A 45,527-nucleotide genomic window follows, 5' to 3' on the forward strand; every position below is an offset into this window, starting at 1 on the left:
AAATCCGCCGCATAATCAGACCAATCAGATGGGCCACATCCTCTCTTAGATCAGAGCGCCATCTGTCCCAAAATCCCTGACGACGGACAGATGCGCTCAAACAGAGCAGCTGAGCATTTGCATAGGACTTGGGTGGCCTCTCAATTAGAGTGATTCGCGTCTGGGCCACCCAGCTGGTGGTAAACATTTGGCAGAAGGCATTGTTAGATTATCCATTAAGATTGAGCGCTATCGATTGAGATTTGACGTCTATTCGATCCAATCAAACGTCAACGAAGTAGCGTGAGACTTGAAAAATTCTTCGGGGTGAATGACCGCGTTAACGGCAAGTCTTAGCGATGCAATCCTCTGTGCCCAAAACGGCACTGAAGACACTCATAAATTAGATGCGTTATCAAAAAAATTTCTCGAAAAATCTGCTCCTCGCATCAATTCCTGGTGCCACCGTTCATTGTGGTGACAATCTTTCAACATGCCGTCCTGAAGTTGGAAGCGACGAAAAAACAGCCATGCCAAAGTCAGAAAATTTCGGGCGTTTCCACTGCGAGGCCCAGTTTCCTGGATGTCGCTTGAAAGCTTCAACTCTTTCAACACAGGTTAGAGGGAGCTGCTCGAAATCACTTTTCATCATGAAACCCCGTTTCCCTAAGCCTGCGGCTTCCAAGTTTACCTAAGCGATGCAACGAACGGTAAGAGGGCCCAACAAGCGATTGAGACGCCGACACAATCTATCACGCGCGAGCCGGTTGCAACGTGGTTCTGAAACCAAAACTATTCAGTGTTTTTGAATACCATTTGCGCGTCGCAACAAGGCACCAAGACTGGCTTAATAAATCAAATCTATTGAAGCGCGCACGATACCTGACTTGTCACGCAATCTCTTCTGAAGGCCGTTTGAGCTCCAATCAACTTTCAAAGTTCAGAACATCGCCTCAAGGAAAAATCTTCATAGCATCGAAGTTAGGTTCGCACTCAACGGACACAGTTTTTCTGTGAACGTGATGGCGGCCACTTTGACGATTGTTAGGAAAAAAGCGTTCACCGCCATCCGAAAATCTCCGCTACCCAACCTCAAGAATTTCGCAGGCATTTTTTCTGCAGCCGGGTTTTTTCTTGGAAAAATCTCCTAAGAAAAAACGAAAAAAGAAGTTCGCGAAAAAAATCACAAAATTTGATGTCAGTTTTTTCTTATACTTTTCAACAACTTGACTCGATGACCCGGGTGTGCGCTGATATCTACCACCCCAATTGACCGGACTGAAACACGAATGCGTTTTGGGAGCAGCGGTCCACGATTATCGAGGTTTCGCGCCAGATCGTGACCTTCGGTAGCACCATACCTGTGGGAGGCCGAAAGCATGATACCCCGACTTGAAAGAGATGCTCCTATGCATAGGACAAACCTTGGCACTATCGGTTTACAAAGAGGAGTTACGAGTAAATCTACGTTGCGAGCTTCAGACCACCAACACTGTTATCCAATGGATACGTCTGAGGCGGCCAGACGCCTCGGGATTTCCAGAAGCACATTATATGAGTGGCTACGTGAGTATGAGCTCAAAGAGGAGCTTCGTGGTAAAACTCACAGCCGTCGCGGGCGAAAGATTGTCATCTACGAAGACCAACTTGCCTTTATTGGGAGGATAATGGAATGCGCAGACCGACATGGGAGCCGAGGTGGTGTGAAAAAACGGGAGATTGGAAAGCCGATTTTTATGTCGCCGGAAGACGCATACGAAAAGGTCTTGGAGTTCGTGACCCCAACAAGAAACGGATCGCGATAAAATTTGCAGAGGAATTGTTTCATTGCGCTTACCAAGAGCAAGAAGAACTAAAGCGCCACGCAGGTTCGCCAACCTTTTGTCAGGCAGCCCTACAATATGTGGAATACGGCGGAGAAAAACGTTTCCTCGAAAAGATCGTCAAGACGATAGGCCCGAACTTGCACCTCAGCGAGTTGGACATGCCGACTATCAAGGCGCTCGCCTTGAAATGTTACCCCGACTGCATGCCGGAAACTCGGCGAAGGCAATTCGAAACCCCTGCAAAGGCTGTCATCAACCATGCCTTGGGGAAGCGCCCCCAGAAACGCGAGGTGCAAAGAGTGCAACGTTTCCTAACTCCTGAAGAAGCCAACGAGTTGTTGGCTGCAGCGACCAGCGAAGCCATTGTTGGACGCTGGGATCCTGCAAGGCATACTCTCAAAAAGATCGCCTTTTTGCTTGGCACCGGTGCAGGGCCTGGGGAAATGTTTGCCGTCGATGTCGAGGACATTTTCCCGCAAACTGGACGTGTTTGGATTGCCTGCAAGGAAGCCGGAGCTTCAAAGACCGCATTTCGAGAGCGATGGGTTGTACCCCCTGATTATGCCTGGCGTCTAATGGGTGAATTTCCCAAAGACGGAAAAGCGTTTCGGACACCAAGCGGCTCACCTTACATCCTTCGCGAAAATGGGGGTGGGCAAATGTCAGCGGCCTTTCAGACTGTCCGCGAAGCTGCCGGCCTTGGCTCGGACGTGACCCCGTATGTTTTGCGCCACACTTGGGCAACCTGGTTTTACGCACAAACAAAGGACGACCTACTTTTGAGGAAACTGGGGGGATGGGCCAAGAAGGACATGGCATACCACTACGTAAAACTTGCGCCACCGGATCTCAGCGAAAGACTGTTAAGTTTTGGCTGGGACTTTAGGCAAAATTTGGACAAGCTGCCTTATGGAAAATGTTAATATAATGAAAAGTATACGAAAAAATGAAAGAAGCGCTCCCTTAGCAGGGCAGCGCCTTCGACCACTCGGCCACGTCTCCGCCGACGGGTATATCCTTGCAAACGCTGGAAATACAAGGCCAATTCTGATCAGATTGGCAGTTTTCTGAGAAATCCCGGAACTACTTGAAATCTCACCAAATAGCACTGCTTAAACCGATTCCGGACCATGTCCGGTCAACCGATTTCAGCTGGGTGTAATGGGAACAGGTTGCAGATTCGCAAAACACATTGAGGCTGTACGCACCCGTGCGCAGCATCGGGTGTCGAACATGCCCCGATACCTAGCTATGCACCGTCAGTTTTTCAAAAGGTCAATGACCAGCCCTCCCTGAGCTGTGTCCCAAAAGCCTTCGCGGCCAAGAACCCAATATCCGAAATCCGATCGTGCGTGATGGGTCGACATGGGAACCAGACTTTGTCCGTCGATCAGGTCCTGGATGATCCCCGTCCACCCAAGCGCTACCCCGGCTCCGGTCAGGGCAAGATGCAGCGCCATTCCGTGATCATTGACCACGACGCGGTTGTCCGAAAGGCGCCAATCGTCTTGAGAGCGATCCAGCCACGCCTCCCAACTCAGCCAGCGCCTTTCCGGATCTTCCTGTTCGATCAGCGGAATGCTGGACACGTCAATGCTGCCATCTGGCTGCCGGTAGCGTTCGATCAGGCTGGGGGAGGCAACAGGACAAACGGCTTCATCAATCAGCTTTCGGGCCTCGAATCCCGGCCAGTGGCCTTGACCAAAGAGAATCCAGCAATCTGCCGGCTCCACAAACAGGTCCGCGTCCTTGACCAGGGTGATTACCTTTACCTGAACATCCAACCGCTCGGACAGTTCCGGCAGGCGCGAAGACAACCAGTAAGCTCCGATTCCCGGATAAGTCGCGATTGCGAAAACCCCGTCGCCCTCTTTCGCGCGAATCCGGGCCGCCGTCGTTCGTATGTTTCGAAAAGCCCGTGACACGCTGTCATAGAGCTCACTCGCGTCCGGGGTCGGTACCAGACGCCCATGCGATTTCTCGAAGAGAACGGCACCAAGATCCTGCTCAAGCTTCTTGATCTGATAGCTTATCGCCGGTTGTTGCACGTTCAGCGCCTTGGCCGCCAGCGTGAAGCTGCCATGCCAGTAAGCCTCTTCGAAGGCTCTCAGACCCTTGAGTGTCGGAAGGCTGTCAGCCATTGAAAAATTCAATCTCCTGCTCAGAATTTTCCGCGTATTGTAGAAGAAAAAACTCGTTTAAACAGAAAAAACTATTCTAATGCCGGAAACTGGGAGGCCTCACTTGTCCACCGATATTGAAAAAATTTTGAACATGGCGCGCGAACACGCGGCCGCTGAGGTTGCTCCTAACGTTGACGCCTGGAACCAGTCAGGAGTTTGGCCGCGTGCAGTGTCGGACAAGGCTGGGGCTGCGGGTCTTACGGGTCTTTATGCCCCCGAAGAATATGGTGGTCAGGGGCTTTCCCTTGGCGACGGCATCCGGGTTTACGAAGAGCTTGGAATGGCCGATGGCGCCTATGCGTTCGCGTTGTCGATGCACAATATCTGCACCTTTGCCGGGTGCGGCTATGGCACCGAAGCATTCAAGGCGCAGTGGGCGCGTGATCTTACATCCGGCCGGAAACTTGCGAACTTCGCGTTGACGGAACCGCAATCGGGCTCTGACGCCACCAACATGTACAGCCGCGCCGTGATCAATACAGATGGCACATGGACTATCAATGGCGCAAAGGCCTGGGTCAGCCTAGCGGGTGAAGCCGATATCTATTTCACCGTTGTGAAGACGTCCGATCAGCCCGGCCATCAGGATATGGCGATGATCGCCATCCCGGCCGACACTCCGGGCCTGAGCTTTGGGCCGCGTTATGAAACGCCCAGCTACAACTTCCTGCCCCTGTCCGAGATGTACATGAAAGATGTCGTCGTCTCAGAGGACAATATCATCCTGCCAGTCGGACAAGGGCTGCAGGGGTCACTGATGGCAATCGACATCGCTCGTGTGTCCATCGCCTCGGGCTGTTGCGGATTGATGCAGGCCGCGCTGGACACGGCGCTGAGCTATTCCAAGAACCGCAAAATGTTTGGCGGCAAGAACCTGGATCTGGATGGCATCCAATGGATGCTGGGCGATGTTGCGACCGAGTTGGAGGCCTCGCGTTTGTTGTACCGGGCGGCGGCAAACGCGCTTGGAACGCCTGAAGGACCGGTAATGGCGGCCCATGCCAAGCGATTTGTTCCGGATGCGGCCATCAAGGCGGCCAATACATGCACGCAGGTGCTTGGGGGGATGGGGTTGCTCAAACCCTATGGCCTCGACCGCCTGTCCCGGCTCAGCCAGATGCTGCGCATCGTTGACGGTACAACGGAAATCAGCCGGGTCGTTATTGGGCGCAGTCTGATGAAACGGGCAATAAACCTGCCAGACTTGCCAATCCCCAAAGGCTTCGGAGAAGCCTAAGTCAAGTCACGCTGGTCTGTTTGGGAGGGTTGACCATGCAAAAACACTTTGAAGCGATGGAAAAGACAGCGGCCAACCATGTGCCGCTGTCCCCTCTATCCTTTCTGAACCGGGCGGCGGCGCTGCACGGAAAACGCACGGCGGTTGTTTACGGGGACACGCGGCGCGATTGGGGTGAAGTTGTCCAGCGCTCGCGCGCTGTTGCGCGAGGGTTGGCTGAATTGGGCATCACCAAAGGCGACACGATTTCCGTTCTCTGCCCCAATATACCCGAACTGTTCGAGCTTCATTTCGCCGTACCCTTGTCCGGTGCCGTATTGAACACACTGAACACGCGGCTGGAACCCGAGACGGTTGCCTACATTCTGGATCATGCTGACACTAATCTGGTGATTGTCGACCGTGAGCTGGTGCCACTTTTGTCCAAAGCCTTTGAACTACTCGGTCGTGATATCCCGGTTGTGGAAGTCACCGACCCGAATGCCGCGGGTCAAGACAGTCTTGGCGGGCAGGACTATTGCGAGCTTTTGAACAAAGGCGAATACGCTGGCCCGGCTGTGCCCGAGGATGAATGGGACGCGATTGCGCTGAACTATACCTCGGGCACCTCCGGGCGCCCGAAAGGCGTGGTGTATCATCACCGCGGCGCTTACCTGATGGCACTTGGCACTGTGGCGGCGTGGCAGATGCCCAGCTATCCGGTTTACTTGTCCATTGTGCCGATGTTCCATTGCAACGGCTGGGGGCACCCTTGGGTGATGGCACTTCAGGGGGGAACCATGGTGTTCACCCGCGTGCCGGCCGCAGACAAGATTTTGGCGTCGATCCACGAACATGGCGTGACCCATTTGGGCGCGGCACCAATCGTGCTGCAGATGCTGGCCGAATTGGACAACAGCGGGACCGCCCCTTTTTACCCGGCCATCAAAGTGATGACCGCAGGTGCGCCGCCCCCACCTTCGGTTTTGGAGAAAACTACGGCGATGGGTCTGGACGTCATGCAGGTCTACGGCCTGACCGAAACCTTTGGCCACATTTCTCAGTGCCTGTGGCAGGAAGAGTGGGCCGATGAAAGCCCGGCCGAGCAGGCGCGACTGCAAGCGCAACAAGGCATCGCCTTTCCAATGGTCGAATCTGTTGAGGTCATCGACCGCGACAGCTGGGAAACCGTCCCCCGGGATGGCGAAACGCAGGGTGAGATCACCATTCGCGGCAATACGGTCATGAAGGGTTATTACAAGGACGCTGCTGCCACGACCGAGGCTTTCGACAAGGGGTATTTCTGGTCCGGAGACGCCGCCGTGGTCAACCCGGACAGCTACATGCAGATCCGGGACAGATTGAAGGACGTCATCATCTCGGGCGGTGAAAACATATCCTCGGTTGAGGTCGAGGCCGTTCTGTACCGCCACCCCGCGATCCAGGCGGCCGCAGTTGTGGCCAAACCCGACCCCAAATGGGGCGAGGTGCCCTGTGCCTTTGTCGAATTGCGACCGGGCCATCAAGCAGAAGGCCGCGAAATCATAGCGTTTTGCCGCGAGCATTTGGCCGGGTTCAAGGCACCCAAGTCAGTGGTGTTTACTGACCTGCCCAAGACTTCGACCGGGAAAATCCAGAAATTCCAGCTCAGGGAAAAAATAAAAGCCGCAGAGTCCTGAAAGACCGGCCCTTTTCATCCCTTGGACAGCCTGCGCCGCGTCCTGATGACCATCCTTTGGGGCCGACACTTTGCAGCAAGATGCGAACCCACCAAGAAACCGCGAAAGGCTTCTGGATGGGGAGCACCCCTTTTGCTAACGTCGCCCCGATCATGACCACTTACCGTGAAATAATCCGGCCCCACTTTTTACCGCGCCTATTCAAAGTTGCATTGCCGGATGTGCGGTTCGGCACGACTTCAAGACCTAATCTGCAGCTCTGTTCGAAGAACGTCCTGGTGGCGTCTGATATCGTCCTGCCCCAAACCCACCGACCCGGAGCCCGACCATGCCTGTCGAAACGTTTGATTACATCGTCGTAGGGGCTGGCACCGCCGGTTGCCTGCTTGCCAATCGCCTCAGCAAGGATCCGTCGAACAGAGTGCTGTTGCTGGAAGCCGGTAAAAAGGACACCTACCCCTGGATTCACATCCCGGTCGGCTATCTGTACTGCATCGGTAATCCTCGTACCGATTGGCTGTATCGGACCGAGCCAGACAAAGGCCTGAACGGCCGCGCGCTACTCTATCCACGCGGCAAGACATTGGGCGGCTGTTCCTCAATCAACGGCATGATCTACATGCGCGGTCAGGCGCGGGACTATGACAACTGGGCCAAGTTAAGTGGAGAGGAAGACTGGAGCTGGGAAAACTCGGTCCCGGACTTCAAGGCACATGAAAGCCACTACAAGCTGGACAATGGCGCCGATCCGGAAACCGGCAACAACAGCCGGTTTTCGGACCTGCATGGGCATGGCGGCGAATGGCGCGTAGAAAAGCAGCGTCTGCGCTGGGATGTGCTGGATGCCTTTGCCAACGCCGCAGTCGAGGCGGGAATTGAACCGACCGATGACTTTAATTCGGGCGACAATGCCGGGGTTGGTTATTTCGATGTGAACCAGAAATCAGGTTGGCGATGGAGCACCTCGAAAGGTTTCCTCCGCCCCGCGAAAGCGCGCCAGAACCTGGCCATCTGGACCGAAGCGCAGGTCGAGCGCCTGACCTTCGATACTGCCCCCGATGGCGCAACCCGCTGCTCCGGCGCGTTAGTGCACTGCGCGGGGCATTCGGTGACCGTGTGTGCCTCCACCGAGGTCATCCTGTCGGCAGGTGCCATCAACTCGCCACAGATTCTGCAGTTGTCAGGTATCGGCAATGCCGAGTTTCTGAAGTCCCACGGAATTGAGGTGGTGCAGAACGCGCCCGCTGTTGGAGAAAACCTGCAGGACCACCTGCAGATCCGCGCAGTGTTCAAGGTAGACGGAACCAAAACCCTCAATACGCTGGCAAACAGCCTTTTAGGCAAAGCCAGGATCGGTCTGCAATATGCCCTGCAACGCTCTGGTCCGATGAGCATGTCGCCCAGTCAGTTGGGGGCCTTCACTCGGTCCGACCCGTCCCGCGCTCATCCTAACTTGGAATATCACGTCCAACCGCTGAGCCTTGAAGCCTTTGGCGAAGATCTGCACGATTTCCCGGCCATCACCGTCAGCGTCTGCAACCTGAACCCGACCAGCCGTGGCCTCGTTCGCATCCGGTCGAACAATTACACCGACGCGCCGATGATCACGCCGAACTATCTGGCCACCAAGGATGACCGCAAGGTCGCTGCCGACAGCCTGCGCCAAGTGCGCGAGATCATGTCCAAACCAGCGATGCAGAAATACAGTCCGCAGGAATGGAAGCCGGGTGTTCAGTTCCAGACCGATGAAGAACTGGCAAATCTGGCCGGTGACATCGCCAACACCATCTTTCACCCTGTAGGCACGGCAAAGATGGGGCACGAGGACGATCCGACCGCGGTGGTCGATCCCTATCTGAAGGTCAAAGGCATCAAGGGGCTGCGCGTAGTTGACGCTAGCATCATGCCCGAGATCACCAGCGGCAACACCAACGCCCCGACCCTGATGATCGCGGAAAAGGCCGCACGCTGGATTCTGGACGGTCGGTAACCCAACCACACAGTGGCCTCGGGTTCTTGGGAGGACCTCGGTCTTGTGTCAAATCAGCGGCCAAGAACCATGGAACGGCAGGGACAGTGCGCATGCTGTTCCGATTGTCCTCTGGACTGCCGCTTGTCGGTGTCAAAGCCACCGGCCTTGCTCAGTAAACTGTAGGTTCCCGCCACGGTCGGGGCGCAGCAGATCAGAGAGCGACGCCCCGCTTTGGAAAAGCCCGGCCAATGCTAGCTGATCCGCAACAAACTGATCCTCAAACATGATCAGGTCGATGCCATTCGGTTCAGGTATCGGCCTATCTCACACAGAAAACTTGCCAGATATGCAGGTTTTAGGGCATATTTGTATGGATTTAATAAGTTCAAATTCATACAAATGAATTTCTTGAGGCTGAACCGAGCGGCGGGCGCTTTGCGCCCGAGACCACCTGTGGGGGAAGGAAGTTGGTTTTGGCTTGGTTGAGACTGTTACTCGTTTTTTGTTGTGTTTTGCTGCTGCCATCGCAGGTTTTAGCTGAAATCGGGAAAGTCATAGGCGTCAAACAAGGCGCACTCATCACGCGCGCTGGGAAAACCCAACCGTTGCAGGCTGGAATGGGAGTTGCTTCTGGCGATTCCATTTCAACCGACCGTAGCGGTGTGGTTCAGCTTGTTTTCGTTGACGAAACCAAGATTGCCATCGGCCCGAACGCACGCATGATGCTGGATGTGACAATGCTGCGCGGCAACCGAAAGGCCAAGAATTTCGCGGTTCAGGCATTGGGTGGCAGTTTTCGGTTTATCTCCGGCAAGAGCAAAAAGCGCGCCTATTCCATCAACACTCCGACCGCGACAATGGCGGTGCGGGGCACAACCTTCGACCTTTGGGTCGTTCCCGGCACTCAAAGTGCCATGCTGGTTTTGCAGGGACGGGTAGAAATGTGCGGCCAGAACGGCAATTGCCGTGAAGCCGGGCGCCAGTGCAGCCTTCTGGCAACGACACAAGCCGGCAGTATTGGTCGCCCTGTCGATCAGGAAAGCTATGACAAGGCACTGAAAAAGGGGTTTCCCTTCGTTCAGTCGCAGGAACAGCTGCTGGCCCCTTTGCAAGTAGACTTCAGAGGTTGCGGAACAGATACCCTGCCGCCGCCACCGCAACGGTCCGAGGCGCGGGAAACCAGTCCCGAGCGCGGCGAAACAGGCGGTGTTGAAAGCGCCGCGGCTGCGGAGTCGCGCAGTGAAACTCCGTCCGAACAAAGCGTCGGTCAGGGGAACGGTGGCAACATCGGCAGCAATACTGGCAGCGGCAACGGCAATGGCGGCAATATCGGAGCCAGCAGCGGCAGCGGGGATGGGCGCGGTGGTTCGATCGGTGGTGGCTCGGGCAGCGGTGGTCCGGGAAGCGGCGGCACAATCGGCGGCGGCGACACCGGAGGATTCGGGGGCGCTCCCGGCGGCGGTGGCGCCGGTGGGAATGGCGGTAACAGCGGCAGCTGAAGATATAATGGCACCGCTAGATGACACCAGTTCAGGCGATGTCGTGGCGGCACCCGCACGTTCAGGGATGACCAAGGCATTCGGAGGCTAACGTGACCGGAAAGCCCAGGGAAAGAACGGGGCGACGGCGAGCCTTTCAGTTTGTGGGGCTCGGACTGATTCTGTTTGGATGTTTCATAAGGGTGCTCGATCCTTACCCGGTGCGAATGACGCGGCTGATTTATTTTGACCTTTTGCAACGCATTTCGCCGCGGGAATACAACCCCGACCTTCCAGTTCGCGTAGTGGATATTGACGAACGGTCGCTGGCTAACTGGGGGCAATGGCCCTGGCCCAGAACCCTGCTTGCTCAGATGGTCAATAACCTGGGCGAATACGGTGCTGCCTCCATCGCCTTTGACATGCTGTTCATTGAGCCCGACAGGTTCTCACCCACACGCCTGCTGAACGATCCTGCTCTTGCTGGCGTGGTTTCGGTGGACCATCATGCCTCGAAACTGGACAACGACGTGCTGTTCGCGCTGGAAATCGCCAACTGGCCAGTGGTTTTGGGTGCCGCGGCCCGGCAATCCGGCGACGGGCGGGCCGTCACGCCCCACGCCGGCATCATAGAAATCGGGGAAACGCCAACTGCGGGGCTGGTCACGGTTCCTCATTGGACGCCGCCCGCCCCGCCGCTGGATCGCAGCGCAGCAGGTGTCGGCGGGGTCAACGTTTCACCTCTGGGCGGCATGGGTATCATACGCCGCGTTCCCATCCTGTGGGGCGGCCCGGACGGAACGCTGCCGGGGCTGGGCGTCGAGGCACTCAGGGTCGCATTGGACGAGCCCATCATCATTGCCGAGGGTACACCGGACGAAGCTGGTATCATGTTGGCGGTCGAGATCGGAGAGTTCCGACTGCCCACCACGGAAAACGGCGAAGTCTGGGTCCGGTACAGACGTGACAATCCGGATTTGTACCTGTCGGCGGACGATATCATGCAAGACCCGGATAACCCCGCTCTGCGCGCAGAAATCGAAGGTCACATCATATTGGTCGGCACCTCAGCTGCGGGACTGTTCGACATGCACCAGACGGCGCTGGGTGAATCCGTTCCGGGAGTGTCGATCCACGCGCAAATCCTGGAGCAAATTCTGACCGGCGAAATGATGAGCCGCTCGGATGTGACCGCCGCCCTTGAATTGCTGTCCTTCGTCACTCTGGGCATCGTGGTCACGGCTGTCATGGCCCGGTTCGGCGCGGTGGCCTCGTTCGTGGCGGGTGGCGCCTCGGCGGCGGTTGTTCTCGGCATCAGTTGGCTGGCCTTCCAGAACCAGCTGATCCTGTTCGATGTCACTTTTCCGTTGATGGGTGGCATGGCCAATTTCGGCCTTCTCGCGGGCTATCTGTTCATTTCGACAGAGCGCGAAAAGCGGGTGATCCGGCAGATCTTTTCTCACTATGTCGCACCTGAAATCCTGGATGAGATGGAGGGGACGGGCCATCAACTGCAACTGGGAGGGGAAACGCAGGATATCACTGTGATGTTTTCCGATATTCGAGGCTTCACCCCGCTGTCCGAGTCGATTTCGGCCACGGATCTTGTCGCCCTGCTAAACCAGTTGTTTTCACAGATCGGGGATCAGATCCTGCTGGAACGAGGCACCATCGACAAGTTCATAGGCGATGCGGTGATGGCCTTTTGGAACGCGCCGCTGCCAGTCGAGGACCACCCTTGCCGCGCAGCACAGGCGGCGCTGCTGATGCGGCAGGCGCTGATCGAATTCAATGCGTCGGACGCCATGACTGGGCGGCCACCGATTGCCCTGGCCACGGGGTGTGCCACCGGTCGGGCCTGTGTCGGCAATATCGGGTCCAAACGTCGGTTCAACTACACCGTGATTGGGGATGTGGTGAATGTCGCAGCGCGGATCGAACAAAGTTGCCGCCATGTCGACTATGACATCCTGGTTTCCTGCTCGGTTTACGAAAAAACCAGGCACGACATGGCCATGCTCGAGGCTGGGTATGTCGACCTCAAGGGCCGCACCGATCTGGAGCCTGTGTTTGTTCTGGTGGGTGACAAGGCCATGCTGGACACGCCCGCGTTTCAAAAGCTGGACGCAACCCACAAGAAACTGATTGAGGCCATTCGGGGTCGTCAGCCACCGGATCAGGTCGAGGCGATCAGCGAAGATTGCATTGCACAGGCGCGTCACATCGAGCCCGGCCTGCTGAAATTCTACGGCGCGCTGTCCGGCCGAACGGCGGACTTCAGGTCCGAGTTCCAGTCCAGCCAGTTGATTTTCAGCCACCACGAGCGCGAAAGCACGTCCTCAGCGTGACAAGCATAGAACAGACAGCCAAGCTTACCCGCCAGGCAATGTGCATACGACCACCCAGGGCCGGGTGCATTCCTGCTTTCAACGTAGCCCTAATCGACGGCTCTGTTCCCCGGAAGCCTTCATCCTTCGGCGGGCGCGCAGGACCCCAGATAGCGGCGAACAGTTTCGGCCATCCCGAATGTCAAAGCATCGCAGAACAGCGCATGGCCGATAGAGACCTCTGCAATCGACGGGATACGGGTAATCAGCTTGCGCGTCCCACCAACCGTCAGATCGTGACCCGCATTGACCTGCAGGCTCTGCCCCTTGGCTGCGGCTGCTGCTTCGGCCAGACGTTCAAGTTCCCGATCTTCAGCAACGGGATCGCTGTGTGCGCCACCAAACGGGCCAGTAAAAAGCTCGACCCGATCCGCCCCTGTCTGGGCTGCAGGACCCATATGTGTCGCGTCCGGGTCGCTAAACAGCGACACGCGATGGCCGTTTCTCTTTAGTCCGGCAACCACCTCTGCCAGCATCGCGCCCTGTGTCTCGAAATCCCAGCCATGGTCGCTTGTCGCCTGCGTGGGATCATCCGGCACAAGCGTCACCTGATCCGCGCGAACTTCGTGAACAAGCGACAGGAACCGGGCATCGGGATAGCCTTCGACATTCAGCTCCCGGTCCGGAAACTCTGTATCAAGCAGCACCCGCAGCGCCCGTACATCTCCGGGTCGGGTATGGCGTTCGTCTGGCCGGGGGTGCACGGTCACACCCGCAGCACCTGCAGCTAGGGCGATCCGGGCCAGATCCACCACATCCGGCCATGGGTGTTCGCGCCGGTTTCGAAGCAAGGCAGCAACGTTCAGATTCACCGAAAGGTCTGTCATGTCACTGCCCTACAACTGAAAAGACTGCACATGCGCGGGCATCGGGATACCGTCGATGTTGCGGGGATCGGGGATCGGGTCTCCGACCTTGGTGCTGACGGGAATGACCCCGGCCCAGATCGGCAGGCCGTAATCCTCTTCCTCATCCTTGGGCCCACCGGTGCGAATCTTGGCGCTGCCTTCGGAAATCTCCATGCCCAGCACCATGGTCGCCTTCAGATCCTGCGCATAATCCGGCCGCAGGCCTTCATAGCGCCCGGGAAACAAGCCGTTCACAAACCGGGCAAGCTTTTTCAGTTTTTCCGCAGGGTCTTCGATCTTGAATGCCGACCCGAACAGCGTGACCGACCGCGAATTGACCGAATGGTGCATTCCGGACCGGGCCAGCACAAAGCCATCAAGGATCGCCACCGAAAGACACACCTGCGCGTCGCGCGCGTTGCGCAGCGCGCGACTGGCCGAAGAGCCGTGCCAATAGACATGGTTGTCTTCACGCCACTGCAGCGTCGGCGTGACAAATGGCTTGCCATCAATCACGTATCCCACGCTGCACATGGGCTGCGCGTCCAGAATTTGGTTGATCGTGGCGCGGTCGAAATGCCCCCGCTCGTGCGATCTGCGTAGGCGCGTTCTGTCGGTTATATCCAGTGTCTCGTTCATATTCATAGCTCGGGTTTGTTCTTGCTATGACCGTAATGCCCGGATATTGGGTGTTGGCAAATGACCAATTTTGAATCTTTTTCTAAGGCCAATTTGCACCGCGACCTGTTCGCGATTTCGCTGGATGCGTCGCTGAAGACGTCATTGCAGGCCCAGTTGCTGGATGCGTTGCGGCGCGTTGTCTCCAAGTCGCCGAACCTGGTCGGCGCGCGGCTGCCCGCCAGCCGGACCCTGGCGTCCGAGCTTTCGATCTCGCGCACCACGGTTCAGGCGGTCTTTGACCAGATGATCAGCGAAGGATATCTGGTCACCCGGCAAGGCAGCGGAACCTTTGTTGCCAGCGAAATCACCCACCTGTCGCAGCCACAGCCAATTTCCCGTCCGGCTGGTCCCGTAACCGCGGAATGGCGCCCCTTCCAAACCGGGCTGCCCGATCAAAACCTGTTACCGCACCGGCAATGGGCCCGCCATCTTGAACGCGCATGGCGCAGCCCGGCACCCGAGCTTTTGACGCGCCCGGATCCTCTGGGCTGGTATCCGCTACGCGAAGCGATTTCGGACCACCTTTCCGCGTGGCGTCATTTGAACTGTGATCCCGGTCAGGTGGTCATCACCTCGGGCGCACGCGAGGCTTTCGAGGTGATTTTCTATGGTCTGCTTGGTGCAGGCAAACATGTTGCGATCGAGGATCCCTGCTGGCCCAAATTGCACACGATCCTTGCCGACACGGGCAACAGTGCCCGTCCCGTCCGTATCGATCGGGACGGGCTGGACGTGGCCAGAATTCCGCAGGGAATACATGCCACGATCGTTACCCCCTCGCGGCACTATCCTACGGGTGTGAGCCTACCCCTGTCCCGCCGGGTTGCTCTGCTGGATTGGGCGCGGCAAACCGGAGCGGCAGTGATAGAAGATGACTATGACAGCGAGTTCCGATATCGCGGGCAACCTTTGCCGTCCCTCTCGGGTCTGGACGGCCTGACGAACACGATTTACCTCGGCAGCTTTTCGAAACTGGTCAGCCCCGCGCTGAGGATCGGGTACCTGGTTGTTCCCAAGAGATTTTTACACAACACCCTGGCCTATCTTGGCCGCGTCGGTCCGCGCGCCTCGTTGATCCCGCAACCCGCTTTGGCAGCGTTCATGAACAGCGGAGAGTTTGCGATGCACCTGCGACGGATGCGGCGGGTCTATGCACGGCGTCAGAGCCACCTGCTTGAAGCGCTGTCCCCGGTAGCGGGCCTTCTGAATCTTCAGCCTGACTCCTCGGGAATGCACTTGTGCCTGTCGCCAAAGGCACCGCTGGTTGACCGAATGTCGGATCTTGAGATAGGCAAACTTGCCGAGCAAAACGGTCTGCGCGTCAACGCCTTGTCAGCCCACTGCGTTCTGCCCGAAAAACTGCAAGGCTTGTTGCTTGGATATGCAGCTTTTGACGAGGACACGCTCTCGGACGCGGCAGATCGATTGATCACCCTCCTTCGCACACACGCCTGAACTGTCGCGAAAAGCAGCCGCCAAAACCGCTCCAGCACATGGTGTAGCTTTACACCAGCGCCGGAGAAACGTGATATCATGAAAGCACAACAAGTACTTTCGTTGTTTGGAAACGCGGAGACTGTGAGGGGGAGGTTCACCTGCTTCGACAGTCTTTCTGCTTGTTAACGTTGATATCCGTCTCAAGTAAGGAAAGGCTGAATGCCGCTTTCAAAGACAAAGCTGCTCCAACTCATCCTTGGAACTGGTGGATGGAATTCAACATTAAAGATGTCCTTGAACGCCACGCTAAACGTAGCAGAACGAATTTATATGTGAAGCGATCTCTGGTTGAGTGGTCCACTCGTCTGCGGATCAAACTCACCATCACTTCAATCCTCCTGATAGCCGCAACTGATCGCGCGCGTAGAGAGCGATTGCGGCGATCCCACAACAGCAAATGCAGCGAACTGAACAAGAGTCCGTATTGTTTGGAGCGCTAGTCCTGCGAAGACAACGCCTCCTGTACACGCGCCCTCAGGAAGCCGATGACCTTTTGTGTGGTCGCGATGTCTTCAGTCGAAAGACCTTTGGACAGTTCGTTCACCCATGGAACTTGCAGCGCGATAGCGGCATCGAACAGTTTTTGACCTTCTGACGTTAGCGTAACGAGTTGCGCGCGCTTGTGATGCGGGTTTGGTCGAAACTCTATGATTCCTTCCTTTTCCATCTCATTGACGATGCGCTGAACACCCTGGCGATGAACCCCCATCGTCCGAGCATGCCATGCGACAGATTCGGGGCGCTCCGCATAGGCGATCGCCCCAAGGATCTGCCAGCGCGCGCTGGTTAGTCCAAGATCAGCCACCAGACGATCTCCAGCGAGCTGCAATCTGCCATTCAGTCGAAACACGTCCAGGATTAGCGCCGTCACCGCCTCTCCGGCCTCTGTCCATTGTTCGTTTGCCATGCGAGCAATCTGACCTGTTGACAACATATAGTCAATATGATTAATGAAAAAGAAACGACAACATGTCACCAAATAGAGCACCCACTCACGGAGCAAGACACATGGTCAACTTCAAATCTCTGGATCCCGAGTTTCCAATTGAACAGCAATTGAGCGTCGAAGCCGGACCTGTTGTTTTGGTCAACCTGTTCACAGTGGATACGGCAGATCAGGGTGCTTTGGTTGAAGCCTGGAAAGAGGATGCGCTCTGGATGAAAAAGCAGCCGGGTTACATCAGCACGCAGCTGCACAAGGCCATCGGCGAAAGCAGCATGTTTTTGAATTACGCCGTTTGGGATTCTGTGGATGACTTCCGCGCGGCATTTTTGAACCCAGAGTTTCAGAATGCGCTCAGTCATTACCCATCCAGCGCAGTAACCGCACCGCATCTCTTTGAAAAAATTGCTGTGCCCAACTGCTGCGCGGCCTGACGGACACCTAATCAAAAACTGATCAGAGGATGCAAAGATGAAAACACGCATTCACGCAATAGCAGGCGGAATCGGCTTCCTGATGATCCTTCTCTTCTGGACGTCCACGGCAATCAGTGAGCTGTTTGCGAGCCACGCGACGGTCGCAGCTGTTAAGGGTTTGATCCTCAAAGGCATGTTTATCCTGATCCCGGCAATGGTAATTGCGGGCGGATCGGGCACTGTGATGGGTAAGAACCGAACGGATACCAAGGCGGTCGCAAAGAAGAAACGAATGCCCATCATTGCGATGAATGGGCTTCTGGTCCTGTTGCCATCAGCATGGTTTCTGGCAGGCAAAGCTACCGCGGGCGAATTCGATACCGTCTTCTACACGGTTCAGGCGGTCGAGCTGATCGCTGGAGCCGCAAACCTGACCATGATGGGTCTCAATATTCGCGATGGCCTTACCATGACAGGGCGTATCGGTGGCCCGCGCGCGGAATCCACGAACCTGCAAAAGCCGGTAATAGAAGAGCGCCCCGCAGGGCCGTTGGTAGCCAAATCCGTTCCACGGCTCACCAACTATGACGGTCAGGAGCTTGACGCGGGCTCAGTTGTTGCCTTGTGTCGCTGCGGGCAATCGAAGAAGAAACCCTATTGCGACGGGTCGCACAGTGAATTTGGCTTTTCCTCGGAACCCTCACCGGACCGCACTCCCGATGGCGTAAAAGTCTTCGAGGGTGAGCAGCTTGATATCTACTACAACCGCTTGCTCTGCTCACACGCGGGAGTATGTGGAGCGACATTGAAAACCGTTTTCGACACCAAGCGAGACCCCTGGATCGCGCCTGACAATGCGACCCCGGATGACATCAGGGGTGTGATTGGGGCGTGTCCCTCCGGGGCGCTGTCCTGGAGTGAACCGGGCGGATCACCACAACACATCACGCATGACGCGCCCGGGATCACAATCGAAAAAGACGGGCCCTATCGTGTGACACAGATCCGACTGGCCTCAGGTGTTCAAGTCCAGGCGGCTTCCATGGAAAAGTATGTCCTGTGTCGGTGCGGTGCCTCAAAAAACAAACCTTTTTGTGACGGGTCGCATGCCGATATCGGTTGGACCGGCTGAATCGAACTCCAAACTTCTCTTAACCTATAGGCGTTAGGAGCTGTATCTTTGAAAAAGCACTGATTGCTTGCGCTGCCAGCCTCTTGATCTCAACACTGTCCCTTGCCGAAACAAACGATATCGGAACGGGTCAGGAGCTGGCAAAGCTCATTTTCGCCTCCAATGAAAGCAATCACAGAGGGCTGACCGATATGGGACAAATCACTGCCTTTGGGAAAGACCTATTCGTCTCCATGGATGGCAATGATGATGGCGGCATTGCATTCGAGGGGCTCAAGGAGCGGGGCTTCGGTTTTGAATCTATTGCCGAGGACGAAGGGCAGCGGCACATCTATGACACCGCTTAGAAAATGCTGTTTGCGGACTGGGACCGTGGCAGTAGTGGCCGGATCAACAACTCCGAATTCAACAAGTCGATGATCGCCGACTTCCGAAACGCAGGCATCAATGATAATGCGTTTCTCGGCGAAGATGAACTTTTGCAGGGATACAACGCCAACCGTGCTTGCCGCGCGGCGGATACTGGCAAATAGACCTCTGGGAACGAACCCACAGCATTTTGGGTGGTCGTACCTCTTCACCCACCCACTGCAGCACGGAAATCAAAAGCTCACGTATGAAATATGGAACGGTGGCCGTCACCATTCATTGGCTGAGCACGCTATTGATCCTGCGTCAATTAGGATCGGGTTTTCGGGCTGCACTCATGCTTGATAGCGCCGCGAAAGAAGCGATTTCTAATCTCCATGCGTCATTAGGGCTCGCCATCCTTGTGTTTACGGAATTTTTTTGCTCGCTTGGTGGAAGTTCGCAGACCGCAAGCCAGATCCAGTTGCCGGTGACCCGACCAGGCAGATTTTCGTCGGCAAAGCGGTTCATGCGCTGTTTTACATCGTCATTCTCGGCATGGTGGCCAGCGGCATCAGCTTGATGATACCCCCTGTTGCTGGAGATATCCTTTTTTGGGAGTCCACAGCACCGCATCCCGATTCTTCCAACTGCCACCACGTGTGCCACACGGGATGTGCGCAAGGCTGATGGTTGGCTTGCTTGTGATTCATGCAGGAGCGGCGCTCTACCACCAGTTTGTCAAGAAGAACGGCGCGCTCGCACGGATGTGGCACAACGCAAAATGAAACAGGCCTCTCCCCCTCGAGAACTTTTTCGAGACAACAACAACGGAATGTGAGCAGCCTCAGCTGACTGATCCGAGTTGATTGTCGGTGCATTCTCGGCCTGTGATCCATCGGAGTGATTGTTTCGGCGGCTGGCGGGCGATAGCCCGGTGCACTGTGTGGGCGTTTTGTGTTGTAGTGTCTCCTCCATTGTTCGATCAGGATTTGAGCTTCGCTTAGGCTGTGGAAGATCTCACTGTTGAGCCGCGCGTCCTTGAAGCCGCGCCGCTGCACTTGACGATGTGTGCAACGGCAGGTCTGGGCCGGTGATGTTTTGAGGTTGATCGGGGATTTTGTCCGTCATAGCGTGTTGTGCATGTCAAAGTTCATCCATCATGTCGTCCTCGAGCGTCACAGTGCTCATCGCAGAAAGCGTTTTGCCGGATAGCAGGCCTCCATTTGCACACTTTCTAGCAATACACTTTGGAGACCTCAGATGACTGAATTTACTGATATCCCGGTGCTTGATCTGGCGCCACTGATTAATGGCGAAGACACATCCAGCCTTACCTTGGATTTTGCCAAAACCTACGGCGAGACCGGATTTGGCTATGTTGTCAATCACGGCGTGGATCCTGCCTTACGTGCCGCCGTGTTTGCCGCCTCAAAGAAGTTTCATGCGCTGCCTGAGAGCGTAAAGCAGACAATCACGCTTGATAAATGCCACCGCGGTTACATCGCCATTAATACCTCTACGGATGTGAATTCCGACCTTGCCAAAGTAACCAAACCAAACCAATCCGGGTCGTTCATGATGATGCGCGAGGACTCAGAGATTGACCCTGAAGTATACCTGTCTGGGCCAAACCAGTGGCCGGATCTGGAAGGGTTTCGTGAGGCGTGTGAGGCCTATGCCGAGGCGATGACCGTTTTGGGGCGCAAACTAATGGGGTTGGCGTTGGACGCGATCGGTGTGACGGATCGCTCGTTCCTTGCTGCATTTGAAACACCAACGATCTGGTTGCGTCTGCTCCACTATCCGCCGCAACCTCCGCAAGCGCCCGATGATATGTTTGGATCCGCACCGCACAGGGATTTTGGATGCTTGACTTTACTCGCACAAGACGATGTTGGCGGATTGCAAGTGCAGACACCTGCCGGTCTTTGGGTGGATGCACCACCAATCGAAGATGCATTCGTGGTCAATGTCGGTGACATGCTGCACCGCCTGTCCAACGGAAAGCTCTTGTCCACCCCGCACCGGGTGATCAATTCAACCGGACGAGAGCGCTATTCCGTGCCGTTCTTTTACGATCCTCATGTCTCTGCGGAAATTGCGCCTCTCCCGCACACAGGCGATGCAAAGTTTGGCCCACTGAACTTTGGAGAATTTTTGAGGAGCGAACTGGAAGCCAGTTATGATGCGCATCAGACCAACAAGTCGTAACCATAGAATGCACACAGAAGGCAGCGGGGCAGCGCAGAAAATGATAAACACGTTGTGGTGAGGATCCTCAGTGTTTTGGCGCATGACGAAGGCGGTGCTTATCCTTCCGGGAACAGCGCTGATCTATATCCCGATATTAATCCAATGGTACAGCGACCGTTGGCCATTCGACGAAAGCATGGGGACGCGCCTGCATTGGGCAGTGGCAGCGTTTTTGGCTTTCCCTGCGCTTGCTTTGGCTGTCAACACGATGAAACTGTTTGTTCTGGTGGGGGATGGAACTCCGGCGCCGTGGGATCCACCCCAAAGATTTGTAGTCAGCGGGCCTTATCGCTATGTTCGCAATCCCATGCTTTCATCGGTCGTTCTTTTGATAGTGGCGGAAGCAGTGGCTCTGGACAGCCCGCTCTTGCTCGGTTGGGCAATCACGTTTTTTTTCCTAAATACAATTTACTTCAAATTCGTGGAGGAACCGGGACTAGAGCGACGCTTTGGCGAGGAATACTTACGGTACAAGGCGGCAGTGCCACGATGGGTTCCCATGTTAAGTCCGTATGAGTCCCCAGACGCCGACGGCAATTGAAACGTAAGTTGTATGCACTGAATGTTAACTAGTTCATACTGTGGATTCACGGTCATCGCGAACAACTGAATTAAAGAGCCGCGCCGCAGCATAGTTGAGATGAGACGAATGTCGGGAACAGACCGTCCACAACATTAGCCGTGTGACCGAATTGCAATGGGTGCTGGAATTGCAGCTGCATCGCTGATTTCGGCACCAAGATATCCAAGTAAGCCGTCCGACTTCGACTTCCCGAGCACGCCTTGAATTGCGTGCAGGTGAGCAGATTCTGGACTTCTATGTAACGTTGGTGCGCTGTATCGAGTAAGCACCTTAGCGTCATCTGATCCAATTTGTGTCTAGAACAGAAGGTCCTCAACGAGCTGTGAGATCAATTGGCTTTTGCCAGACACTCCCGCCTTTCTGTAAATCGCAGTACATTGAGCCTTAACGGTTCCAATTCGGGTTTGTCTCAGATTGGCGATCTCAGCCATAGACATCCCTTTCAGAACAAGCCACGCGATCTCTGTTTCCGCGCCAGTCAAGCCGAGCTTCTCGAAATACGCCTCTACTACGGTCATGAACTCGCCGGACGTGATCCGGCGGGCCGTTTCGGCCCGGTGTGTCGCTTTTTGGGCCACGAGCGCAAGCCGGACACCCAGAAATGCGCCAAGTATCAGCCCGATACTGGCGCCTGCCTCGACAAGCTCTCGCACATTCCAACGTAGCGGAACCGATGGGATACCCAAAATTGATGCCAGAATTTCCCACAGGAAATACGCACCACACAGGCACTGGATAAGGACAAGGGTCCATACGACCCATGCGCGGTTCATCATGCGCGGCACCGTGCGCAGGTCAATTCCGTTTCAGCAGGTTGTCTCATGCCGGATCACCCACCGTTTTTACCGGGGCCGCCATGTCCGCCACCCCCTTTTGGACCGCCGGATTTGCCAGCCCCTTTGGGGCCATCGGATTTGCCAGCCCCTTTGGAACCGCCATGCGCATTTGGTTCTCTCGGCTGAACACGTTCGTTTGGTTCATTGGCTGGCGGTTCAGCACGCTCGTCGCCGTGCGATTCCTTCGAGAACCTTTGATCTCGCAATACCTCTCCGGACGTACGGTTCAGCACCACCTCGCGCAGTTCATTCTGATCGCTCGCGGTGATGACGATGCGGCCCAGCCAAGACCGTTTCACTTCGTCAACCGTGTAACCTTCGGCCTCAATCCGCGCGATGACATCATCAGCAACGGATACCTGCGCCTGCGCCGGCGAGTGCAGGAGCATGACCACCGCGAGGCTTGCGAGGATATGTGATCTACGCATCAAAAAGTTCCCATACCTTTGCATTTTGGCTAAGTGGTTACCGCGCACCGTGTCAACCGGTGCGCGGTAGCTTTGTGTTACCCGCGAGGACCGCCTCGACCGCCGTGGCCGCCACGACCTTCGCCGCCGCGACCTCCACGACCTTCGCCACTGCCGCCCCTTTCGCCAGAATCAGCCGTCTCGCTGCCGGATTCCGCACTTCGGCCTTCACTGTCGTGCCCGCCTCGCCCAGCAGGGATTCCCTGTTCGGCCAGTTGATCGCCGATGTTCCGCCGATCTTCGGGGCTCAGGCTTGAGTGGTCGATATCCCCCAGCGCTACGGTTTCGCCGGTTGAAGGGTCGACGACCTCTACCTCTGAAATATCAATGGCGTTCCGATCACGGCCTCGGGGCTGGACTCCCTGTTCTTTCAGCTGATCCCGAATATCGGCACGTTCTTCCTCGGACAATGCTTCGAAATCCACTTCGGACAGTTCGACGGTTTGGCCTGTACTTGGGTCAACAACCGAGATGCTTTTGGCAAGTAGCGGCTGGAACGACACTGCGGTGATAAGGGCAGCTAGGATCAACGGGCTGTGAGGGAGTGAGAGAGTACGCATGTTTTTTCTTCCTGTTTGTAAGATTTAACGCGGCTTGGATTGGTGCCGTGAAGCCTAGATGCAGTGAAAACTTCGATCGGAATACTGGACGCGAGCCTGATTTTTGGCCGAATAAGCCAAAGTCGCAGACCCGCGTAGCATGGCCGAAATGCGCAGGATCGACGCGTTCAAAATACGTTCTTCACGATGAGAATTTCAGTGTCAGACGTCTATATGACTTTGGCTTAGAACGTCCTTTCGCAGCCTGGGTTCAATGGTTTTCTGATCGGAAAACATGCCAACCAAGTCCCTTCAGCCGTCACTACAAGACGAACCTCGCGACCGAGAAGTGGACACGAAATGCGACCAAGCACCCTGAGCTTTATTATGGCAAGCCTGATGCCTTTGACGGCCTATGCAGAGGAGGAACCTGCGCCCGTCGATCAGCACGAGTTATCGCGCATGATACAGAACGGAAAGGTAACCAAGGCGTTTCTGGAGGCCTTTGAGGCGGGGGACGAACTGACCGAATTCAGCTTTGACACAGCGCGCGGGGTCGGTGCTAATATCGGCGAAGGCCGTCTTTTTACGCGTATTCCGCGGGCTGATCTCGCCGACCCATCAGAGTGGGCTTCGCATTTTCCAAAACGCGAAGGAGGGGCTAACGCGACATCTTGTATTGCCTGTCACAACGCACCGATTGCCAATGGGGCCGGTGACGTTGCAGTCAACGTGCTTGTGGATCCCGCACATTCGGGCGACGCAACCAGATATCTTGAAAGAAATACACTCCCCCTGTTTGCACTTGGTATCCCTCAGCGACTTGCAGAAGAAATTAGCGCGGACCTTTATCAACAGCGAGATGCAGCCCATCAGGTTGCCTGCACTTCGGGTCGCGCCTCAATTCAGTTAGAGTCCAAAGGCGTAGACTATGGAACGTTGACACTGACGCGTACTTCTCAAGACCCCTGTTCCGTCGACACGGATTCCAGCGGATTGAGTGGCATCGATCCGGACCTCGTGATCAAACCGTTTGGATGGAAAGGTAATCATGCAACGATCAGAGCATTCACGAGGAATGCTGCGCACAATGAACTGGGATTGCAGGCCGTCGAGCTTGTCGGAGACCGGGATGGCGACTTCGATGGTGTGGTGAATGAGTTGACCGTTGGCGATGTGACGGCGCTTACAATATACATGGCAGCCCTCGAACGGCCAGTAACCAAGATTGAACTGGCCGATCTGGGGTTGATCGACCTTTCTGAGTCCGAAAGAACCGATATTCTGGCAGGAGAGGCGCTATTCGCTCAAACCGGCTGCACCAGTTGTCACACGCCAGCGATGAGCCTTCGGGACACAACGTTCAAAGAACCCAGCGAAATTCCAGGTTTCTACGATGTCAGGTTTCCAGATGGATCTGACCCGAATACTCATGGCTTGAACGTCGTCAGTGCAATCACATTCAATCTGGCCGGAGATCAACCCAACAACTCGATTAAGCTGCTGGACGGTTCAATCCACCATCTAGGTGCTATGGGGCAGAATGCCGAAGGTGAGCCAGTGGCCCGATGGTACACAGATTTCAAACGACACGATATGGGATCCGACTTGGCAGATCCCGATGACCCTCTTGGGTTGGGGGCATCTATGTTTCTGACGCGATCACTGGCGGGTGTCGGGGCAACTGGACCCTGGTTACACGATGGTCGGGCGACCACATTGCAAGAAGCAATAACGAGTCATGCGGGTGAAGCCTCAGACAGCGCCACTGTCTACAACCACCTCAGCGAAAGCGAACAAACTAAAATCGTCGCCTTTCTGGAGAATCTAACAATATATAAGACGGTCGAAAAATAAGTGCTGGTTGAGAAAAGTTGAACGTCGGATTTGGCCGGTGCCGTGTGAATTCTAGCTTCCCGGATATTGCGCGTTCAGTGAACGTCTGGAAGGCGGGCAGCGATTGCTTCATGAATGTGTGGCGGCCCGTGTCATCAGATTTCAACAGCTTCTGCAACCACAAGTGCGCCGTCTAATTCAGAACCCAGACACCCAACTGTACTGTCCATTATCGTGTGACCTAACAGAAGTTGAACCGTACGTGGGTTGCCAGTCTTCTTGGTTGTATCGCGAACTTTTGGAGAAAATGACTGGTTTGCCGGGACGCGCCTCAGCAAAGACATCCATCGGCGAACGACAGGAATGGGCCGTCCTACTAGTTGTGGTGGGGCTGTCGGCCCCTCCACTTTTTTGAGGGCCAGCAGGGCTTTGACGAGCCAAACGTCTGGCTGCCAGGGTGAGGCCACTGTCCTCACCCTCGGGCAACCCTATTAGACAACACTGTGTCCCCGGCTGTGCCTGCGGATCGTACCACCACAGTCGAATAGCATTGCCCCGCCCCCTTCCGCATTCGCCACGTGGCAGATCAGCAGGAACAGGCGACTGCTCGCTAGCGGACCACCGACAAATCTCTTTTTCGTTGCGCATCCCGGATGAGTGCAGCAAGCCTATAGAAACCGTGAGCCATTTTTGTGTAGGGCGTAAGGAGGAAGAGGGCCAGGACCGATCCAAGATGGATGGTAAGCAGCGCAGGCATCAGGGCCGATGAACCGAAAGCGTAAAGAACAAGCCCGCTTAACCCAACAAACCCTAGCAGCAGGATGAAGCCGATGTCTCCGCCCCAAGCGGAAACGTCGCCGAGGTTGCGGTCTGATTTCTGTTTCAGCAACACCATCGCGCAGCAACCGACGGTAAGCAATATACCCCCTGATACACCGAACAGCTTTGGTAATGACCAGAACCCGTAGGGTGCGTGCAAGCCGAAACCGTAATGCATGATCGTAGCCACCGAAGTTGAGGCGAAACATAGCAGAAACCCGTACATGATTGCATGATGCACGTGGCGACGGGCCTGACTAAAGCGATCTTCGTCCTCGAAATTGCAACCCTCCCCATGGCCGGCAGCCAGATCCTGCATTTTGGCTGCTCGTCTTAGCGCGGCTTTCAAGTCGCCGGGTTGGATCGGTTTGCCTCCAATCACATGCCAATAGCGCCGAAGGCTTATCCCAATGGAAAACAGTGGTAGAAGGAAAGCCGGAGCAAAGATCGCCACCATCGCATTGTGAGAGAGGACAGCGTAGAAGCCTTCGCCCCCAGCGGAGCCGATCACTTGAACGGCCCAAAACAAAAGTGCGAAGCCGACGACCAGAGCCAGAGCGATCGCTCCACCATGGGTATGGAAGCGGCGCGCCACGGGTTGCGGCCAGGCGAAGCTTTCCCAACTGTCCCGCCGCACCTCTGCCAGCGCTTTGGGCAGGTTCAGATCGAACTCGTGCGGGGCCGTGTATTGACAGGCGTAGTAGCAACCCCGGCAGTTGTGGCAGAGGTTGGCCAATTGCGTGATATCACCGTCCGAGAATGCGCGTTCGGCGTGAAGCGACGGAAAGACCGAGCAATAGCCTTCGCAATACCGGCAGGCATTGCAGATCTCAGCCTGACGGCGGGCTTCCTGGATCAGTTCAGTTCGCACAAGAAGCGGCCTCTCGTCCTGCAATGCGTCCGAAGACGGTTCCGATGGTCATGCCGAACCCGGCCAGATAACCCTGCCCCAAAATCGATCCAGCCATGGCTTCTCCTGCCGCCCAGAGGTTCTTGATCTTGCCGTTTGGCATCGAACACTGCGCAGTTTCATCCACCTTCAGACCCAGATAGGTGAAGGTCACACCTGTACGCAGTGAATAGCCGTAGTAAGGAGGCTCAGTTATCGGACGTGCCCAGTTTGTTTTGGGCGGGGTAAGACCCGAAGTGGAAACGCCATCCAACTCAGTTGGATGAAAGCCGCTTGTATCCCCACAGGCGCCATTGAATTCCGCGACGGTCGTGGTCAGCTTTTCGGCGGGCAGACCCATCATTTTGGCCAGTTCCTCCAACGTGTCCGCCTTTAACGGCGGAAAAACCGACGGCATGAACAGGTTCAGCGACTTGGCGTCAATGATCACATAACCCACCTGATCCGGCTGGGCTGCCACCAGGCGACCCCAGATCGCGTAACGCTTGGGCCAAACGTCCTCGCCCTCGTCATAGAACCGCTCGGCATCCTTGTTGACGACAATTGAGAACGGAACGCAGTCCAGGCGGGTGACGATGCCGCCGTCGAATTTCGGCGCGCGCCCGTCGATTGCAACAGCGTGGCATTGGGTCGGATCACCAACGCTCTCAACGCCTTGATCCAGAAGATCAGCCAGCACGACACCCCGATTATAGGGCGTGCCGCGGATCAGGAAATTGCGTGCCGCAGGCCCCCACGCGCGGGTCAGCCAATCCGTGTCAGCCTGAAACCCGCCCGAAGCGACGATGACCGCTTTGGGCGTGATGCGATGGGATTGACCTTCACATGTATAGTCCACCCATGCGATCTGGTCCCCGTTCAATTCCAGATGCGTGACGGCAGCTTCGTAAAGGACTTCGACTCCCAGCCGCGTCGCTGTCCGGTAATAGGCGTTTACCAGCGATTTACCGCCGCCCATGAAGAACGCATTTGTCCGCGCTAGCGACAGAGTCCCCGACAGAGAGGGCTGGAACCGGACCCCGTGCTCCTCCATCCAGGGAAGGCATTCCTCAGACGTGCGGATTGCGAGGCGCGCCAGATCTTTGTCGGTTTTGCCCCCGGTAACCTTAAGCAGATCCGACAGGTATTCGTCTTCGCTGTATTCTTCGACCAGCGGGCCCAACGGGCTAGAGTGCATACAGCGAAAGTTGCGGGTGTGGCGCGAGTTTCCACCACGATAGGGTTTTGGCGCCGTTTCAAGGATGAGAACACGCGCGCCTGCTTCGGCGGCGGTCATAGCGGCGCAGAGGGCGGCGTTCCCTCCGCCAATCACAGCGATATCATAGACTTCCGGTTGGGCGGCCATGTCGTTTCTGCCTATTGAGTTTGGTCGGTTGTACGGTCGCGTTCCTGCAACGCGCGAATGCGCATGCGTTGTGCTGCGTGGATATGAGCGCGCATCTCATTCTCAGCCGACGCGCCATCACGGGTTTTCAAGGCGGCCATGATAAGGCGATGTTCGGCCACTGCGGCCTCGGCTCGGTCGCCGTCCAGCAATTGCGACGGGCCTAAGATCAACAGCGCCTTCTGTAGAGACAACATCGATTTTGCCAGAAACCGGTTCTTGGCCGCATCCAGAAGGGTCGCATGGAAAATCCGATTGATCCGCGCTGCATCCGGGCCGGTGCCTGCTTCGGCCAACCTGTCATTCAGCACGTCCAGCTCATCCAGCTCGACATCTGACGCCGCCCGTGCCGCAAGACGGGCCGCAGTGCCCTCGAGCACAGCGCGCATCTCATAGAGTTCCATCACCTCGGCGTAATCCAAGCTGCGCACCGTTGCGCCCTGCCGGGGGATGTGCGTGACCAACCCATCCGCTTCTAGCTGTCGGATCGCTTCGCGCACAGGTGTGCGGCTGACACCCAGTCTCTCGGACAGCTCAATCTCGCGCAGCCGTTCGCCGGGCAGCAGGCTTCCATCACGAATCTCATCCAGCAGGCGCTGATACGCGGAATTTCCTTGTGGGCCAGGCTGCAACGGATCGTCCTGAAGGGTCATAAAACGCTCACTTGTCTTCTTGCGTCCACCTGTATACATTTGGATACACAGCGAGTCAACCACACCGGAATCGGCACTTTGTCCACTCAGATCAACGCACCCTCTGCTGTAAAAAAAAGGGCCGTGACCTTCGCGTTAGCAGTGCTGGGTACCGGAGTATTCTGGGCTCTGAATTTGCCCTTGCCTTTTTTGTTCGGCCCCATGAGCGCCTGTCTGATTGCAGCTCTGGCCCATGCCCCCATGGAGGGCTTCGGGCAGGTCTCGGTGGCGGCACGCACTATTCTGGGCGTGGCGGTAGGCGCATCAATCACACCGGCCCTGTTTGCCGAATTGCCGAAAATGGCCGCGTCGATTGCGCTGGTCCCGTTCTTTATCCTGCTGATCGCGCTGGTCGGCGTACCATTCTTCCGCAAGGTCTGGGGTTTCGATACGACAACCGCATTCTATGCAGCCATGCCCGGTGGCTTGCAGGACATGATCATATTCGGGACCGAAGCCGGAGCCAATCCGCGCACTCTGTCCCTGATCCACGGCACGCGCGTGCTGATCATCGTGACACTGGCCCCGCTGTTCCTGACAGTGTTGTATGGCGCCGAACTGACAAACCCAATCGGAGAACCCGCGCGCGACTTACCGCTGCATGAACTGGCCCTGATGGCGCTGGCGGCCTTTGTCGGCTGGAAGGGTGGTGAGCGCATTGGCCTGTTTGGTGCTTCCATATTAGGACCGATGCTCCTGACTGCTGCTTTGTCCCTCGGGGATTTCATCCATACCCGTCCCCCGCGCGAGGCAATCCTGGCCGCGCAATTCTTCATTGGCTGCGGGATCGGCGTGAAGTTTGTCGGTGTTACCTGGGTGGAGTTGCGCAAGGTCGTGGCGGCGGGCTGCGCCTACGTGGTTGTTCTGGCAGTGTTGGCGGCGGCCTTCACCGCCGTTGTCACCACCTTAGGGCTTGGCAAGCCGGTCGAAGCATTCCTGGCCTTCGCGCCCGGCGGGCAGGCCGAAATGACGGTTCTGGCCATCGTTTCAGGCGCGGATCTGGGCTTCGTGATCACTCACCATCTGACAAGGATCGTGCTGGTGATCATCGGTGCACCCATCACCGCAAATCTTATTCTGCGCTGGTCCAAACCTCGGGGTTGATCATGTGGGTCGGTGCGCCTTCAGCGTAAGCATTCACCTGATCGAAGATGTCGGCAAATTGCAGGTCGAACTCATCCTCCGTCACAAAGCCGATATGCGGCGTCGCGATCAGGTTGGGATGCGCCAGCAACGGATCTGTCGGGTCGGTCAGCGGCTCCGTATCAAACACATCAATTGCGGCTTTACCGGGGCGACCGGCGTTGAGCGCCCCAAGCAATGCACCCGGCGCAAGAAGCCCCGCCCGCGACGTATTCACGAACATCGCCCCGGGCTGCATCTGCGCAAAATCCGATGCGGTGATGATCCCTCGCGTGTCCGGCTTCAGGCGCACATGGACCGAGACAACATCACTATCGGCGAAAAACGCCTCGCGGCTCGGCGCGATCTGTGCACCATCCTCCCGTGCACGTGACCGGCCTTCTTCGGATGACCACCAGACTACATTCATTCCGAAAGCTTCGGCATAACCTGCAACCGCACGAGCTATGCGGCCATAACCATAGAGCCCGAGCTGACGACCACGTAACGTCTTGCCCACGCCGGCCTGCCAGTGCCCTGCCTTGACCGAGACCATCTGAGCAGGCAATTCGCGCATCCCTGCCAAGATCAGCGCCCATGTCAGCTCGGCTGCAGCATAAGACGGCGTGCCACCATGCATGTTCGAACACAGCAATACGCCCTGATCTGTGCAGGCTGGAACATCGACATGAGGATAGACGCTGCGCTGGCTGATCAGGCGCAAGTTCGGTAGCTTTTCCAGCAAAGTGCGGGTGACTTTGGTGCGTTCGCGGAACAGCACCAGCACCTGAGCCTCTTGCAAACGCTCGGCCAAAGCCTCTGTTTCCTCGACATGATCCGTCCAGACAGTCACATCATGACCGGTGAGTTTCTCAAAACACGGCAAGCCACGCAGCGTGTCGAACCAGTCATCCAGAATGTGTATTTTCATCGGCTTTCAATACCCTGCCCGGTGGTCAGTTTTCTTGGCGTCGGCACAAAATGCTTCGCGTCGAGAGCTGCCAGCGCGTTTCGGACGCGTTCGCTTTGGTCCAGCAAATGGTTAAATTGCTCGTCGCACCCGGCAATTGGCGTCGGGTATTCGGCCATATCGCGCCGCAAGGCCGCTTGGGCCAACCTGAGTTCCTGACGTGCGATTTCGAGGCATTCCGAATAGTTGTCCATCGAGATCCCCTTTAATGTATGCCATGGTATACCATTTTCAGATCGCCCGATCAACTCCCCTTCCACACCGATTGTGGCACATAGACGTGCCCGTCCGCGAGCTTACGCGCGGTCCGCACAAGGCCCGCAGAGTTCACGGTGAACCCTTTCTCGTTAGCGAAATCCACCAACACGTCGATCTTACCCGAGGCGTGTTCCAGTACAACTTCAGCCGGGCTTGTCGTAGGGCGATCCACCAATCCGTCCGCGACTGTGCCGGGCGTCAAAGCGCAGGACGCCATGCACTGCGCACCGGTGACCGCCATTGTCGGATGGGTCTTCCACGGCATGAAATACCGAACCGCAAGAGTTCCGCCTTCTCTGGCAGACGCGATCAGGCCGAATTTGGGGGTCACCGATTTCGACACATCCCCCATTCCCATTCGCTCTCCGGCTTCGATCCGAACAGATTCCATCCGATCAAAAAAGCCACGGTTGGCGTCCAGCTCCTCGACGCTTTCATAGCCCGTCAGACCGAAGTCGGCGGCGCGGGCAATGGCCATTGGCATGGCGACATCCATGCCGGTCAGTTCGATCCCCTGAACTGTGTCGCGCAGATTGCCCGTGGGCAGGAAAGCACCGGTTGCTGACCCCACCACGCCCATGAAGCTCAGCTGCACCGGCGCAGACTGGCCAGGCACTCCGGCAATGCCTGTATCCCCCTCGTAGGTCAGCTTTCCATTAGGTGTCTGGATTCGGGCCACTACGCGGGCCCCAGTGTTGACCGCCCGGACACGGATTTCGGTCTCATCGCCTTGCGGTTCGAACAGTCCCATTTCGATGGCAGCAGGGGCGACACCGGACAGGATGTTGCCACAAGTGGGTTTGAAATCGACCAACTTTTCCTCGACCGCAACCTGCGCGAAGTAATAGTCAATATCGGCCCAGTCATCCTCGCTGACTGACAGCATCGCGACCTTGGTGGTCACCGCTGCACCGCCGCCGATGCCATCGATATTCAGCGACTGTCCGGAACCAAGGGCTGCGATCAGCACCTTGGCCAGCGTCTCCAGATCCTCAGGCAAATCCGAGCGGCGGAAATACGGACCCTTCGAAGTACCGCCACGCATGAAGATGTACGGGATTGCGGTTTGAGTCATTTTGGGTCCCTCACTTCAACGGCCAGGGCAGGCTAACCATGTCCTGCAGCAGACCCGGCGGGAAATCCCTGTTCAAAGCACCCGCCATCAGGCACATGAATCCGATACCGCAGGCGGTCAGGATCAGCGCCATCCGCCAACTGGCCCCGGCCCTGATGCGGAAGAAAGCGATCAGGAAGCCCAGCAATGCGAGGATGAAACCCACCACCCATGTCGCCGCGATGAGACCTGCGAACCACGCAAGCGTTGACCACAGGCCATGGGGCGCACTGGCATCCTCACCCGCGATTTCCTTGTCGGCAAAGATCGCGTCGCCCTCGGGCCGTCGCATCATCTGGATCAGCAGGATCACGCAGCAGAACAATGAGACGCTGCCGATCACCAGCGGGATGATTTTGTCGGTCATGTTGTAGTCGGGGATCATGTTGGCGTTAACCAGCGCGACGATCAGATAGGCCATGATCACCAGCAGGAAGATCAGCGGCGCACGCTTTGTCCCGGCCTGAACGTCACCCTCAGCCATGATCATCTTGGCCTGACGGATACCCAGAATGACCGAGACCACGGTGACCACGATCAGAACGATGACGATGGGGCTGAAGACATATTCCATGCCTTCACCAAAGCTCTTGCGGAAGCGGAACGATGCAATCTGAAATGCCTGGTTGGTGAACTTCTCGACCGGATTCGACAGAACAAAGCCGATCAGGAAAGCCGGACGTGACCAGTCGAAGCGGCGCAGGAAGATGCCGATCAGGCCGATAACGAACAAGGCCAGGAGGTCTTCGAAGTTCTGACCAGATTGGAAGGCCGCAAAACTGATCAACATGAACAGGAACGGCGCCAAATAAGTGAACCGAATTGTGGTCAGCTTGGCGATGCCCCCCGAAGCTGCGATGCACAGGATGGTGCCGACAACGTTGGCAAGCGCCAGCAGCCAGACGATCGAATAGGTGATGTCGAGATTGTCCTGAAGCATGCTCGGACCAACCTCGATATCGCCCGACCCCAGAAGAGCCACCGCGCCAATGAAGATCGCCATTGAGCCTGAGCCGGGGATGCCGAACAGCAGCGTTGGCACCAGACCGCCGCCTTCCTTGGCGTTATTCGAACTTTCCGGCCCGATGACCCCGCGTACTTCGCCTTTGCCGAAATTACTTTTGTCCTTGGTCGTTTGAACTGAGTGACCATAGGCAATCCAATCGACGACAGAACCTCCGAGGCCGGGAATAACCCCGACGATAACGCCGATTATCGAACATCGGACCGATAGCCAGATGTTCGCAAACCAGTCTTTGACGCCATCCAGCCATCCAGCGCCTAACGAAGCGCCTTTGGCAATCGACCGGTCCTGCCGCAGCAGCGAAACGATCTCGGGAACAGCGAAGATGCCTAAACCCACGATGACCAGCTTCAGACCATCCGTCAGGTAAGGAATGTCATAAGTCGCCATTCGAAGCGAGCCGCCGGCATCGGCCTCGCCAATCGTGCCGACCATCAGGCCCAACCCGGCAGCAGCCACACCTTTCAGGGGAATACGCCCGGCCAGAATTGCAACCATCGACAAGCCGAGAATAGTGATCATCAACATCTCGGGCAGTCCAAAGGCCAGCACGATCGGACGTGCGATCAGTATGAACATAGTCAGGAAGGTCGCGCCAACGAGACCACCGAATAAAGATGACGCAAAGGCAGCAGACAACGCCCGCGCGGCCTCTCCCTTTTTTGCCATCGGGAAGCCGTCAAGCACGGTCGCCTGCGAAGCCGAACTGCCTGGTATCCCCATCAGAACCGAAGCAAATGTGTCAGAGGTCGGAACGACGGCAACCATTCCGATCATCAGCGCCAGACCCAGAATCGGGTCCATGCCGAACATGAATGGCAGCAAAAGGGAGAGGCCGGCGATACCGCCCAGTCCGGGAAAGACGCCCACGGCCAGCCCCATGACAACACCGAGCACAAGATAGCCCAGAACGATAGGTTGCAGGATCAGAGCCCACGCATCACCAAGCGCAGGAAGAGCTGTGGCGAAAACCTCCATAGCGGCCGCCTTTCATAAATTGTCTTGTGTGCAGAAAAGCGCGCGCCCTTCGTTGGGCACGCGCTGTGGTATGTCGGCTTAATTCAGCTCGACGCCATAGGCCTCTTTCAGCCAGTTCAGGACATATTGCTTGGCGTTATCATCAACGTTTGTCGCTGTTTGTAGCGCTGCCTTGGAGCCGTCGCCCACGAACACGGGGTATTTGCCCACACGCTTGGAGGAGATGTCCCCAAAGTCGCCACGCTCGGTCACCGCCTGGAAGGCCGCGGTATAAGCATCAACCACCTCTTGCGGTGTGTCACCCGGCAAGAAGGCCAGCTTTTGTACCGGGAAACCGGCAACAAAGAAGGCTTTCCATGCGTCCCATGCCTCACCACTGGTCTCACAGCCATCGGTTGCTTCGCAGACCTCTTTGAAAGTCGGAACGTCCGGGAAAGTCGGATCGCGCACGATATTGCCATCGGCGTCCAGCGCGCCCCACGTCATCATCGGCACGGCCTGACCAGCCTCGACGAGAGGTGCCGAACCGCCCAGATAGCCAGAGGAGGTCTGATAGTCGATATTGGCTTCACCACGCTCAAACATCAGGCGACCGTCTCCACGGCCTTTGATGCCAAACACAGGCTCGACATTCATGCCCAGCATCTGCCACGCCAACAGCGGTACGAGGTCCAGACGCGTCGCGCCTTGCGAGCCGTAGATGAAATTGGTGTCTTTCAGAGCGTTGGCGGACCCGTCGAACTTTGCCCCGTCCTCGGCATTCAGATAGGCCACACCACCGGTTCCGGACGCCATGACCGGAATCCAGTCGTTATACTCGTAGCGCACGCGCGGGTCGCTCAGCAGATAGGGAAACTGGGTTGAACCGGATGTGCCAAACAACAGGGTGCCGTCATCGTGGCTTTGCTCCTGAAACCAGTTTGCGCCTTTCGTTGAACCCGCACCGGGCATGAATTTAACCACAACAGTCGGCTGACCCGGCAGCGCCTCGGACAGAAGCGGTGCAAAGAAGTTGGCCCATTTGGCAGACCCGCCCGTTTCCGAGAACGGAATGACCCACTCTATAGTCTTGCCCGAGAAATCGACTTCGGCGGCGGCGGGCGCGGCAAGTCCGGCAGCGGCGATCAGCCCCACGACAGCGCGACGGGTGAAGTTGGAAATGGCCATTGGTACCTCCCTGTTGACCAGACAACCACGTCAGCGCCCTCCGCGCCACCGTGATCGCAAATAGAACTGCGGGGTTGATTCCCCCTCCCATCTGGCAATCATGGAATGCCAACCTTGCGCGAAACTTGCAGGAGACCTGATGCGGATCGTCATCGTCGAGGACAATGAGCCCCTCGCAAACGCTATTGCCTACCGCTTGCGTGATCGTGGTCATGCCGCAGATGTGCTGACGGATGGCGACGCCGCCGAACTGTATCTGGTGCAGGAAGGGGCGGACCTGATCGTCCTGGATATCAACTTGCCGGGCCGGTCAGGGCTGGAAATCCTGCGTTCGCTGCGCAAGCGGGGCGACAGCGTCCCTGTCATTCTGCTGACCGCGCGCACCGAGACCAGTGACCGCGTTTCCGGTCTGGATATGGGCGCGGACGATTACCTGGTCAAACCTTTCGAAATGGATGAACTTGAGGCCCGCATCCGTGCGTTGTCCCGCCGCAAACAACTGGACTACGGCGCACGCGAGATCATCGGAGACCTGGAATTTGACCGCACCGCTCGTCAAGTCAGCGCAAATGGGCAAATGCTAGACGTGCCGCGCCGGGAGATGGCCGTACTTGAGTGCCTGCTGGAGCGTCGTGGAAGGATTGTCCCCAAAAGCCAACTGACTGATTACGTCTATGGCGTGGGTGCGGATGTCGATGACACTGCCGTTGAACCTCATGTATCGCGATTGCGCAAGCGCCTTCTGAACCACGGCATAAAGATAAAGACGGCCCGTGGCCTCGGGTATCTGCTTGAGGTGCAGAAGTGATCAGACATGGTTCGCTCAGGCTTAGGCTGTTCATTCTGATCCTGACGCCTTTGGTGTTGCTCGCAATCCTTCTTGGATATTGGCGCTACACGGTGGCCCAGCAAACAGCGCAAGAGCTTTTTGACGACAGTCTTTTATCCGCTGGTCTGGCGATTTCCCGAGATGTGGCGGTTTCGGAAGGCGATGCCTTGTCGCCCACTACACGCAGCTTAATCCGCGATGCATCGGGTGGAGAAATTTTCTATCACGTGACCGGACCCGGTGGTATCTACGTGACCGGGTACGCATATCCCCCGGCCTCGGCAAACCTGTCAGAGCAAGATGTTTACCAACCGCAGTTTTTCGAGGCAGTTTATCGTGACGAGCCCGTGCGCGTGTTGAAAATGACCGAACGGGTCACATTAGATAACCTGGTGGGAGATGCGACGGTCACGGCATGGCAACGCATCGCGGATCGCAACGCGTTTGCCAATGAACTGTCGATCCGCGCGGCGATCCTTATGGGCATCCTTCTGGCCACCCTTGCCTTTGTCGTCTGGTTCGGCGTCGCGCGCGGCCTGCGACCCTTGCTGGACTTGCAGGACGCCATTGACCTGCGTTCACCCGACGACCTCAGCAAGATCAAACGCCCGGTGCCAGTCGAAGTCCACGGTATTGTTCAGACCCTGAACCGGCTATTTGGACAGGTCGAACACAGCATCAACGCCCATCAAGTGTTTATCTCAGAAGCCGCGCATCAGCTGCGAAATCCGGCAGCCGCGGTCCAGTCGATGGCCGAGGCGCTGAGAGATGCAAAAACGGATGAGGACAGAGACAAACGCATTGTTGAGCTTGTGTCAGCAGCAAAGAATTCGGCCACGGTAGCCGAGCAGCTGCTATCGTTGGAGCGACTGCAGCAACCTACACATCAGGATCAGATGGACAAGGTTGATTTCCGCTTGGTCGTGGAAGAGGCTTGTGCAGAAATGGGCGTACACATCCTCGCAAAAGGAATCGATTTTGAGGTCACGATGCCGGACTCGGCAATCACGGTCTCAGGGGATCAGGTCTTTTTGACTGAGGCGATCAAAAACCTGCTGGACAACGCGGTTAAGCACGGTGGCGCTAAGTTGAGCCGAATTACAGTTGCTTTGCGCTGTGACGACGGGCACGTAAAACTAACTGTAGCTGATGACGGAACAGGTCTTTCACCCGACCAAAGCGAAGCCGCCTTCAGTCGGTTTTCGCAGCTGGAGTATTCCGAAGGCAGCGGTTTGGGATTGTCAATTGTCTCAGCGGTCGCGAAGCGACATGGAGGAGTGGTCGCAATCAACCAGGTCGAAAAAGGAGCGAGCATTACACTCGAGCTTCCAATAGTCCTGTAAATCGTTTCGAGTTTACTAGAAGCGCGAAACCCTTCACGATCAAAGTGCGTTCTTTGCAGTTGCAGCGAATCGTCGCTCTGTTGTGCAATTCGCAGCAGCAACTCGGGGCTCTGCCAAAACTTTAAATGTATTGCGTTTCATATCAGTGCTGAAAAAGGCTTCTGATTATTCACCGGCCCTAACCGGACATTTAGCCATGCCAAAAGATGCTGCAATGCAGCCCGTCGAACCTGCCGTTCGCTGCGGGTGCAACTTTGGAGCGAGTGTGACGAGGCCACACAGCTGTCGTTCACTGCGGTTGCAGCACCCAGCACATCGAACGGCAGCATTGCGCAACAAATCATACCTTGCAATTGTTTGTCTTTGCAAAAACTCTCTCTGTTCCAATCTTCAACAGGAAATAAGCGTCTGCGAGCCCCGCAAACTACCGCTTCTTATTGCTGTTCGTAACTGCATTCCAATCTTCCGGCGGTGGATGCTCCAACAAAACTTGGGCGCGGGACATCATGACCACCGAAGCGGGATCTCCGTTTCGTTCTTGATCAGCGGCCTTAAAGGCAGCAACAGCTTTTTCAAACTGCCCTGCTCGATAGTGTGCAAGGCCTTGTTCGTAGGGTTCAATCCACGCAAGCGATCCGTCAATCTCATCCGCCATCGCGATTAGTTCGTAGACCACCAACTCCTTTGTGCGCCCAAATACTGTTAACGTGTCCAGTTCGCGCACCATGATCTTATCAGCCGCTTGGCGCCGGGTTTCTGGGCCAATCAGGATCAGTGTGTCGTAATCCTTGTTGGCTCCCTCTAATCGGCTGGCAACGTTCACCACATCGCCAATTGCAGTGTAATTCAAACGCTGCTCTGACCCTATGTTGCCGACCAGAGCCTCGCCACTATTCAGCCCAATCCTGACGCGCAGGGGGTTGCCAGCGTCGTCTTCAATTCCGGCCTCCTCTACAGCAGCGACAAGGTCCAGTGCCGCGCGACAGGCGTTTTCGGCATGGTTGGTATCCTTGCGCGGCGCGCCCCAGAAGGCCATCACAGCATCGCCCATGAATTTGTCGATAGTTCCCCCATTACGAGTGATGGCAGCAGAGGACGCGTTGAAGAAGGGTTCCATCATTTGGACGATCTTGGGGCCAAGTTTTTCAGACAGACCTGTGAAACCCGTGACATCGCAAAATAGCACGGAAATCTGCTTTATGTCTCCGCCTGGCTGAGTCTTGATGCCCTCGGCAACCAGCATGCGCACCAAGTCGGTAGGTACATACTTGCGGAATGCTGATAGACCTGCAGCCATACTTGCGGTCGCAGCAGAAAGATTTGCAAGCTCAGAGAGATTGGAGGGCCTGCGCGCAATGCGTTCGACATCAAAGCGTTCGATTTTGCTCAGGTCTTCGGCGATATATGCTAACGGGTTTGCGACGACTGTGCGAACCAACCAAATAGCCAATCCGGTGGCAACAACAACCACACCGATCAGAATATAGATCAGGTTTATCAGCGTCTTGTCGATATCCGAAAGAAAGGCAGCTTCAGGGATGACGGTGGCAACGCGCCAGCCGTAGAACCCCAATGGCGTCAGAGCAACCGCGTAGGGCACACCTTCGATGACAACACGCTTAGTCAACGAACCGGAGGCGTTCGCTGTGGGGTCACCCAACAGCTTTTCACCGGCGATCTTTGCGACCTCATAAAGCTCACCCTCACCCATGCGTGCGGGTGTGACCTCATCTGCTTCCGCATCGGGTACAGCGATCACTTTACCATCGGCATCCAGAACAAACGCTGCGCCGAATTCACCGGGCGTAAGAGTCGCCAGAAAACGCGAAAGTCGATCCGTTTCGATCGCCACGGCCAGAACGCCTTGCCGCTTTCGGTTGACGTCTATCGGACCAGCAAATGTGTAGACAGTTTTGTTACTCTCCGGGAGGTCGCGCGCTTCTATCCATCCCGCGGACTCAAGGCCCATAAAGTTTTCAAACCACGCATGTTCGCGTGGATCGTAGGATGTTTCGGTAAAGGTTCGCTCTTCGAACTGGATGTCTCCTGGAATGAAGATATAACGGTCCTTCCGCAACATCCTTTCACGGATATCCTTGTCGATTTCAATCATCTCAAGCCCACCGTCACCTAAACGATGTGACGCGAAAAAGTTCCCATCGGGCCAACCGAAGAAAACCCATGAAATATTCGGTTGCGCCTGCAATTGTGATAAGAACACGAACTCTCTCTTGTCGGCTTGTCGCGTCGCGATAACGTTCTGGACAAATATCGTGCGTACGGCCGCCCAAGCGGCTTCGGCCGACCTGAGCGTTACGCCCACCTCTATACGAACGGTGTTTGCAATTTGACTGTTAATCTCGGCTGCGAGCATGCGACTATTGTCGCGCGCTGTTTTCCACCAAAGGGAGTGGACTATAACCGTCGACACGCCGATGGATATAGCAACTAGTATTGATACAGCGATGCCTACGCTAATTCGCACTAAAGCTCCGCAAGTAGCGACATGTGCTTTAGTATTGAGTTGAGACAGTTCGAAGAGCAAAGCTTACTTCGCTTTAATGCTGAAAACTCACGCAACTGTTAAATTCAACAAATAGATCTGCTTGTGAAGCGATTACCGGAGCAAGTTTTCGGCTTTAGTTAATTGCCCAGACCGAGACAAGAATACACACATGTAGCTGTTGCAAGGTATCGACCATTGACCTTCGCGGCTTTAGCGCCTGTTTGGCGAGCGGGCCACCAACCTGCCATTCGCTGCATACGCGAATAGTCTACTGCAAGCGCAAAGCCATAGCCCTCTGCGGCGGCAAAACGCACTGCCAGAGAGCAATTGAACGGGAAATGAAAAAAGCGCGGGCATGATGAGGGTCTCAAGGTTCCGGGGCGTACCGACTGTTTTATAGCTCCTGTTTCGAAACCAATCATTTGCGGAAGCGCGGCATAAAGACGCTAAGCACGGCATTTGGCAAGACCGTTTTGCCCTATGAATTTGCGCCGGTGGCGGATTACAGCAATGTGGGCTGCAGCCTCGGCAGCCGAGCAAGGTGCTGAGAGGCCGGAAAGGGCCGTCCACTCCCTGGCCAAAAGAAAATCAAGCTCTGATGCCGAACCTGCACCGACGTCCGTAGAGAGCCCAATTCACAGTCCTGAAGGTATTGGTCCGTAGCGGTTTTCTTCTTCCTGTGTTGGGCGGCTTAGCCAAAAAATCATCAAAATTGCCAGAATCAATTGTACTAGAACTGCAAAAGCTACCCCACCTAGTCCCAGGATAGCTACAGCCGCACCCAACTCTTCAGGGTCGCTGCTTGCATTCCCAGTCGCAGAAAACGCCAAAATACCAACCATCATTCCACCGGTCATTACCAATGACACGGCCAATGGCAGTAACAAGTACCAGCCAGGACGACCCGTATCATGCAAGCGACGCCAACCCGCCGCGAGTAACGGCAAGAATACTGCAATCGAGAACAGGCTATACAATGGCTGACGGGCTATTCCACCTTCCTGTTCACTGCCAAAAAAGACACTATCCAGCACAGTAAAAACGACGCTGCCGAGTACAACGAACAAGAAAAACCACCAATACTCCGGACGTCGCGCACGACCGCTAAAGGTTACGTATTTGGATAGACAAATCGAAATCGATTTTACGAACGTATTCATGGGTTGGGCTCCCGTTCTAACGAAACTGACCTGACAATATCCTTATAATGTTATAGTATGACAAAAACAGTGAATTGGTTAAGAGGGCAATGACATTTCGCACAGCACTTTGGGGGTTATTCGATGCGATCGGGTTGTTTGCGTGTGGCCCGATAGATTCAGTCTCTCCCGAGCAATGCCAGGCCGGGGACTGGGCAAGCACCGGTTTCGCAGACGGTAAAGGCGGAAGGTCTGAAGCCTTTATCTCCCGCCATCATGAAGCCTGCGCAAAGGTCGGTGTCATGCCTGATACAGCGGCGCGGTCGTCAGATCGCGTTCGCGAATTGCAGGAGTATTGTACCCCACAAAATGCATATTCAGTCGGACGCAATAGAACCGAATTTTCCAATGTATGCACTGGCCCCAAAGTCACGGAGATCAACCGCGCCAACGCGAAAGGGCTAAAGTACAACGCCATAGGCCGAGAGATCAGCAATCTCCGTACGCGATCCAATGACATCGACACTAAGTTGCTGTTCCTGGGAACACCAAAGAACGAAGAACAGCGGTTTGAATGGTGAAAACTAAAAGCGGAACAGAAACGGATAAAAACTCGGATCAGCGACCTCGAATTGCAAAGAAGCGATTATTCAGTGCTTTAAGGCTTCGAGAAAGTACTCGGTAAGTGATCGAGCACTTTACTCATTGTGACCTGATATGCGCTGAAAAGCACCAGATAATTCATCAATTGAACTATGGGACAAGATATGGCCAACGACGACAATGAACTTCACGTGGAACTGGATCCTAATCACGAAGATCCAGTGATCAGAGTTGCAAACGTTGTGGTCCGGCAAATGACGCGCGGCCTGTCCATACTGATGGTTTTAGTCATTGGATGGACGATTCTTGACGCATTTGTCACCTTTGGGTTTCATCTTGTCGAAAAACCAACGCTACTTATTGATGGGGAAGACCTGCTCATTGTTCTGGGAGCTGTGTTGTCAGTCCTTATTGCAATCGAAGTCTATACGAACGCGGCGCTCTACCTGACTTCTAACGTCATACACGTAAGGCTGGTTCTTGCGACCGGGCTTATGGCCGTCGCCCGGAAAGTGATAACCTTCGACTACAAGACAATGGACGCAGCCCATATCGCGGCATACGCCGGATTGGCACTTGCGCTGGGAGTCGCATATTGGCTGGCCAAAAGATAGACTGTTAACTGCTCGGATGACATAGCAAGGTTACTGCCCCGAAGTGCAAGCGGACGTGTGCTGCGTCAGCAGTAGATGCAACCCAAAAGGTTCGTTTTGACCTACAGGGCCGTCGTCGGCACCCTCGAAATACGGCGCCAGTTATCAACACCCGCTTCGAGGAAGCTGACCGTTACGGATAGCAGCAAAGGGCCGTCCGTGTAGGCGGCCCAGAGGTGTTAGATTTCAATGGCTTCAGCAATGGCAAGGCATCCTCAAGTTCGACACCAAGATACCTGACCGTGCTGTCCATCTTTGTGTGCCCTAAAAGAATTCGAACGGCGCGAAGGTTGCCAGTCTTCTTGTAGATCTGGGTTACTTTCGTGCGTCGCATCGAATGTGTGCCGTATGCACTGGCTTCCAGTCCGATCTACGTGACCAGTCCCGAACAATCCGCGCGTACTGGCGTGTCGATATGTGTAGGCGCTCATGAAAACGGCCTGGCCAAAGATACTCTGATCCGACCATCAGTTCATCTTCCATCCAATTATCGACGGAAGCGCGGCTGCCATCCGATATCTCAATCCGGACTGGCTTCTGCGTATTGCTTTGCAGCACTAAAGCGCGTTCTTTGATCCGGCCAGATGCCATGCCGTCAATTACCTTCATCTTCACTAGGTCACAGCCGCGAAGCTTGCTGTCGATTGCGATATCGAACAGGGCTAGATCACGGTGGTTCTCTGCTTATTCAAGCCGCACCCGGATTGCCCAAACGTGCTTCGGCTTCTGCGCCAGTACTTCCCGAAAGGCACTGACCTCTCCGTGCACACCCAACAGCATCTCGATGCCGTAGCTCGCGAACTCAACGAGCGGCCCAGAATAACCTTGAATTACTTCTCACCGGCAGAGAAGTTCGAAGAGTGTGTTGCGTCCATCGGTTGAATCGGCAGCAGAAAGCAGACTTTGCAAAGTCCGGTTGATCTCTCTTAGTTGCCCTTTGGCACACCCCTTAGTGACTGCCTTCACCCCGCATTAGAAAACGATCCGGGTTCTTAGACCGAACAGGGTAATCCGGTCCTGATCGGGATTTAGAAGCGGGTCGGAAATGAATTGTACCGATGGCGTGATCTGCAATCCGGGTGAGATTGAAAAACGGTAGAATGCTTCCAGAGTGAACTGATCGCCATCTATGCCTCTTGCCTCGGCCCAGTTCAGGCCCAGACCGGCCAAATCGGTATTGCGACCATAGTAACCGAGACCGGCAGAAACCGACCGGTCATAAAGCGCTGCGGTCCCCTTCGAGGCCCCTGCGCGGAAGAACGGCATCCACTTATTGTCAACAAACCATGCGGCAGAAAACGCAGCGCCGTAATCTTCTGGACGGCTACCATCGTCAGCCGCATCCGCATGCCAAAGGGTCAGATGGATATTGTCGAAGTAAATGCGATCAAAGCCGGAGGTGTAACCAAGTTCGAGTGACTTGAAGAGATTGCCATCGCTAAACACATCAAGGTTTAAATCAGAGGGGTCGGCGTTTGCGTCTGAGATGCTCGCAACAGCATAAAGGTTCTCGCTCAGCTTTATCCCACCGGCAATGCCAAGGCCTTGGTTGGGCGTGTTGATTGTCGGGTTTGTATTGAAAGACAGGTTTTGGAAACCACTGTAGGGGCTTACCAACCCATAGATATCCACAAAGTCTGTTACATCAATCTGCCCGACTTGCAGCGTCCACGAACCGTTCTGGGCCCTTTGGGTCCAGAAAAGGTTGGTCAGCAGCAGACCATTGTCGTTGAAGGCTGTCCCGGTGATCGAAAGCGCTCCACCATCCAGCCCAAGGAACTGCGGAGCCACATCGGTATAGCTGTGCCGGTCTTCGATCTTGAATGTCAGGGAACCCCGTTCAGTTGCCTGCCAACTACCATAGAAGCGCGCAATCCCGCTGGCCGCTTCGCCGGTTCCCAGATCAGCATTCGTGGATTGGCCCAACGCCAGGTAATCAATGTTGAATCGAAACCCACCCTCGGCCAACCGGTCTTTCCACTGGAACCAACCCGGTGCGATATTGCGCGGAAAATCGGAACGATATTGAGGGTCGGTTAGCCCATCTCCAGGCTCTAGATCAGCTTCGACCGAAGATGGCCCGGATAGTCCCTGAGCCGACGCTGCGTTAGCGAAGGCAATGCTCAATACGGCAACCAGAAGTCTAATCATTCAGACGCCTTTGCCCCACCGGTCTTGCGATTTCCCGCCGCACGTATGCGATCAGCTGCACTCTGTTCCAATTCGAGTCTGTCCTTTTCACTGCCGAGTGACCTAACGGCTGCGACTTCCAGATCGAATGTAGCGCGAAGCGACATCAGGCCATCGACGACCATAACTTGGCGCTCAGATGGCTCTATGTTCAGTCTTCCGGTTAACTGAACGGGCTCATGTACGTATGAAGGTGACCAAGCGTCGTTCAAACGTACTTTGATCATCTGATTGGGCGGCGGTGCTGGCATGTGGCTGCACATCCCGCGCTCGGGCACCAAATACGCAGTTGCAACGCCGTTATCATCAATCGGGCCGGGTATGGCAAATCCGGCAACAGTCACTGTTTTTCCGTCCAGTTGGGGATTGCCTGCCGACGCAGCTTTTTTTCTACGTTCTGCGACCAGCCACCTCTGCGAAAGAAGCCATGCGACATCAAATATCGGCTTTGGCTAATCGTTCTTCCGTTTCAGAAAGGCGGGTCTTGTTCTTCTCTCGTTCTTCGATGGGTATGTCTGGCTTCTCAAGGCGTTGGCGCAGACGTACGACCATGACCAAGTCATCCATTTGGTCGTAGCTCAAATCCTCAAAAGGATCTTCAAACACCTGCGCGGATACGTCTATGAGATCAGCTGTCTGACGTCAGCGCCAATGGGACAGTTTAGGTCGATTTGATAAGAGAGGGTTTCTGGCTCATCGTAACCGCCAAGGAGTGGAGATGAGA

Annotated in this window: 40 protein-coding genes and 4 pseudogenes; 22 read left to right on the forward strand and 22 right to left on the reverse strand. The window is 55.8% G+C overall.

Annotated features, from left to right (window positions below; genetic code table 11):
• Positions 1-1,481: 1,481 nt before the first annotated feature.
• Together ACR0IM_RS23015 and ACR0IM_RS23020 are read left to right on the forward strand one after the other, a co-directional pair.
• A pseudogene (locus ACR0IM_RS23015) lies at positions 1,482-1,616 on the forward strand (helix-turn-helix domain-containing protein); the annotation flags it as partial.
• 35 nt (positions 1,617-1,651) lie between these two features.
• The gene (locus ACR0IM_RS23020; RefSeq protein ID WP_480683321.1) at positions 1,652-2,728 is read left to right on the forward strand and encodes a tyrosine-type recombinase/integrase; all 1,077 of its coding nucleotides are present in this window, start codon (positions 1,652-1,654) and stop codon (positions 2,726-2,728) included.
• A 336-nt stretch (positions 2,729-3,064) separates the two neighbouring features.
• On the opposite strand, the gene ACR0IM_RS23025 is transcribed toward ACR0IM_RS23020, so the two are convergent.
• A complete protein-coding gene (locus ACR0IM_RS23025; RefSeq protein WP_480642077.1) occupies positions 3,065-3,946 on the reverse strand; it encodes a LysR family transcriptional regulator in 882 nt (293 codons plus the stop codon).
• Positions 3,947-4,049: 103 nt separating this feature from the next.
• On the opposite strand from ACR0IM_RS23025, the gene ACR0IM_RS23030 reads away from it, so the two are divergent.
• The 5 genes from ACR0IM_RS23030 (at position 4,050) to ACR0IM_RS23050 (ending at position 12,681) form a co-directional block, all read left to right on the forward strand.
• Entirely contained in the window at positions 4,050-5,225 is a 1,176-nt protein-coding gene (locus ACR0IM_RS23030; RefSeq protein WP_480683322.1) for an acyl-CoA dehydrogenase family protein, read from the forward strand.
• Positions 5,226-5,260: 35 nt separating this feature from the next.
• Entirely contained in the window at positions 5,261-6,883 is a 1,623-nt protein-coding gene (locus ACR0IM_RS23035; RefSeq protein ID WP_480683323.1) for an AMP-binding protein, read from the forward strand.
• A gap of 328 nt (positions 6,884-7,211) precedes the next feature.
• A complete protein-coding gene (locus tag ACR0IM_RS23040) occupies positions 7,212-8,873 on the forward strand; it encodes a GMC family oxidoreductase (RefSeq protein ID WP_480683324.1) in 1,662 nt (553 codons plus the stop codon).
• Between the two features lie 599 nt (positions 8,874-9,472).
• Entirely contained in the window at positions 9,473-10,354 is an 882-nt protein-coding gene (locus ACR0IM_RS23045) for a FecR family protein (protein WP_480683325.1), read from the forward strand.
• A gap of 206 nt (positions 10,355-10,560) precedes the next feature.
• Positions 10,561-12,681, forward strand: a complete 2,121-nt coding sequence (locus tag ACR0IM_RS23050) for a CHASE2 domain-containing protein (RefSeq protein ID WP_480683326.1) — start codon at positions 10,561-10,563, stop codon at positions 12,679-12,681.
• Between the two features lie 119 nt (positions 12,682-12,800).
• On the opposite strand, the gene ACR0IM_RS23055 is transcribed toward ACR0IM_RS23050, so the two are convergent.
• Both ACR0IM_RS23055 and ACR0IM_RS23060 read right to left on the reverse strand, forming a co-directional pair.
• Positions 12,801-13,547 carry a pyridoxine 5'-phosphate synthase gene (locus ACR0IM_RS23055; protein WP_480683327.1) on the reverse strand — a complete coding sequence of 249 codons (747 nt, stop codon included), beginning with the start codon at positions 13,545-13,547 and terminating at the stop codon, positions 12,801-12,803.
• A 9-nt stretch (positions 13,548-13,556) separates the two neighbouring features.
• Positions 13,557-14,207, reverse strand: coding sequence for a pyridoxamine 5'-phosphate oxidase family protein (locus ACR0IM_RS23060; protein ID WP_480594354.1), 651 nt, complete (start codon positions 14,205-14,207; stop codon positions 13,557-13,559).
• A gap of 60 nt (positions 14,208-14,267) precedes the next feature.
• On the opposite strand from ACR0IM_RS23060, the gene pdxR reads away from it, so the two are divergent.
• On the forward strand, positions 14,268-15,704 hold the full coding sequence (gene pdxR, locus ACR0IM_RS23065; protein ID WP_480642069.1) for a MocR-like pyridoxine biosynthesis transcription factor PdxR: 1,437 nt from the start codon (positions 14,268-14,270) through the stop codon (positions 15,702-15,704).
• Positions 15,705-16,182: 478 nt separating this feature from the next.
• Here pdxR and ACR0IM_RS23070 read toward each other — a convergent pair whose 3' ends face one another.
• The gene (locus tag ACR0IM_RS23070) at positions 16,183-16,653 is read right to left on the reverse strand and encodes a MarR family winged helix-turn-helix transcriptional regulator (RefSeq protein ID WP_480594356.1); all 471 of its coding nucleotides are present in this window, start codon (positions 16,651-16,653) and stop codon (positions 16,183-16,185) included.
• 149 nt (positions 16,654-16,802) lie between these two features.
• On the opposite strand from ACR0IM_RS23070, the gene ACR0IM_RS23075 reads away from it, so the two are divergent.
• From ACR0IM_RS23075 to ACR0IM_RS23095, 5 genes are all read left to right on the forward strand, one after another.
• Positions 16,803-17,123: an antibiotic biosynthesis monooxygenase family protein gene (locus ACR0IM_RS23075; protein WP_480683328.1), complete on the forward strand. Its 321-nt coding sequence runs from the start codon at positions 16,803-16,805 to the stop codon at positions 17,121-17,123.
• Between the two features lie 37 nt (positions 17,124-17,160).
• Positions 17,161-18,237 (forward strand): CDGSH iron-sulfur domain-containing protein, encoded by a 1,077-nt coding sequence (locus ACR0IM_RS23080; protein ID WP_480642066.1) that lies wholly within the window; start codon positions 17,161-17,163, stop codon positions 18,235-18,237.
• An 83-nt stretch (positions 18,238-18,320) separates the two neighbouring features.
• Positions 18,321-18,584 carry a hypothetical protein gene (locus ACR0IM_RS23085; protein WP_480642065.1) on the forward strand — a complete coding sequence of 88 codons (264 nt, stop codon included), beginning with the start codon at positions 18,321-18,323 and terminating at the stop codon, positions 18,582-18,584.
• 3 nt (positions 18,585-18,587) lie between these two features.
• Positions 18,588-18,770, forward strand: coding sequence for a hypothetical protein (locus ACR0IM_RS23090; RefSeq protein ID WP_480642064.1), 183 nt, complete (start codon positions 18,588-18,590; stop codon positions 18,768-18,770).
• An 83-nt stretch (positions 18,771-18,853) separates the two neighbouring features.
• Positions 18,854-19,168 (forward strand): cytochrome b/b6 domain-containing protein, encoded by a 315-nt coding sequence (locus tag ACR0IM_RS23095; RefSeq protein WP_480683329.1) that lies wholly within the window; start codon positions 18,854-18,856, stop codon positions 19,166-19,168.
• A 316-nt stretch (positions 19,169-19,484) separates the two neighbouring features.
• Here ACR0IM_RS23095 and ACR0IM_RS23100 read toward each other — a convergent pair.
• Positions 19,485-19,628 (reverse strand): annotated as a pseudogene (locus ACR0IM_RS23100) (integrase core domain-containing protein); the annotation flags it as partial.
• Between the two features lie 220 nt (positions 19,629-19,848).
• Here ACR0IM_RS23100 and ACR0IM_RS23105 point away from each other — a divergent pair.
• The gene (locus ACR0IM_RS23105; protein ID WP_480683330.1) at positions 19,849-20,799 is read left to right on the forward strand and encodes an isopenicillin N synthase family dioxygenase; all 951 of its coding nucleotides are present in this window, start codon (positions 19,849-19,851) and stop codon (positions 20,797-20,799) included.
• 70 nt (positions 20,800-20,869) lie between these two features.
• Complete coding sequence (locus ACR0IM_RS23110) at positions 20,870-21,382, forward strand: methyltransferase family protein (protein ID WP_480683331.1); 513 nt, start codon at positions 20,870-20,872, stop codon at positions 21,380-21,382.
• 338 nt (positions 21,383-21,720) lie between these two features.
• Here ACR0IM_RS23110 and ACR0IM_RS23115 read toward each other — a convergent pair whose 3' ends face one another.
• From ACR0IM_RS23115 to ACR0IM_RS23125, 3 genes are all read right to left on the reverse strand, one after another.
• On the reverse strand, positions 21,721-22,200 hold the full coding sequence (locus tag ACR0IM_RS23115; protein ID WP_480683332.1) for a helix-turn-helix transcriptional regulator: 480 nt from the start codon (positions 22,198-22,200) through the stop codon (positions 21,721-21,723).
• A gap of 53 nt (positions 22,201-22,253) precedes the next feature.
• A complete protein-coding gene (locus ACR0IM_RS23120; protein ID WP_480683333.1) occupies positions 22,254-22,688 on the reverse strand; it encodes a hypothetical protein in 435 nt (144 codons plus the stop codon).
• Positions 22,689-22,765: 77 nt separating this feature from the next.
• Entirely contained in the window at positions 22,766-23,287 is a 522-nt protein-coding gene (locus tag ACR0IM_RS23125; protein ID WP_480683334.1) for a hypothetical protein, read from the reverse strand.
• A gap of 339 nt (positions 23,288-23,626) precedes the next feature.
• Here ACR0IM_RS23125 and ACR0IM_RS23130 point away from each other — a divergent pair, with 339 nt between their 5' ends.
• Positions 23,627-25,123: a di-heme oxidoredictase family protein gene (locus ACR0IM_RS23130; protein ID WP_480683335.1), complete on the forward strand. Its 1,497-nt coding sequence runs from the start codon at positions 23,627-23,629 to the stop codon at positions 25,121-25,123.
• A gap of 589 nt (positions 25,124-25,712) precedes the next feature.
• On the opposite strand, the gene tcuB is transcribed toward ACR0IM_RS23130, so the two are convergent.
• From tcuB to ACR0IM_RS23145, 3 genes are read right to left on the reverse strand one after another with little or no spacing between them, the layout of a single operon-like run.
• Positions 25,713-26,792: a tricarballylate utilization 4Fe-4S protein TcuB gene (tcuB, locus tag ACR0IM_RS23135; protein ID WP_480683336.1), complete on the reverse strand. Its 1,080-nt coding sequence runs from the start codon at positions 26,790-26,792 to the stop codon at positions 25,713-25,715.
• On the reverse strand, positions 26,782-28,176 hold the full coding sequence (gene tcuA, locus ACR0IM_RS23140; protein ID WP_480683337.1) for an FAD-dependent tricarballylate dehydrogenase TcuA: 1,395 nt from the start codon (positions 28,174-28,176) through the stop codon (positions 26,782-26,784). Before tcuA ends, tcuB begins: the two co-directional genes overlap by 11 nt.
• Before the next feature lie 11 nt (positions 28,177-28,187).
• Complete coding sequence (locus tag ACR0IM_RS23145; protein ID WP_480594370.1) at positions 28,188-28,868, reverse strand: GntR family transcriptional regulator; 681 nt, start codon at positions 28,866-28,868, stop codon at positions 28,188-28,190.
• A gap of 123 nt (positions 28,869-28,991) precedes the next feature.
• On the opposite strand from ACR0IM_RS23145, the gene ACR0IM_RS23150 reads away from it, so the two are divergent.
• On the forward strand, positions 28,992-30,011 hold the full coding sequence (locus ACR0IM_RS23150) for an AbrB family transcriptional regulator (RefSeq protein ID WP_480683339.1): 1,020 nt from the start codon (positions 28,992-28,994) through the stop codon (positions 30,009-30,011).
• On the opposite strand, the gene ACR0IM_RS23155 is transcribed toward ACR0IM_RS23150, so the two are convergent.
• The 5 genes from ACR0IM_RS23155 to ACR0IM_RS23175 form a co-directional block, all read right to left on the reverse strand.
• Positions 29,980-30,960 (reverse strand): D-2-hydroxyacid dehydrogenase family protein, encoded by a 981-nt coding sequence (locus tag ACR0IM_RS23155; RefSeq protein WP_480683340.1) that lies wholly within the window; start codon positions 30,958-30,960, stop codon positions 29,980-29,982. The two genes, ACR0IM_RS23150 and ACR0IM_RS23155, sit on opposite strands and share 32 nt — an antisense overlap.
• Complete coding sequence (locus tag ACR0IM_RS23160; protein WP_480683341.1) at positions 30,957-31,193, reverse strand: hypothetical protein; 237 nt, start codon at positions 31,191-31,193, stop codon at positions 30,957-30,959. The genes ACR0IM_RS23155 and ACR0IM_RS23160 overlap by 4 nt, the downstream gene beginning before the upstream one ends.
• 50 nt (positions 31,194-31,243) lie before the next feature.
• Complete coding sequence (locus tag ACR0IM_RS23165) at positions 31,244-32,332, reverse strand: 4-oxalomesaconate tautomerase (RefSeq protein ID WP_480683342.1); 1,089 nt, start codon at positions 32,330-32,332, stop codon at positions 31,244-31,246.
• 10 nt (positions 32,333-32,342) lie between these two features.
• Entirely contained in the window at positions 32,343-34,373 is a 2,031-nt protein-coding gene (locus tag ACR0IM_RS23170) for a tripartite tricarboxylate transporter permease (RefSeq protein WP_480594375.1), read from the reverse strand.
• A gap of 78 nt (positions 34,374-34,451) precedes the next feature.
• Positions 34,452-35,540, reverse strand: coding sequence for a tricarboxylate transporter (locus ACR0IM_RS23175; protein WP_480594376.1), 1,089 nt, complete (start codon positions 35,538-35,540; stop codon positions 34,452-34,454).
• A 139-nt stretch (positions 35,541-35,679) separates the two neighbouring features.
• Between ACR0IM_RS23175 and ACR0IM_RS23180 the strand changes: the two genes are divergently transcribed.
• Both ACR0IM_RS23180 and ACR0IM_RS23185 read left to right on the forward strand, forming a co-directional pair.
• Entirely contained in the window at positions 35,680-36,348 is a 669-nt protein-coding gene (locus ACR0IM_RS23180; RefSeq protein WP_480594377.1) for a response regulator transcription factor, read from the forward strand.
• Positions 36,345-37,712, forward strand: coding sequence for a sensor histidine kinase (locus tag ACR0IM_RS23185; protein ID WP_480642050.1), 1,368 nt, complete (start codon positions 36,345-36,347; stop codon positions 37,710-37,712). Before ACR0IM_RS23180 ends, ACR0IM_RS23185 begins: the two co-directional genes overlap by 4 nt.
• 424 nt (positions 37,713-38,136) lie before the next feature.
• Here ACR0IM_RS23185 and ACR0IM_RS23190 read toward each other — a convergent pair whose 3' ends face one another.
• Positions 38,137-40,086, reverse strand: coding sequence for an adenylate/guanylate cyclase domain-containing protein (locus ACR0IM_RS23190; protein WP_480642049.1), 1,950 nt, complete (start codon positions 40,084-40,086; stop codon positions 38,137-38,139).
• Between the two features lie 767 nt (positions 40,087-40,853).
• Positions 40,854-41,378, reverse strand: coding sequence for a DUF805 domain-containing protein (locus tag ACR0IM_RS23195; RefSeq protein WP_480683343.1), 525 nt, complete (start codon positions 41,376-41,378; stop codon positions 40,854-40,856).
• 89 nt (positions 41,379-41,467) lie between these two features.
• Here ACR0IM_RS23195 and ACR0IM_RS23200 point away from each other — a divergent pair, with 89 nt between their 5' ends.
• Positions 41,468-41,938, forward strand: a complete 471-nt coding sequence (locus tag ACR0IM_RS23200; RefSeq protein ID WP_480683344.1) for a DUF2799 domain-containing protein — start codon at positions 41,468-41,470, stop codon at positions 41,936-41,938.
• Positions 41,939-42,124: 186 nt separating this feature from the next.
• Positions 42,125-42,574 carry a phosphate-starvation-inducible PsiE family protein gene (locus ACR0IM_RS23205; protein ID WP_480597238.1) on the forward strand — a complete coding sequence of 150 codons (450 nt, stop codon included), beginning with the start codon at positions 42,125-42,127 and terminating at the stop codon, positions 42,572-42,574.
• 218 nt (positions 42,575-42,792) lie between these two features.
• Here ACR0IM_RS23205 and ACR0IM_RS23210 read toward each other — a convergent pair.
• Positions 42,793-43,273: pseudogene (locus ACR0IM_RS23210) on the reverse strand (tyrosine-type recombinase/integrase).
• A gap of 51 nt (positions 43,274-43,324) precedes the next feature.
• On the opposite strand from ACR0IM_RS23210, the pseudogene ACR0IM_RS23215 reads away from it, so the two are divergent.
• Positions 43,325-43,495, forward strand: a pseudogene (locus ACR0IM_RS23215) (IS30 family transposase); the annotation flags it as partial.
• Between the two features lie 90 nt (positions 43,496-43,585).
• Here the strand turns inward: ACR0IM_RS23215 and ACR0IM_RS23220 are convergent.
• From ACR0IM_RS23220 to ACR0IM_RS23230, 3 genes are all read right to left on the reverse strand, one after another.
• Complete coding sequence (locus tag ACR0IM_RS23220) at positions 43,586-44,764, reverse strand: carbohydrate porin (protein WP_480683345.1); 1,179 nt, start codon at positions 44,762-44,764, stop codon at positions 43,586-43,588.
• Complete coding sequence (locus ACR0IM_RS23225) at positions 44,761-45,147, reverse strand: DUF3299 domain-containing protein (protein WP_480683346.1); 387 nt, start codon at positions 45,145-45,147, stop codon at positions 44,761-44,763. The genes ACR0IM_RS23220 and ACR0IM_RS23225 overlap by 4 nt, the downstream gene beginning before the upstream one ends.
• A 91-nt stretch (positions 45,148-45,238) precedes the next feature.
• Positions 45,239-45,409 carry a hypothetical protein gene (locus ACR0IM_RS23230; RefSeq protein ID WP_480683347.1) on the reverse strand — a complete coding sequence of 57 codons (171 nt, stop codon included), beginning with the start codon at positions 45,407-45,409 and terminating at the stop codon, positions 45,239-45,241.
• Positions 45,410-45,527: the final 118 nt, after the last annotated feature.

It is taken from the genome of Ruegeria sp. BF6, assembly GCF_056538665.1.

Bases quoted from the DNA above. Each gene is read 5' to 3' on its own strand.
- ACR0IM_RS23115 (WP_480683332.1), bottom strand. From the start codon at position 22,200: ATGATGAACCGCGCATGGGTCGTATGGACCCTTGTCCTTATCCAGTGC.
- ACR0IM_RS23165 (WP_480683342.1), bottom strand. From the start codon at position 32,332: ATGACTCAAACCGCAATCCCGTACATCTTCATGCGTGGCGGTACTTCG.
- ACR0IM_RS23105 (WP_480683330.1), top strand. From the start codon at position 19,849: ATGACTGAATTTACTGATATCCCGGTGCTTGATCTGGCGCCACTGATT.
- ACR0IM_RS23125 (WP_480683334.1), bottom strand. From the start codon at position 23,287: ATGCGTACTCTCTCACTCCCTCACAGCCCGTTGATCCTAGCTGCCCTT.
- ACR0IM_RS23080 (WP_480642066.1), top strand. From the start codon at position 17,161: ATGAAAACACGCATTCACGCAATAGCAGGCGGAATCGGCTTCCTGATG.
- ACR0IM_RS23060 (WP_480594354.1), bottom strand. From the start codon at position 14,207: ATGAACGAGACACTGGATATAACCGACAGAACGCGCCTACGCAGATCG.
- ACR0IM_RS23020 (WP_480683321.1), top strand. From the start codon at position 1,652: ATGCGCAGACCGACATGGGAGCCGAGGTGGTGTGAAAAAACGGGAGAT.
- ACR0IM_RS23120 (WP_480683333.1), bottom strand. From the start codon at position 22,688: ATGCGTAGATCACATATCCTCGCAAGCCTCGCGGTGGTCATGCTCCTG.
- tcuA (WP_480683337.1), bottom strand. From the start codon at position 28,176: ATGGCCGCCCAACCGGAAGTCTATGATATCGCTGTGATTGGCGGAGGG.
- ACR0IM_RS23195 (WP_480683343.1), bottom strand. From the start codon at position 41,378: ATGAATACGTTCGTAAAATCGATTTCGATTTGTCTATCCAAATACGTA.
- ACR0IM_RS23205 (WP_480597238.1), top strand. From the start codon at position 42,125: ATGGCCAACGACGACAATGAACTTCACGTGGAACTGGATCCTAATCAC.
- ACR0IM_RS23170 (WP_480594375.1), bottom strand. From the start codon at position 34,373: ATGGAGGTTTTCGCCACAGCTCTTCCTGCGCTTGGTGATGCGTGGGCT.
- ACR0IM_RS23220 (WP_480683345.1), bottom strand. From the start codon at position 44,764: ATGATTAGACTTCTGGTTGCCGTATTGAGCATTGCCTTCGCTAACGCA.
- ACR0IM_RS23130 (WP_480683335.1), top strand. From the start codon at position 23,627: ATGCGACCAAGCACCCTGAGCTTTATTATGGCAAGCCTGATGCCTTTG.
- ACR0IM_RS23155 (WP_480683340.1), bottom strand. From the start codon at position 30,960: ATGAAAATACACATTCTGGATGACTGGTTCGACACGCTGCGTGGCTTG.
- pdxR (WP_480642069.1), top strand. From the start codon at position 14,268: ATGACCAATTTTGAATCTTTTTCTAAGGCCAATTTGCACCGCGACCTG.
- ACR0IM_RS23045 (WP_480683325.1), top strand. From the start codon at position 9,473: ATGGGAGTTGCTTCTGGCGATTCCATTTCAACCGACCGTAGCGGTGTG.
- ACR0IM_RS23095 (WP_480683329.1), top strand. From the start codon at position 18,854: ATGAAATATGGAACGGTGGCCGTCACCATTCATTGGCTGAGCACGCTA.
- ACR0IM_RS23145 (WP_480594370.1), bottom strand. From the start codon at position 28,868: ATGACCCTTCAGGACGATCCGTTGCAGCCTGGCCCACAAGGAAATTCC.
- ACR0IM_RS23200 (WP_480683344.1), top strand. From the start codon at position 41,468: ATGACATTTCGCACAGCACTTTGGGGGTTATTCGATGCGATCGGGTTG.
- ACR0IM_RS23090 (WP_480642064.1), top strand. From the start codon at position 18,588: ATGCTGTTTGCGGACTGGGACCGTGGCAGTAGTGGCCGGATCAACAAC.
- ACR0IM_RS23160 (WP_480683341.1), bottom strand. From the start codon at position 31,193: ATGGACAACTATTCGGAATGCCTCGAAATCGCACGTCAGGAACTCAGG.
- ACR0IM_RS23035 (WP_480683323.1), top strand. From the start codon at position 5,261: ATGCAAAAACACTTTGAAGCGATGGAAAAGACAGCGGCCAACCATGTG.
- ACR0IM_RS23180 (WP_480594377.1), top strand. From the start codon at position 35,680: ATGCGGATCGTCATCGTCGAGGACAATGAGCCCCTCGCAAACGCTATT.
- ACR0IM_RS23055 (WP_480683327.1), bottom strand. From the start codon at position 13,547: ATGACAGACCTTTCGGTGAATCTGAACGTTGCTGCCTTGCTTCGAAAC.
- ACR0IM_RS23175 (WP_480594376.1), bottom strand. From the start codon at position 35,540: ATGGCCATTTCCAACTTCACCCGTCGCGCTGTCGTGGGGCTGATCGCC.
- ACR0IM_RS23040 (WP_480683324.1), top strand. From the start codon at position 7,212: ATGCCTGTCGAAACGTTTGATTACATCGTCGTAGGGGCTGGCACCGCC.
- ACR0IM_RS23025 (WP_480642077.1), bottom strand. From the start codon at position 3,946: ATGGCTGACAGCCTTCCGACACTCAAGGGTCTGAGAGCCTTCGAAGAG.
- ACR0IM_RS23050 (WP_480683326.1), top strand. From the start codon at position 10,561: ATGACGCGGCTGATTTATTTTGACCTTTTGCAACGCATTTCGCCGCGG.
- ACR0IM_RS23070 (WP_480594356.1), bottom strand. From the start codon at position 16,653: ATGGCAAACGAACAATGGACAGAGGCCGGAGAGGCGGTGACGGCGCTA.
- ACR0IM_RS23190 (WP_480642049.1), bottom strand. From the start codon at position 40,086: ATGCTCGCAGCCGAGATTAACAGTCAAATTGCAAACACCGTTCGTATA.